Annotated in this window: 47 protein-coding genes, 3 tRNA genes and 1 other RNA gene (2 of these 51 cut by a window edge); 39 read left to right on the top strand and 12 right to left on the bottom strand. The window is 70.1% G+C overall.

Annotation, left to right across the window (positions count from 1 at the left end; genetic code table 11):
• Nucleotides 1-1,332, bottom strand: partial view of a DEAD/DEAH box helicase gene (locus K3888_RS10815; RefSeq protein ID WP_230930273.1) — the 5' portion only. It extends 255 nt beyond the left edge of the window; only the first 1,332 of its 1,587 coding nucleotides appear in the window; its start codon is at nt 1,330-1,332; the stop codon falls past the left edge of the window.
• Between the two features lie 287 nt (nt 1,333-1,619).
• Between K3888_RS10815 and K3888_RS10820 the strand changes: the two genes are divergently transcribed.
• A complete protein-coding gene (locus tag K3888_RS10820) occupies nt 1,620-1,847 on the top strand; it encodes a DUF3107 domain-containing protein (RefSeq protein ID WP_230930274.1) in 228 nt (75 codons plus the stop codon).
• Nucleotides 1,848-1,909: 62 nt separating this feature from the next.
• Here the strand turns inward: K3888_RS10820 and K3888_RS10825 are convergent, their stop codons facing one another.
• Complete coding sequence (locus K3888_RS10825; RefSeq protein ID WP_230930275.1) at nt 1,910-2,563, bottom strand: TetR/AcrR family transcriptional regulator; 654 nt, start codon at nt 2,561-2,563, stop codon at nt 1,910-1,912.
• Between the two features lie 149 nt (nt 2,564-2,712).
• On the opposite strand from K3888_RS10825, the gene K3888_RS10830 reads away from it, so the two are divergent.
• From K3888_RS10830 to nudC, 8 genes are all read left to right on the top strand, one after another.
• Nucleotides 2,713-3,732 carry a DUF3152 domain-containing protein gene (locus tag K3888_RS10830; protein ID WP_230930276.1) on the top strand — a complete coding sequence of 340 codons (1,020 nt, stop codon included), beginning with the start codon at nt 2,713-2,715 and terminating at the stop codon, nt 3,730-3,732.
• Between the two features lie 51 nt (nt 3,733-3,783).
• Nucleotides 3,784-5,019, top strand: coding sequence for a ThiF family adenylyltransferase (locus tag K3888_RS10835; RefSeq protein ID WP_230930277.1), 1,236 nt, complete (start codon nt 3,784-3,786; stop codon nt 5,017-5,019).
• Nucleotides 5,020-5,045: 26 nt separating this feature from the next.
• Complete coding sequence (locus tag K3888_RS10840; RefSeq protein ID WP_230930278.1) at nt 5,046-5,933, top strand: TIGR02569 family protein; 888 nt, start codon at nt 5,046-5,048, stop codon at nt 5,931-5,933.
• Nucleotides 5,934-5,974: 41 nt separating this feature from the next.
• Nucleotides 5,975-7,162: an MFS transporter gene (locus tag K3888_RS10845; RefSeq protein WP_230930279.1), complete on the top strand. Its 1,188-nt coding sequence runs from the start codon at nt 5,975-5,977 to the stop codon at nt 7,160-7,162.
• Nucleotides 7,163-7,261: 99 nt separating this feature from the next.
• Complete coding sequence (locus K3888_RS17870; protein WP_230930280.1) at nt 7,262-10,579, top strand: PD-(D/E)XK nuclease family protein; 3,318 nt, start codon at nt 7,262-7,264, stop codon at nt 10,577-10,579.
• Nucleotides 10,576-13,908, top strand: a complete 3,333-nt coding sequence (locus K3888_RS10855) for an ATP-dependent helicase (protein WP_230930281.1) — start codon at nt 10,576-10,578, stop codon at nt 13,906-13,908. The genes K3888_RS17870 and K3888_RS10855 overlap by 4 nt, the downstream gene beginning before the upstream one ends.
• A gap of 156 nt (nt 13,909-14,064) precedes the next feature.
• The gene (locus tag K3888_RS10860; protein ID WP_230930282.1) at nt 14,065-15,144 is read left to right on the top strand and encodes a potassium channel family protein; all 1,080 of its coding nucleotides are present in this window, start codon (nt 14,065-14,067) and stop codon (nt 15,142-15,144) included.
• A gap of 60 nt (nt 15,145-15,204) precedes the next feature.
• Nucleotides 15,205-16,131 carry an NAD(+) diphosphatase gene (nudC, locus tag K3888_RS10865; RefSeq protein WP_230930283.1) on the top strand — a complete coding sequence of 309 codons (927 nt, stop codon included), beginning with the start codon at nt 15,205-15,207 and terminating at the stop codon, nt 16,129-16,131.
• A gap of 11 nt (nt 16,132-16,142) precedes the next feature.
• On the opposite strand, the gene K3888_RS10870 is transcribed toward nudC, so the two are convergent.
• Entirely contained in the window at nt 16,143-16,421 is a 279-nt protein-coding gene (locus tag K3888_RS10870; RefSeq protein ID WP_230930284.1) for a mycoredoxin, read from the bottom strand.
• A gap of 95 nt (nt 16,422-16,516) precedes the next feature.
• Between K3888_RS10870 and K3888_RS10875 the strand changes: the two genes are divergently transcribed.
• Nucleotides 16,517-18,730: an ATP-dependent DNA helicase UvrD2 gene (locus tag K3888_RS10875; protein ID WP_230930364.1), complete on the top strand. Its 2,214-nt coding sequence runs from the start codon at nt 16,517-16,519 to the stop codon at nt 18,728-18,730.
• Nucleotides 18,731-18,779: 49 nt separating this feature from the next.
• Here the strand turns inward: K3888_RS10875 and K3888_RS10880 are convergent, their stop codons facing one another.
• Together K3888_RS10880 and K3888_RS10885 are read right to left on the bottom strand one after the other, a co-directional pair.
• Nucleotides 18,780-20,096 carry an ABC1 kinase family protein gene (locus tag K3888_RS10880; protein WP_230930285.1) on the bottom strand — a complete coding sequence of 439 codons (1,317 nt, stop codon included), beginning with the start codon at nt 20,094-20,096 and terminating at the stop codon, nt 18,780-18,782.
• 7 nt (nt 20,097-20,103) lie between these two features.
• Nucleotides 20,104-21,075 carry a hypothetical protein gene (locus K3888_RS10885; protein WP_230930286.1) on the bottom strand — a complete coding sequence of 324 codons (972 nt, stop codon included), beginning with the start codon at nt 21,073-21,075 and terminating at the stop codon, nt 20,104-20,106.
• A 123-nt stretch (nt 21,076-21,198) separates the two neighbouring features.
• On the opposite strand from K3888_RS10885, the gene K3888_RS10890 reads away from it, so the two are divergent.
• Nucleotides 21,199-21,834: a M48 metallopeptidase family protein gene (locus K3888_RS10890; protein ID WP_230930287.1), complete on the top strand. Its 636-nt coding sequence runs from the start codon at nt 21,199-21,201 to the stop codon at nt 21,832-21,834.
• A 109-nt stretch (nt 21,835-21,943) separates the two neighbouring features.
• Here K3888_RS10890 and K3888_RS10895 read toward each other — a convergent pair whose 3' ends face one another.
• The gene (locus K3888_RS10895) at nt 21,944-23,356 is read right to left on the bottom strand and encodes a zinc-dependent metalloprotease (protein WP_230930288.1); all 1,413 of its coding nucleotides are present in this window, start codon (nt 23,354-23,356) and stop codon (nt 21,944-21,946) included.
• A 79-nt stretch (nt 23,357-23,435) separates the two neighbouring features.
• Between K3888_RS10895 and K3888_RS10900 the strand changes: the two genes are divergently transcribed.
• The 8 genes from K3888_RS10900 (at nt 23,436) to K3888_RS10935 (ending at nt 33,275) form a co-directional block, all read left to right on the top strand.
• A complete protein-coding gene (locus tag K3888_RS10900; RefSeq protein WP_230930289.1) occupies nt 23,436-24,497 on the top strand; it encodes a YlbL family protein in 1,062 nt (353 codons plus the stop codon).
• A gap of 66 nt (nt 24,498-24,563) precedes the next feature.
• Nucleotides 24,564-27,647, top strand: coding sequence for a UPF0182 family protein (locus K3888_RS10905; protein ID WP_230930290.1), 3,084 nt, complete (start codon nt 24,564-24,566; stop codon nt 27,645-27,647).
• Between the two features lie 199 nt (nt 27,648-27,846).
• Nucleotides 27,847-27,923 (top strand) — tRNA-Met (locus K3888_RS10910).
• 301 nt (nt 27,924-28,224) lie between these two features.
• Nucleotides 28,225-28,301, top strand: a tRNA-Met gene (locus tag K3888_RS10915).
• A 223-nt stretch (nt 28,302-28,524) separates the two neighbouring features.
• Entirely contained in the window at nt 28,525-29,622 is a 1,098-nt protein-coding gene (locus tag K3888_RS10920) for an NAD(P)-dependent alcohol dehydrogenase (RefSeq protein WP_230930291.1), read from the top strand.
• A 151-nt stretch (nt 29,623-29,773) separates the two neighbouring features.
• A complete protein-coding gene (locus K3888_RS10925) occupies nt 29,774-31,246 on the top strand; it encodes an aldehyde dehydrogenase (protein WP_230930292.1) in 1,473 nt (490 codons plus the stop codon).
• A 12-nt stretch (nt 31,247-31,258) separates the two neighbouring features.
• Nucleotides 31,259-32,068 (top strand): enoyl-CoA hydratase-related protein, encoded by an 810-nt coding sequence (locus K3888_RS10930; protein WP_308281980.1) that lies wholly within the window; start codon nt 31,259-31,261, stop codon nt 32,066-32,068.
• A 46-nt stretch (nt 32,069-32,114) separates the two neighbouring features.
• On the top strand, nt 32,115-33,275 hold the full coding sequence (locus K3888_RS10935) for an FAD-dependent oxidoreductase (RefSeq protein WP_230930293.1): 1,161 nt from the start codon (nt 32,115-32,117) through the stop codon (nt 33,273-33,275).
• Nucleotides 33,276-33,370: 95 nt separating this feature from the next.
• Here the strand turns inward: K3888_RS10935 and K3888_RS10940 are convergent, their stop codons facing one another.
• Nucleotides 33,371-34,498 (bottom strand): acyl-CoA dehydrogenase family protein, encoded by a 1,128-nt coding sequence (locus tag K3888_RS10940; protein WP_230930294.1) that lies wholly within the window; start codon nt 34,496-34,498, stop codon nt 33,371-33,373.
• Nucleotides 34,499-34,674: 176 nt separating this feature from the next.
• Between K3888_RS10940 and K3888_RS10945 the strand changes: the two genes are divergently transcribed.
• Together K3888_RS10945 and K3888_RS10950 are read left to right on the top strand one after the other, a co-directional pair.
• Complete coding sequence (locus K3888_RS10945) at nt 34,675-35,289, top strand: TetR/AcrR family transcriptional regulator (RefSeq protein WP_230930295.1); 615 nt, start codon at nt 34,675-34,677, stop codon at nt 35,287-35,289.
• A gap of 132 nt (nt 35,290-35,421) precedes the next feature.
• Nucleotides 35,422-36,132, top strand: coding sequence for a chymotrypsin family serine protease (locus K3888_RS10950; RefSeq protein ID WP_230930296.1), 711 nt, complete (start codon nt 35,422-35,424; stop codon nt 36,130-36,132).
• Nucleotides 36,133-36,312: 180 nt separating this feature from the next.
• Here the strand turns inward: K3888_RS10950 and K3888_RS10955 are convergent, their stop codons facing one another.
• From K3888_RS10955 to K3888_RS10965, 3 genes are all read right to left on the bottom strand, one after another.
• On the bottom strand, nt 36,313-37,518 hold the full coding sequence (locus K3888_RS10955) for an acyl-CoA dehydrogenase family protein (RefSeq protein WP_230930297.1): 1,206 nt from the start codon (nt 37,516-37,518) through the stop codon (nt 36,313-36,315).
• Between the two features lie 49 nt (nt 37,519-37,567).
• Nucleotides 37,568-38,974, bottom strand: a complete 1,407-nt coding sequence (locus K3888_RS10960) for an acyl-CoA dehydrogenase family protein (protein ID WP_230930298.1) — start codon at nt 38,972-38,974, stop codon at nt 37,568-37,570.
• Nucleotides 38,975-39,091: 117 nt separating this feature from the next.
• On the bottom strand, nt 39,092-39,901 hold the full coding sequence (locus K3888_RS10965; RefSeq protein ID WP_230930299.1) for an inositol monophosphatase family protein: 810 nt from the start codon (nt 39,899-39,901) through the stop codon (nt 39,092-39,094).
• Between the two features lie 167 nt (nt 39,902-40,068).
• Here K3888_RS10965 and prfB point away from each other — a divergent pair, with 167 nt between their 5' ends.
• The 11 genes from prfB (at nt 40,069) to K3888_RS11020 (ending at nt 48,817) form a co-directional block, all read left to right on the top strand.
• Nucleotides 40,069-41,190, top strand: coding sequence for a peptide chain release factor 2 (gene prfB, locus K3888_RS10970; RefSeq protein WP_230930300.1), 1,122 nt, complete (start codon nt 40,069-40,071; stop codon nt 41,188-41,190).
• Nucleotides 41,187-42,083, top strand: a complete 897-nt coding sequence (locus K3888_RS10975; RefSeq protein ID WP_230930301.1) for a mechanosensitive ion channel family protein — start codon at nt 41,187-41,189, stop codon at nt 42,081-42,083. The genes prfB and K3888_RS10975 overlap by 4 nt, the downstream gene beginning before the upstream one ends.
• Nucleotides 42,083-42,685 carry a hypothetical protein gene (locus K3888_RS10980; protein ID WP_230930302.1) on the top strand — a complete coding sequence of 201 codons (603 nt, stop codon included), beginning with the start codon at nt 42,083-42,085 and terminating at the stop codon, nt 42,683-42,685. Before K3888_RS10975 ends, K3888_RS10980 begins: the two co-directional genes overlap by 1 nt.
• 203 nt (nt 42,686-42,888) lie before the next feature.
• On the top strand, nt 42,889-43,578 hold the full coding sequence (gene ftsE, locus K3888_RS10985; protein WP_230930303.1) for a cell division ATP-binding protein FtsE: 690 nt from the start codon (nt 42,889-42,891) through the stop codon (nt 43,576-43,578).
• Nucleotides 43,578-44,480 (top strand): permease-like cell division protein FtsX, encoded by a 903-nt coding sequence (gene ftsX, locus K3888_RS10990; RefSeq protein WP_230930304.1) that lies wholly within the window; start codon nt 43,578-43,580, stop codon nt 44,478-44,480. The genes ftsE and ftsX overlap by 1 nt, the downstream gene beginning before the upstream one ends.
• A 108-nt stretch (nt 44,481-44,588) precedes the next feature.
• A complete protein-coding gene (gene smpB, locus K3888_RS10995; protein WP_230930305.1) occupies nt 44,589-45,098 on the top strand; it encodes an SsrA-binding protein SmpB in 510 nt (169 codons plus the stop codon).
• Nucleotides 45,095-45,943 carry an EamA family transporter gene (locus K3888_RS11000; RefSeq protein WP_230930306.1) on the top strand — a complete coding sequence of 283 codons (849 nt, stop codon included), beginning with the start codon at nt 45,095-45,097 and terminating at the stop codon, nt 45,941-45,943. Before smpB ends, K3888_RS11000 begins: the two co-directional genes overlap by 4 nt.
• Before the next feature lie 122 nt (nt 45,944-46,065).
• Nucleotides 46,066-46,439: a transfer-messenger RNA gene (ssrA, locus tag K3888_RS11005) on the top strand.
• Between the two features lie 222 nt (nt 46,440-46,661).
• Nucleotides 46,662-47,399: a DsbA family protein gene (locus K3888_RS11010; protein WP_230930307.1), complete on the top strand. Its 738-nt coding sequence runs from the start codon at nt 46,662-46,664 to the stop codon at nt 47,397-47,399.
• Between the two features lie 148 nt (nt 47,400-47,547).
• Nucleotides 47,548-47,620, top strand: a tRNA-Ala gene (locus K3888_RS11015).
• Between the two features lie 99 nt (nt 47,621-47,719).
• Nucleotides 47,720-48,817 (top strand): serine hydrolase domain-containing protein, encoded by a 1,098-nt coding sequence (locus K3888_RS11020; protein ID WP_230930308.1) that lies wholly within the window; start codon nt 47,720-47,722, stop codon nt 48,815-48,817.
• A gap of 40 nt (nt 48,818-48,857) precedes the next feature.
• On the opposite strand, the gene nadE is transcribed toward K3888_RS11020, so the two are convergent.
• On the bottom strand, nt 48,858-49,727 hold the full coding sequence (nadE, locus tag K3888_RS11025; protein WP_230930309.1) for an NAD(+) synthase: 870 nt from the start codon (nt 49,725-49,727) through the stop codon (nt 48,858-48,860).
• A gap of 175 nt (nt 49,728-49,902) precedes the next feature.
• Between nadE and ykgO the strand changes: the two genes are divergently transcribed.
• The 6 genes from ykgO to K3888_RS11055 all read left to right on the top strand — a co-directional run bounded on the left by ykgO (nt 49,903) and on the right by K3888_RS11055 (nt 55,406).
• Nucleotides 49,903-50,025, top strand: a complete 123-nt coding sequence (gene ykgO / locus K3888_RS11030; protein WP_010541956.1) for a type B 50S ribosomal protein L36 — start codon at nt 49,903-49,905, stop codon at nt 50,023-50,025.
• 668 nt (nt 50,026-50,693) lie between these two features.
• The gene (locus tag K3888_RS11035) at nt 50,694-50,924 is read left to right on the top strand and encodes a redoxin NrdH (protein WP_230930366.1); all 231 of its coding nucleotides are present in this window, start codon (nt 50,694-50,696) and stop codon (nt 50,922-50,924) included.
• A gap of 50 nt (nt 50,925-50,974) precedes the next feature.
• Nucleotides 50,975-51,421: a class Ib ribonucleoside-diphosphate reductase assembly flavoprotein NrdI gene (nrdI, locus tag K3888_RS11040; RefSeq protein ID WP_230930310.1), complete on the top strand. Its 447-nt coding sequence runs from the start codon at nt 50,975-50,977 to the stop codon at nt 51,419-51,421.
• Nucleotides 51,418-53,568: a class 1b ribonucleoside-diphosphate reductase subunit alpha gene (gene nrdE, locus K3888_RS11045; RefSeq protein ID WP_230930311.1), complete on the top strand. Its 2,151-nt coding sequence runs from the start codon at nt 51,418-51,420 to the stop codon at nt 53,566-53,568. The genes nrdI and nrdE overlap by 4 nt, the downstream gene beginning before the upstream one ends.
• 55 nt (nt 53,569-53,623) lie before the next feature.
• The gene (nrdF, locus tag K3888_RS11050; protein ID WP_230930312.1) at nt 53,624-54,640 is read left to right on the top strand and encodes a class 1b ribonucleoside-diphosphate reductase subunit beta; all 1,017 of its coding nucleotides are present in this window, start codon (nt 53,624-53,626) and stop codon (nt 54,638-54,640) included.
• A gap of 229 nt (nt 54,641-54,869) precedes the next feature.
• Nucleotides 54,870-55,406 carry a hypothetical protein gene (locus tag K3888_RS11055; RefSeq protein ID WP_230930313.1) on the top strand — a complete coding sequence of 179 codons (537 nt, stop codon included), beginning with the start codon at nt 54,870-54,872 and terminating at the stop codon, nt 55,404-55,406.
• Nucleotides 55,407-55,426: 20 nt separating this feature from the next.
• On the opposite strand, the gene K3888_RS11060 is transcribed toward K3888_RS11055, so the two are convergent.
• Nucleotides 55,427-56,554 (bottom strand): TroA family protein, encoded by a 1,128-nt coding sequence (locus tag K3888_RS11060; RefSeq protein WP_230930314.1) that lies wholly within the window; start codon nt 56,552-56,554, stop codon nt 55,427-55,429.
• A 253-nt stretch (nt 56,555-56,807) separates the two neighbouring features.
• Between K3888_RS11060 and ctaD the strand changes: the two genes are divergently transcribed.
• Nucleotides 56,808-57,671, top strand: partial view of an aa3-type cytochrome oxidase subunit I gene (gene ctaD / locus K3888_RS11065; protein WP_230930315.1) — the 5' portion only. It continues 897 nt past the right edge of the window; 864 of the gene's 1,761 nt are visible here — the first part of the coding sequence; it begins with the start codon at nt 56,808-56,810; the stop codon falls past the right edge of the window.

Consider the following 57,671-nt stretch of genomic DNA (forward strand, 5'->3'; position numbering starts at 1 on the left):
CCCGGTGGTGCCACGCTGGCTCTGGTCGTCGCGGCGACGGCCGGAGCCGGTGCCCGTCGGGGCGCCGATGCGGCCACCCGCGCTCTCCGGGATGCCGAGGTCGGCGCGCAGGTGCGCCGAGGTGGAGTAGGTCTCGGCGGGCTCGCCGAAGTCCAGCCCGAGCGCCTTGTCGATCAGGCCCCAGCGGGGCAGGTCGTCCCAGTCGACGAGGGTGATCGCGACGCCCTTGCGGCCGGCGCGGCCGGTCCGGCCGATCCGGTGGACGTAGGTCTTCTCGTCCTCCGGGCACTGGTAGTTGATGACGTGCGTGACGTCGTCCACGTCGATGCCGCGGGCCGCGACGTCGGTGGCCACGAGCACGTCCACGTCACCGGAGCGGAACGCCTTGAGTGACTTCTCGCGGGCGCCCTGGCCGAGGTCGCCGTGGATGGCGCCGACCTTGAAACCGCGCTCCGCCAGATCGTCGGCGAGCTTCTGGGCGGTGCGCTTGGTGCGGCAGAAGATCATGGTGGCGCCGCGGCCGTCGGCCTGCAGGATGCGGGCCACCACCTCTGGCTTGTCCATCGAGTGGGCGCGGTACACGTGCTGCGTGGTGTTCTCGTGCGTGGCGCCCGAGTCCGCCGCCTCGGCCCGGATGTGCGTGGGCTTGGTGAGGAACGTGCGGGCCAGCGTGATGATCGGCCCCGGCATGGTGGCGGAGAACAGCATGGTCTGACGCTTCTCGGGCACCGAGCGCAGGATCTTCTCGATGTCCGGCAGGAAGCCGAGGTCGAGCATCTCGTCGGCCTCGTCGAGCACCAGGACCTCGACCTTGCCCAGGACGAGCTTGGACTGGTTGGCCAGGTCGAGCAGGCGGCCGGGGGTTCCCACCACCACGTCGACGCCCTTGTCCAGTGCCTCGATCTGCTGCTCGTACGGGGTGCCGCCGTAGATCGAGAGCACCTTGAGCGGGCGGGTGCCCGAGTCGGTCGGGGCGGTCAGGCCGGTGGCGGCGATCTTGAGGTCCTGCGTGACCTGGATGCACAGCTCGCGGGTGGGGACGATCACCAGCGCGCGGGGCGTCCCGTCGAGTGGACGGGTGGCCTCACCGGTGGAGATGCGGTGCAGGAGCGGGACGCCGAAGCCGTAGGTCTTGCCCATGCCGGTGCGGGCCTGACCGATGAGATCGGAGCCCCCGAGCGCCAGCGGGAGGGTGAGTTCCTGGATGGCGAAAGTGTGGGTGATCCCGCGCTCGCCGAGCGCGGTGACGATCTCCTCCCGGACGCCGAGCTCGGCGAAGCTGGGGGAGGAGTCGGTGGACGGGGCGTCGACGACGGCGGTCGTCGTGGCCATGCCGTCGACCTCGGTGGTGGTGACATCTGTGGTGGACAGGGCGGTGCCTTTCTCGTCTCGCGCGCTTGGAGTGAGTCGGGCCGAGCAGGTCGGCCTCGCGAGCGGGGCGCGCACATTTCCACGGGGATCAGGCGATCGCGGGCGACTGTAGGGCCCGGACCCGGGTGTGATCCACGTCCACACATCCTATCCCGTCCCGCCGCCGAACCCCGGGATCGGGCTAGCCTTGACCACGAGTATCACCGAGGACGGCGTGGCATGCGCCGACGATGAGAAGGGCAGGCACCGTGGAGGTCAAGATCGGCATCGCCGACAGTAATCGTGAGCTCGTGTTCAAGACCGGGATGACGCCCGAGGACGTGCATAGCCGCGTCGAGGCAGCCCTCACCGCCGAGGCCAAGGCCGTCCTCGAGCTCGAGGACGAGAAGGGGCGCCGCTACCTGGTGTCCACCGATCGCGTGGCGTACGTCGAGATCGGCGAGTCGGCCAGGCGTCCGGTGGGCTTCCTGTCCTGACGGGACGGGGAGCGTCGGCGTGAGCGACGCCGGTACCTCCGGTGTGTGGTTCGCCCGGGTCCTCAGGGGCCCGGGCGTTCGCCGTTCTGCCGCGGGATCTTGGACAACCCGCCCCAGCAGAGGGCGACGGTCATGGCCACCGCATCCGCGCGGGGAATGGGCCGCCCGGCGTCCAGCCAGTGCCCTGCGCTGACGCGGCTCGCGCCGACCAGTCCCACGGCCAGCAGCCGCGAGCGGTGCGCGTCGAGACCGGAGTCCCCCCGCACGAGGTCGTGGACGGCGTCGGTGCAGCCCTCGGTGGCCCGTTCCAGTTCCCGGCGCACGGTCTCGTCGCCCGGCTCGGAGGCGAACACGAGCCGGAATCCACGGGTGTCGGTGTCGGCATAGGCGAAGAACGTGTCGACCGCCGCCTCGACGCGGCGGCGGTTGTCGGAGGTCGAGTCGAGCGCCGCGCGGATCCTGGCGAGCAGCTGGTCGACGTGGTGTCGCAGGACCTCGAGATACAGGTCCCGTTTGGAGTCGAAGTGCTGGTAGAGGACCGGCTTGGAGACCCCGGCCAGGACCGCGATGTCGTCCATCCCGGCGGCGTGGAAACCCTGGTCCACGAACACCACGCCGGCGGTGTCGATGAGCTGGCGTCGGCGGGCGCTGCGGGGGAGCCGGGCCGCCCTGGCGCGCGCCGTTCCCGTGGGAAACGGTCCGTCCGGGCTGGTCATCTTGTGGCTCCTACTCCGCCCGGTCGGAAGTCGACAGGCGTCCGGGCCAGACGGACAATACCCGCATCGGCAGTGTGCCGGATGAGGCGGTCGTCGGACGTGTGGGATCGTGGAGGCCTTGAATCGAACGGGACGCGAGGGGTGAACGGATGAGCGACGGGCGTCGCCCGGGTACGGGCGAGGGGATCTCTGATCCCGGGGCGCGCGGAACCGACCGTGCGCCGTACTACCCGCCGCACGGCGAGCCGCTGCGTGCGCCCTGGGATCCGGAGGAGTCCACCCCGGGTCGCCGTCGTTCCGTCCCGGGCTCCCGGGACCACCTGCGCCGCCAGTCCGCGCTGGGGCGCTTCCTGTCCACCTGGGGCTGGCGCGCCTACGCGATCCCGGTCCTGGTGGTGCTCACCGCGCTCGTGATCGCCGATGCCGTGGTGTCCTCGCGCCCGTCGGACGACGGGACCCCGGCCGCGACCGAGGAGAGCACCGAGATCATCGGCGTGCCCCTGCCCGGCGAGATCCCGCCGAGCGGCGACCTGCCCGAGGGGGGCCCGTTCGTCGACGCCGGCACCGGCGGTTTCCGGATCTTGCCGGGCGGAACCGACGTGGTGGGGCGCCCCACCGCGGAGCTGTTCTCCTACTCGGTCGAGGTCGAGAACGGCATCGACACCGTGGAGTTCGGCGGCGACGACTCGGTGGCGCGGATGGTCGACGCCACCCTGGCCAACCCCAAGAGCTGGACGGCGGACGGGGCGGTGGCGTTCCAGCGGGTCTCGGACGCCGAGCCGTCGTTCCGGGTCACACTCGCCAGCCCCATGACGGTCCGCGAGAGCTGCGGGTACGACATCGAGCTCGAGTCCAGCTGCTACAACTCGACCACCGGTCGCGTGTACCTCAATCTCGCCCGCTGGGTGCGGGGCGCGCGCTCGTTCCAGGGCGACATCGGTTCGTACCGGCAGTATTTGGTCAACCACGAGGTCGGGCACGCGATCGGGTTCCCGGCGCACGAGCCGTGCCCGGCGGACGGCGTCCTGGCGCCGGTGATGATGCAGCAGACGTTCGGCGTGAACAACAGCGAGATCCACCGTCTGGACCCGGAGGGCGTGGTGCCGGACAACGACGACACCTGCCGCTACAACGCCTGGCCCTTCCCGGACGGTGTCCCGGCCGCGTGATGTCGATCATGGCAGGCTTCAGTACCGGACCGGACGAGCAGAGGTGGAGCGATGGACGCCGCAGGTGGGACCACGGGGGAAGCCGCCGAGCAGGGGCTGCCGCCGTTGGTGCGGCCGGTCGCCGAACTCAGCGCGGACGAGCGGGCGCTGTACTCGCGCCACCTGCTGTTGGGCGCGATCGGTGACGAGGGGCAGCGCCGCCTGCGCGGCGCCTCAGTGTTCGTGGTCGGTGCGGGCGGCCTGGGCGCGCCGGTGCTGTTGTACCTCGCCGCCGCGGGCGTCGGGAGGATCACGGTCGTCGACGACGACGAGGTCGATCTCGGCAACCTCCACCGGCAGGTGATCCACTCCGTGGCGGCCGTGGGCCAGCCCAAGGTCGAGTCGGCCCGGGAGCGGCTGGCCGGGCTGGCGCCCGGGGTCCGCGTCGACGCCCTGCACACCCGTCTCGACGCGTTGAACATCATGGCGCTGCTGGAGGGCCACCACCTGGTGGTGGACGGCAGCGACAACTTCGCGACCCGGTACCTCGTCTCGGATGCCTGCGAGGTCGCCGGTATCCCGTTGATCTGGGGGACCATCGATCGCTTCCGCGCGCAACTGGCGGTGTTCTGGTCGCGTCCGCCGGCGCCCGCCGAACCGGTGTCGCTGCGTGATCTCTACCCCTCGCCGCCGCCGCCCGGCTCGGTACCCAGTTGTGCGGAGGCCGGGGTCATCGGCGCGCTGCCCGGGACCGTGGGGTCGATGATGGCGATGGAGGCCGTCAAACTCATCACCGGCGCCGGTCGCCCGCTGCTGGGCCGCCTGGTGCTGCTGGACCTGCTCGAGGCGACCAACCGCACGGTGAAGATCCGACCGGATCCCTCGCGGGAGCCGGTGACCGAGCTGCCCGACGGCTCCGATGACGCCTCGTGTGAGGTGCGGTCGCCGGAGCTCGCCGAGGTCCCGACCGTGACGGCCGTCGACCTCGGGTCCGAGCTGGCCGGCCGACCCGGAGCGGTGGCCCCGGTCCTGGTCGACGTGCGGGGGGCCGGCGAACGCTCGATCGCGCGGATCGACCCCTCGGTGTGGGTGCCGCTCGACACGGTGGCCGAGGACGCGGCCGACCCGACCGGGCTGCTCGGCCGGGCCGCCGCGCAGGGACCGCTGGTCATCTACTGCAAGTCGGGGATGCGGTCCGCGCGCGCGGCGGCCACGCTGGCGGCCGCGGGGTTCGCGGGGGTCCGGTCCCTCGAGGGCGGTATCGACGCGTGGACGCGCGACGTCGACCCGTCCCTGCCCGGGTACTGACGGAGGAGGTGGGTACCGTGGTCGACGTGAACGACGAGAGCCTGCCCGCGCACGTACGGGCCGCATTCGGTGCGACGGACGGCAGCGCCGTCCCCGTCGTGGCCGGATCGGGGACCGGCTGGCTCGTCTCGGCGCCGGGCGGACCGGTGGTGTTGCGTCCGGTCGCGGACACCGCGCTGGCCAACTGGGCGGCCCGCATACGCGAGAACCTCGAGGTGACCGGCCTGCGCGTGGCCCTGCCGGTGCGCTCGACCGACGGGCGGCACGTCGTCAGCGGGTGGCGCGCGGACCGGGCGGTCTCCGGTCGTCCGGAGGCCCGGGCCGACGAGACCATCGCGTGGTCGGTCCGCATCAACGCCGCGCTGAGCGAGGTCGAACGCCCCAGGGTGGTGCGTCGTCCGTCGACCAGGCCGTGGGTCGAGACCGACCTGTTCGGTGTCGCCGAGGCCGCGGCGTGGGACGGCGACCCGGAGCGGGATCTCGCCCCCGGCATGGAGGACCGCGGCACACCGTTCGCCACTCATCGCGCCGCCGCCCTGCTCGGGGCCAAGGGGCTCATCCGGCACCGCCGACCCGTCGAGGTGGCCACCCCCGGGCTGGTGCACGGGGACCTCGCCCGCGGGCTGCTGTTCGACGCCTCCGCGGAGCCCGCACTGACCGACGTCGTGCCGTACGTCCGGCCCGCCTCGTGGTCCGCCGCGCTCGTCGCGGTGGACCACCTGTCTTGGGGGACCGTCGACTCCGGCGTCCTCCTGCGGTGGGGTCACCTCGAGGAGTGGCCGCAGATGGTGCTCCGGGCAGCGGTGTTCCGGCTGGCGGTGCACGCGCTGCACCCGGGCTCGCGACCGGCGGCCATGGACGGCCTGCAGGCGATGGCCCGTCAGGTCGGCGAGTTCGTCGGTGACGCCGCCTGATGCCGACTGGTCCGCGTCGAGCGAACAGTCGGTCCCGCGCGGTGGCCGTCCCTGTCGTGGCCCTCGTCGGGGTCGTCCTCGTCTCACTCAACCTCCGCACCGCCGTCACCTCCCTGAGCCCGCTTCTCGGGGTGATCGACGCCGAGATCGGTCTCGGCGCCGCCGGCATGGGCCTGCTCGGGATGATCCCCACCGCGATGTTCGCGGTCTGGGGCGTGCTCACCCCGGTGGCCCTGCGTCGCATGGGCCTCGAGGCCATGACCGTTCTCGCCATGGCCGCGGCCGCCATCGGCCAGCTGGTGCGTGCGGTCGCCCACGACCCCTGGGTGATGGGCGCGGGTTCGATCATCGCCCTGGCCGGCATGGGGATCGGCAACGTGGTGGCCCCGCCCCTGGTCAAGAAGTACTTCCCGCGGCACGTGGCCGCCGTGAGCATGGCCTACATCACCGGCCTGCAGCTCGGGACCGTCGTGCCCGCACTCGTGGCGGTGCCGGTGGAGGAGGCCGCCGGCTGGCGGGTCTCGATCGGGTGGTGGGCGGTCCTCGCCGTCGTCGCCGCGATCCCCTGGATGATCGAGATCCTGCGGCCCGGAACGCCCACCGGCGGCCCTACGGCGTCCGCCGCCGGCCCCACCGGGCAGCCGCAGCGGATCCGTCCGTGGCGCTCGCCGGTCGGCGTGGCCCTGGCTCTGTTCTTCGGCACCAACTCGTTGAGCACGTACGCGTTCTTCACCTGGCTTCCCGCGGTGGCCGAATCCATCGGGATGTCGCGTGCCGAGGGGGGTCTCGCGCTGGCCGTGTACTCGGCCATCGGCCTCATAGCCGCGTTGGTCGTGCCCTGGGTGGCGGGTCGCTTCGAGGATCCGTACGCCGTCGTCGTCGTCTCCGTCGTGGCCTACCTGGCCGGCTTCGCAGGCCTGCTCTGGGCGCCCGGCGTCGCGCCGTGGCTGTGGATCTGCCTGCTCGGCGTGGGCCCCAGCACCTTCCCGCTGTGCCTGACACTCATCAACCTGCGCACCCGTACCCAGGCCGGCTCGGCGGCGCTGTCCGGCTTCTCCCAGGGCGTCGGCTACACCGCCGCGTGCCTGGGCCCGATCGTGTTCGGGATGTTGCTCGACGGCCCCGGCCTCGCCGCGGGACTCGGATTCCTCACGGCCGTGCTGGCCGTCATGACCGTGGTCGCGCGCACCGCCTGCCGCCCGGTCATGCTCGAGGACACGCTGCGCTGACCCGCCGTCGTGCGCGGCGGGGCCGGGACCGCGGCGCAGACGTCGGGGGTTACGGATGCGGGGCGGGGGGATGTCGTAGGCGTGTGGTCTCATCGAGCCGTGACAGAGACCGCCTCCACCGCCACTGACGCGACCACTGCTTCTGACGCGCCCGGCGCCCCCGACCGGTCGAGCCGTGCCGTGGGCGGAGCGCGCTCGTGGCCAGCGGAGGTGGCGGAGCTCGTCGGTCGTGACTGGTCGGTTCCGCAGCGGAGGCAGGAGCGGTGGGTCGTGCGCGGCGGGCCGGGGAGCGGCAAGACCTCGCTGATCGTCGACATGCTGCGTGAGGCGGTCCTCGCGGGCGTGGGGCTGGACGGCGTGCTCGTCCTCGCCGGTTCCGCGCGCGCGGCGTCCGACCTGCTCGAGGAGACCACCCGCGGGCTGCCGCCGGGGCTCGTCGTGGGCACGGACACCCCGGTTCGGACGGTGCACTCGCTCGCCCACGCGGTCGTGCGCCTGGCCGCGGCGCGGGTGGACGCCCCGCCGCCGCGGCTGCGCACGGGCGCGGAGCACGACGCTGTGATCCGCGAGACCCTGCTCGGGGAGCTGGCGGACGGTGCGCCGCACTGGCCCGAACAGATCCGTCCGGCACTGTCCACGGTAGGGTTCGCGCGCGAGCTCCGCGACCTGCTGCTGCGTTCGCTGGAGCGGGGGATCGGGCCGCGTGAACTGGCACGGTTGGGCAGGAGCGCGGGCCGGCCCACATGGGTCGCCGCGGCCGGGTTCTTCCGTCGGCACGAGGAGCAGATGGCGCTGCGCTCCGGCGTGCGCGGGGGCGAGTCCGACGTGCCCGAGGCGCTCAACGCCGCCGAACTGGTGGGTGCCGCGCTGGACGCCCTGACCGCGGACCCGGACCTGCGTGATCTGTTCCGTTCCCGCCGCCTCGTGGCGGTTGATGACGCGCATCACCTCGATCCGCTGGCCGCCGAGTTCGTGGCGACCATCGGCGGTGGGGCGGACGTGCTGGTGGTGGCCGAGGACGGGGACCAGTCGGTCTTCCGCTTCCGCGGCGCGGACGGCGGCCTGGCCCGGGCCGTGATCGACCAGGGCGGCCACGCGGTCGATCTCGCCGTGGGGCATCGGATGCAGCCCGAGGTGGCCGCGGTCGCCGCGCGGGTCGCCTCCCGGCTCCCGGGCTCGGCCCGGCACCGGCCGCGGGAGCACGGGGTCGGGCCGGGCAGAGCCGTCGGTTCGTCGGGAGCGCCCGGGCGGGGCGGGGCCGTGCAGGTCGCGGTCGCGGGGTCCGCGGCGGCGGAGGCCGCGCTGGTCGCGGACTTCCTGCGCCGTCGGCACGTCCTGGACGGGGTGGACTACTCGGAGATGGCGGTCGTGACCCGCTCCCTGCCGCGGGTCGCCGATGCACTGCTCGCCGCACTGGACGCCGCCGGGGTGCCGGTCGTGGACGCGGGGGCCGAGCTCCCGCCCGCGCACGACCCGGTGGTCGCGGCACTGCTGCTGCTCCTGCGCTCGGTCGCGGAGGGGGACGAGTTCACCGACGAGGACCGGATCCTCACCCTGCTCGCGGGACCGATCGGCCGGGCGGACGCCGTGGCGATGCGGCGCCTGCGGCGCGGGATCCGTCGTTCGGGCATCGGTGGGGCGGAGCCGAGCGCCACGACGCTGCGGCGGCTGGTTCTCGCGGACGGGGACGAGACACCCCCGGGACTGACCGTGGTGGAACTCGCGCCCATCACGCGGATCCGGTACGCACGCGCCGCGGTGGCCGAGCGGCTCCGCGCGGGCGGAAGCGCGGAGGAGGTGCTCTGGGAGGCCTGGTCGTCGGCACGTCTGGAACGCCGACTCGTCCGCCAGGCTCTCGCCGCCGACGCGTGGTCCCGGTCCGCGGACCGCTCGCTCGACGCGGTCGTGTCGCTGTTCGATCACGCAGCGGACTTCGTCGATCGGGTGCCCGGCGGTTCCGTCCCGCTCTTCTGCGACATCGTCTCGGGCGCCGATCTGCCCGCTCCCCGCCGCGCCGACACCCGGGGCCGGGCCGGTGCGGTCAGCATCCTGTCGGCCCACGCCGCCGTCGGCAGGCAGTGGCGGTCGGTCGCGGTGTGCGGCGTCCAGGACGGGGTGTGGCCCGCCCCCCGCCGTCGCTCCGGCCTGCTCGGGGTCGACGAACTGGTGGACCTCACCGAGCTCGCGGGCGACGGGCCCCTGCCCTCGGAGGCCGAGCGTGCGGTGTCCTCCTCGGCCGCGAGGTCGGCCGAGGAACGCCGGCTGTTCTACGTGGCGTGCTCGCGCGCCCGCGACCACCTCCTGGTGACCGCCGTGGAATCTCCGGACGAGGGGGACGTGGCGCCGTCCCGGTTCGTCGACGAGATCGCCGACCTGGCCACCGCGGGGCACCCGTCCGGCCAGCTCGGGCCGCTGCCGGGTCCCGCCCGGCACGCGCCGACGGTGTTCACCCTCCCGCACCTGGTGGTCGACCTCAGGGCGGCCTTGCTCGACCCGGCCACCGATCCCGCCGACGCCACGCATGCCGCGGGACTGCTCGCGGGCCTGCGGGATGCGGGGGTGGCCGAGGCAGACCCGGGGGCCTGGTTCGGCGCCGCCGAGTCCTCCACCAGCACCCCGGCGTTCCCGGCCGCCGAGGGTGAGTCCCTCGCGGTGCTCTCCCCCTCAGGTTTCGGGACGCTCGAGGAGTGCCCGTTGCGCTGGTTCCTGCAGAAGATCAAGGGCGACTCCACCGACTCGGGCTCCGCGGCGGCGCTCGTGCGCGGCTCCGCCGTCCACGCCCTCACCCAGGCCGTCGAGGGCGGGGTCCCCGAGGACGCCATCCGTGCGGTGGTGCGGCGGCGGGCGGAGGCACTCACGCTCGCACGCGGCTGGTTCGCGGAACGCGGAGCCGAGGAGATGGCCGAGATGGCCGAGACGTTCCGCCGCTGGCGTGGCGCCACCCGCGGCGAGTACACGACCGCCGGGGTGGAGGAGCCGTTCCAGTTCGACGTTCCCGGTGATGTCCGGGTCCGTGGACGGATCGACAGACTCGAGGCAACCGAGGCGGGACAGGTCGTCCCGGTCGACATCAAGACCGGCCGAAGCGCTGTCACCAAGGCCGAGGCGGCAGCCCATCCGCAGTTGGCGCTCTACCAACTCGCCGTCGCGCGCGGCGCGGTCGCCTCCGCCGGCGATCGCGAACCGGGCGGGGGCCTCCTGCTGTACCTCGCCGGGCGTGAGGGCAAGCTGCCCACCGACCGGGTCCAGGACCCGCTGGGCCCCGAGTCCGCCGCCGCCCTGGACGAGCGGGTCGTCGAAGCCGGACGCTCCACTGTCGGGCCGGAGTACACCGCCCGGGTCGGCTCATGGTGTGACCACTGCGACGTGAGATCGAGCTGCCCGGCGCAGCCAGAGGGAGAGCAGGTCACCGGATGAGCGCCCGCATCAGCCCCGCCGCGATCGCCGACGCCCTCGGCATCCACCGGCCGACGCCGGAACAGGCCGAGGTGATCGCCGGCCCCTCCGAGCCCACGCTGGTACTCGCGGGTGCAGGAGCCGGCAAGACCGAGACCATGGCCGCCCGGGTGGTGTGGCTCGTGGCCAACGGTTACGCCCGACCCGGGGAGATCCTGGGCCTGACCTTCACCCGTAAGGCGGCCCAACAGTTGTCGAGGCGGATTCGTCGACGCCTCGAGGCGCTCGCGAGGAGCCAGCTGTGCACGGGTCCCGGAGCGGATCCGGCGATCGCCGAGGCCATCCGTACCGAGGACCCGCAGATCTCGACCTATCACGCCTTCGCCGGGACCCTCCTCGGTTCCTACGGACTGCTGGTGCCGGTCGAGCCGGACTCCCGGCTGCTCACCCCGACGGCCGCGTTCCAGCTGGCCCATGACGTGGTCTCGCGGTGGGAGAGCCCGCTGACCACCGGCTCCGGCTCGGCGAAGATCACCCGTGATGTGCTCGCCCTCGCGGGCCAATTGTCCGACCACCTGGTGACGACCGACGATCTGCGCGCCCACCCGGACCTTGTCACGACGCTCATCGCCACGCTCCCGCCCGGGCCGCGGCAGAAGGACACCCCGACGGCCTGGCTGAGTGGCTGCGCCGACGTGCAGGGCCACCGCGACGAGCTCGCCGACCTCGTGGATGCCGTCGCGGCGCGCATGCGCTCGGAGTCGGCGTTGGACCACGCCTCACAGATGGCGCTGGCCGCCACCGTCGCGCGGGACCATCCGGAGGTGGGCCTCGCCGAGCGGCGGGCGTTCCGGGTCGTGCTGCTGGACGAGTACCAGGACACCGGGCACTCCCAGAGGGTCCTGCTGTCCTCGCTGTTCGGGGAGGGGGCGGATCCGGTGCCGGCGGTGACGGCCGTCGGCGACCCCATGCAGTCCATCTACGGATGGCGGGGGGCATCGGCCTCCAATCTCGACAGGTTCCGCGAGGATTTCCCCCTGCCCGACGGCAGCGGGTCGCACCTGCGGGAGCTGACCACCTCGTGGCGGAACCCGCCCGAGGTCCTCGAGTTGGCGAACCGGATCACCGAACCGCTACGCGGACGCCCCGGCTCGATCCGCGTGCCGGAGCTCAGGGCCAGGCCGGGCGCCGAGCCGGCCGACCTGCTGGTGGCGGTACACGACACCGTCGACGACGAACGGGCGTGGCTCGCCGACCAGATCGCGGCGCGCTACCGGGCCGCGATCGACGCCGGGCGGGTGCCCACCGCGGCTGTACTGGTGCGGCGCAACGGCGACTCGGCCGCGATCGCCGACGCCCTCGAGGCACGCGGCATCCCCGCCGAGGTGGTGGGCGTCGGCGGGCTGCTCGACATCCCCGAGGTCGCGGACGTGGTGGCACTTCTCACCGTGGTCGCGCGGCCCGGAGCCGGGGCCGCGCTGCTGCGACTGCTCAGCGGATCCAGGTTCGCCCTCGGCGCCACCGACCTCGCGGCCCTCGCGCGCCGCGCCGCGCTTCTGTCCCTGCGTCGTTCCGTGCCCGCGACAGGTGTCGTGACGGACCTGCGCGCGCTCGAGGAGATCCTCGACGACATCGCGCGCGGCGAGGAGATCGACACCGCCGGATTGGCCGATGCCCTGGCAGACCCGGGCCCGGAGAAGGACTACAGCGCTGCGGGCGCCGCCCGCATCGACGAACTCGCCGGGATCGTCTCCGCGCTCCGCTCGCGCGCGTCCGCACCACCGGCCCGACTCGCCGCCGCAGCCGAGAAGGCCCTCGGTCTCGACGCCGAGGTGCGGTTGCGTCAGCGGACGGGTGGAGGCGACGCCAGAGAACAGCTCGACCAGCTGCAGGAGATCGCGGCCGGATTCCGGCCCGAGAGCGGGACAGGCCTCGACGCGTTCCTCGCGTACCTCGATCTCGCCCGCAGTGTCGACGGAGGGCTCGCCCGCGGCGAGGTCGTGGCGGCTCCCGGACGCGCTCAGATCCTCACCGTCCACTCGGCCAAGGGGCTCGAGTGGGAGATCGTCGGGGTGCCCCACCTGTCCACCGGGATCTTCCCCTCCGGCCAGGCGCCCGAGACGTCGCTCCGGACCGCGACGCAGCTTCCCGAACAGCTTCGCGGGGACCGGGAATCGGAGGAGAACCCGGGCGGGGTCCCCGTGCCACGACTTGACGACGTCACCGACCGCAAGCTCTTGGAGACCGCGCTGGGCGGCCACATCGACCGCGTCAGACGGCGTTCGCTCGATGAGGACCGGCGGCTGTACTACGTGGCGGTCACCCGGGCCGAGCAGACGCTCCTGCTGTCCGGGTCGCACTGGGTCGGCGCAGCAGCCGCGCCCCGCGGGCCGTCGGAGTTCCTCGACGAGGCTCTGGAGGCGTGCCGCGGTGACCGGCCGGTGGGCGTGATCGACCACGTCGTCGTCGCCCCCAGCCCCACCAACCCCGCCACCTCGCGGAGGATCGAGGCGACCTGGCCTCGTGAGGTGGCTCCGAACCTCCTGGCCACGGCCCGGGCCGTCGACGCCGCGGCTCCGGTGGACCCCGAATCGCAGGACCCACCCGATGCCGGGCCGGCGCGGCGCTGGCACCTCGAGGCCGCGCCGCTATTGGCCGACGCCCGGCGCACCGCCGAACTGCGCGACCAGGTGATCCTGCCCCGGCGCCTCACCGCAGGGGAGGTCGTCGCCATGGCGGCGAACCCCGAGGCGTTCGCCGACCGCCTGCGCCGGCCCGTGCCGTTCCGCCCCGATCGCTTCGCGCGCCGGGGGACCCGATTCCACGCCTGGCTCGAGCACCGGTTCGGCGCCACCCATCTGCTCGACATCGACGACCTGCCCGGGGCGGGCGACCAGGGGGCCGACGACGGGCTGTCCGAGGCGGACTTCACCGCACTCCAGGAGGCTTTCGAGAGATCACGATGGGCCCGGAAGACACCGCACGCGGTGGAGGTGCCGTTCGAGGTCGGTCTCGGTGAACACCTGCTGCGGGGTCGGATGGACGCGGTGTTCGCCGACGGCGACGGGTGGGTCGTCGTGGACTGGAAGACCGGGCGGGTCCCCGCTGAGGCCGACATGCCCGCCATCGCCCTGCAGCTGGCGGTCTATCGGTTCGCGTGGGCGCAGATCCTCTCCGGGAGGCAGGGGCGTGAGGTGCCTCTGGAGAAAGTGCGCGCCGCGTTCCACTATGTGCGGCCGGGCCGGACCATCGAGCCCGCCGACCTGCCGGGCGCCGACGAACTCCTGCGGTTGCTGTCCGACGGGCCGCGCCGCGCGTCCGGGGGCGGGGCAGCGATAGGGCAGGGGTAGCGATAGGGCGGGGGCCGGCTCTCCGGAGGTCTACGTGCGGTGCCTCTCCGCGACGGGGCCGACCCGGTTGTTGTCCGGGGGGCGAGCCATAGGAAACGATTGTCCGTCTAGAGTGAGGCGTCTCGGAAAGAGACCGTCGCGGAAACGGAGTAGCCGATGGTGAGGAAGCGCGTGCTCGCGTCCCGGTTCCGTGACAGTGACCCGATCGACGAGAGCCCGGACCACATCCTCGTCGGCGTGGTGAGCATCCCGGAGAACGCCGAGAGTCCGTGGCGGCTCATCGGCAAGCGGATCCTCATCGCCGTTCTCGCACTGCTGTTGGCGGCCGTGGTCGTCTACCTCGATCGTGACGGGTACGACGGCGGCGGGGGAGCCGACGGCCACCTCACGGTCATCGACTCGATTTATTACGCGACGGTCTCCCTGTCCACCACCGGCTACGGTGACATCACCCCGGTCACCCAGCAGGCGCGGCTCATCAACACGGTGATCATCACCCCGCTGCGCCTGGTCTTCCTCATCCTGCTCGTCGGTACGACACTGTCCGTGCTCACCGAACAGTCCCGACAGGCATTCAAGATCCAGCGCTGGAGGAGTCTCGTGCGCAATCACACCGTCGTCGTCGGCTACGGCACCAAGGGCCGGTCGTCGGTTGCAGCCATGCTCGCCGATGAGATCTCGCCGGAGGACATCGTCGTCGTCGACACCGACCCCCAGGCGCTCAAGGCCGCGGCCGCCCGCGGGCTCGTCACCGTCCAGGGCTCGGCGACCCGGTCGGACATCCTCAAACTCGCGGGTGTCAGCCGCGCGGCGGCCGTCGTGGTGGCCACCAACACGGACGACACCGCGGTGCTGGTCACCCTCACCGCCCGCGAGCTCGCACCGAACGCCAAGATCGTCGCGACAGTCCGCGAATCCGACAACAAGCACCTGCTCAAACAGTCCGGCGCGGACTCCGTGGTGGTCTCCGCCGAGACCGCCGGACGACTCCTGGGCCTGGCCACCATCACCCCGACCGTCGTGGGGATGATGGAGGACCTGCTGACCCCCGACGAGGGCTTCTCCATCGCAGAACGCCGCGTCGAGGAGGCGGAGATCGGCGGCTCACCGCGACATCTGGCCGAGCTCGTCCTGGGGGTCGTGCGCAAGGGGCAGCTCATCAAGGTCAACGAGCCCGAGGCCGACGCGCTGGAGTCCGGGGACAGGCTGCTCTACATCCGGATGGTCTCCGGCTGACACCGGTCGCGGACTAGGCTCGTCGCAGCCCCCTCGACCCGTGATAAGGACTCATCTGCGATGCCACTGGACTTCATGCTCGACTCCGACCCGGTGCTGTCCGTGGCCGCTCCCGAACGGGCCGCGAACCTCCGACAGAACGCCGAAGCGCTGGCCGGAGGCTGGGTTGACGCGCGGGTGATGCGCATCGACCAGCGCAACCGGTTCGCGGTCGAACCCGCCGGAGACGGCCGGCAACGCATCCTGTTCGAACCGGCGATGCTGTTCGCCGAGACGCTTCCCGACGACGCGGTCTTCCTCGGCTCCACCGATGAGGGACGCCACATCTGGGCGGTCAGCGCCGAGGACCTGCCCGACGACCCGGCGGTGACGAACCTCCGTCGATGCGGAGCCGACCTGATCGAGGGGCACGGATCGCTGGCCTCGCAGGCCGTCGCGGTCCTCGGCTGGCACCGCGACAACGTCCGCGGGCGCGAACCTCAGCACCATCCGAAGCGGGTCGACGCGGGGTGGGCGATCGAAGACGCCTTCCACGGCGGCCCCGAGTACCCGAGGACCGACCCGGCCGTGATCTGTCTCGTCCACGACGGGGGCCGGCAGGTTCTGCTCGCGCGGCAACCGATCTGGCCGGCCGGGATGTACTCGCACGTCGCCGGGTTCGTCGAGGCGGGCGAGTCACTCGAGGGCTGCGTGCGCCGCGAGGTCGCCGAAGAGGTGGGCGTGGCGGTGGACAGGGCCCGCTACCTAGGCAGCCAGCCGTGGCCGTTCCCGCGCTCGCTCATGGTGGGCTTCCAGGCCCTGGCGGACCCGGCTGCGCCGATCGCCCTCGAGGACGAGGAGATCAGCGAGGCCAGGTGGTTCGACGTGGACGAGGTGCGCGCGGCGCTGGACGGCCACGGGCAGTTGATGGTGGCGCCGCCGGTCTCCATCGCGCACGTGATGCTGCGCTCCTGGGTCGCGGCGGTCGATCGCGACGGCGGCGCCTGACCGCTCCTCGATCAGGCTCCGGCGAGCTCGGCGAGCTTGGCCCGCACCTGCGAGGCCGGGGGGTTGGTGGCGGTGGTGCCGTCCGAGTACAGGGCGGTCGGCACGACCCGGTTTCCGTCGTTGACGCTCTCGACGAACGCGGCGGCCTCGGCGTCGGACTCCACGTCGATCTCCGCGTAGCCGATCTCCTTCTCGTCCAGCAGCTTCTTCAACCTCGTGCAGAAGGGGCACCACGTGGTGGTGAACAGGGTCAACGGTCCGGTGGTCTCGGGTGTCGTCACTTCACTCATGTCCGGATCCAACGCCCGCGCCCCGGCGAATCATCCCCGGGGGAGGCCGGGGGCATGATGTCGGACGGGGATGCCACGATGGGGGCGTGAGTGACATGCAGCGGGCAGGTGGGGGAGGCAGGGCCGACTGTGAGCAGGCCGGGGAGCGGGTAGGACAGCAGTCCGGCCCGCACCGCGATGTCGGGCGGGCCGGGTCACGTCCGGGCGGTGCCGGATCCGTGCTCGAGGGCCTCGATCCCCAGCAGCGTCACGCCGTGCTCGCGCCGCGCGGACCGGTCTGCATCCTCGCCGGCGCCGGCACGGGTAAGACCCGGACCATCACCCGGCGTATCGCGCACCTGGTCAACACGGGTCACGTGCGGGGCGACCAGGTCCTGGCCGTGACGTTCACGGCTCGCGCGGCCGGAGAGCTCCGGATGAGGCTTGCCGGGCTCGGCATCGCGGACGCGGGAACCGGGCCCGTCCAGGCGCGGACCTTCCACTCGGCGGCATTGCGGAACCTGTCGTACTTCTGGCCCCGGGTGTACGGGGAGGAGCCGTGGCAGCTGCTGGACGGGCAGTTCCGGGCCGTGGCCCAGGCGGTGCGCAGGGTGGGCCTGGATCCGAGCACCGAGACCATCCGAGACGTGCTCACGGAGATCGGCTGGGCCAAGTCGAGCCTGCTCACCCCGGACACTTACGCCGAGCAGGCGCTCGCGCTGGGGCGTGATCTGCCGGTCCCCGCTCCCGAGGTCGCGCGCGCGTTCCGGGCGTACGAGGATCTCAAGGTCTCGGGCCCGGTGCGGATGCTGGACTTCGACGATCTCCTCGGGCACATGGCGGATCTGGTGGAGGACGTCCCGGCGATCGCGGAGGAGTTCCGCGATCGCTACCGTTGCTTCGTCGTGGACGAGTTCCAGGACGTCACCCCTGCCCAGCAGCGCCTGCTGAGCGCATGGCTCGGCAGACGTGACGATCTCACAGTGGTGGGGGACGTCAACCAGACCATCTACTCGTTCGCCGGGGCCGAGCCGGACTTCCTGCTGGGCTTCGCCGACCGGTACCCGGGTGCCACTGTGGTCCGGCTGGAGTCGGACTACCGGTCGACTCCGCAGGTCGTGGACCTGGCGAACGACGTGATCGGCGCCGGTGCCGGTCGCTTCCGTAGTGCCGGGCTGACGCTGACGGGTATGCGGCCGCCGGGCCCCGAACCGCAGCTGAACGAGTACGCCGACGAGGATTCGGAGGCAGAGGCCGTGGCTGGCGCGGTCGCAGACCTCGTCCACGGCGGCCTGGACCCGTCAGAGATCGCAGTGTTGTACCGGGTCAATGCCCAGTCCGAACGGATCGAGGCCGCGCTCGAGCAGGCCGGGATCGGCTACCGGCTCAAGGGCGGGGAGGGCTTCTTCGAGCGGCCCGTGATCCGACGGGCCATGTCGACGATCGACCGGATGGTCGACGGTTCCGACGAGGCGACCGTGCAGGCGGGCGCCCGGCTCACCGACCCCACCGAGGTGGTGGCGGCCATCAGGCGGGTGCTGGAACCCATCGGGTTGACCGCCGCCGAGCCGTCCGGTGCCCAGGCCCGCGAGACCTGGAACGCCCTGACCGCACTGGTCGGGCTGGCCGAGGAGATCGCCACCGCCGAGTCCCGGCCCGGCGTGCTGCCGGTGGTCGCCGGGCTCCGCGAGCGGGCCGCCGCACGTCACGCCCCCGACGAGCGAGGGGTCACGCTGGCATCGTTCCACGCGGCCAAGGGCCTGGAGTGGGACGCGGTGTTCCTCATCGGGGTCCACGAGGGCAGTCTGCCCATCAGCCACGCGATCAACGCCGGGCCGGATGCCATCGAGGAGGAACGCCGGCTCCTGTACGTGGGCATCACCCGGGCCCGGGAGCACCTGTCGCTGTCGTGGAGCCGTAGCCGACGCGCGGGAGGCAGGGCGACCCGGCGACCGAGTCGCTTCCTCGATCCGGTTCGCCCGGCAGGGGCCCCGGCGGCGCCCAGGCGCAGCTCGGACTCCTCGGACAAGGGCCGGTGCCGGAGCTGCGGGGAGAAGCTCACCGGGCCCATGCATCGGGCGCTGGGTCTGTGCCCGGACTGCGCCGTCGAGGTGGACACCGGCTTGTTCGAGCGGTTGCGGGACTGGCGTAAGGACACCGCGGAGCGGATCGGCAAGCCCGCCTACACGGTCTTCACCAATGGCACCCTGGCGCAGATCGCGCGCGACAGGCCGGCCGACACCCGGGCCCTCGGCCGGATCGGCGGGATCGGGGCCCACAAGTTGGGCGAGTACGGCGACGATGTGCTGAGACTAATCCGCGAGGGCTGACGCGGGGGCGAGCGTTGCCACCACGGCGAGCGCTGGTCTGAGACCCGCCTCACTCCTCCTCGGCGAAGATCTCCGGCATCCAGCGCCGCACGATCTGCTGGTACGGGGCGGTCGCCTGCAGCTGGCACAGCATGCCCACGGATGCCGACAGGACCCGGTGGATCAGCACATACTCGCGCGGCAGGGTGAATGAGCGCGACGTGCGGAACTCCCGTCCCGAGACGTCGCCGTACACCGCGAGGATGCCCTGCATCCAGGCGCGATCGAAGTGGAACGTCGGCTCGCGCATCGGCTCGATGAACGGGCCGAGGAACGCCATCGCGTCCTCCGGCTCGAGCCCCCCGCGGCCCACGTAGCCGGCCCGGGTCATCAACGCGACCAGGTCGTCGCTCCGGTTCTGGAGAGCGAGCCGCATCATCGAGGTCAGCGCCGGAGGGAACCCCTCGGGCAGCGGGATGGACGCGCCGAAGTCCAGTACGACCATCCGGCCGTCGTCGTCGAGCACGAAGTTCCCGGGGTGTGGGTCGCCGTGCATCAATCCGACCCGGGCCGGGGAGCTGAACTGGAACTCCGCGAGCAGTGCCGCGGCCCGGTCGCGCTGCTCCTGCGAACCCGCCACGGAGATTTTGCTCAGCGCACGGCCGTCAGCCCATTCGGTCACCAGCACCTTGGGGGAGGACGCCAGCACCGAGGGGACGCGGATCTGCGGGTCGTCGGCGAACACGGTGGCGAAGACGCGTTGCGTGTCGGCCTCGTGGCGGTAGTCGAGTTCGGAGACCGCGCTGTCGTACAGCTCGTCGATCACGCCCTTGACGTCGGTGCCGGGATTGAGCGGCCGGAGCAGTGGGGCGAGGCGGCGCAGCTGCCGCAGGTCGGATCGCAGTGCCTCGTCGGCGCCCGGGTACTGGACCTTGACGGCCACCTCGCGGCCGTCGGACCAGACGGCGCGGTGCACCTGACCGATCGACGCGGCAGCCGCGGCCTCGCCGTCGAACTCCGTGAAGCGGTCGCGCCACTTCAGGCCCAGCTGGGCGTCCAGGACCTTTTCGACCTCGTCCGCGGGAAGCGGCGGTGCCTCGGCCTGAAGTTTGGTGAGCGCCTCCCGGAACGGCTCGGCGTACCTGTCGGGCATGCCGGCCTCGAAGACGCTCAGTGCCTGCCCCACCTTCATGGCGCCGCCCTTGAGCTCGCCCAGGACCGCGAAGACCTGCTCGGCGGCCTGATCGGCGAGTTCCTCGGTCAGGTCGCCCTCGCCGCGGCCCAGAGCGCGGCGGCCCAGGGAGCTTGCGGCGCGGCCGGCGATGCCCAGCGGCAGCCCCGCGAGTCTAGCTGCACGTCGGGATGAGGTGCGGGGGAGTTCTGACACGACACAATCATGACAGAGGACGCGCCTGCGTCGTGGCCCCACAGTCGCAGCCCCGGTCAACCGGCCATTCCCGACGTTTCCACAGACCTTCCGCGGGATTGATCTCGACGGTGGCGCCGACCGTCTGGAGCGGCGCGTCGGGCTGGCGGGTCGCCGACACCTCGGCCAGCACCAGTGCGGCGGCCGCGGTGAGCGCCGGGACCCCGGCCTCGGAGGCGTGGTCGACGAGCTGGGCGGCGACGAACGGCCACCGCGGGTCCTGCCGCGCCCGGAACAGGTCGGTGCATCGCAGGCAGGGGCTGGCCCCGGGCACGACCGTCGGGCCCACCACGACCCGTCCGTCGCGGCAGTACGCGTGCAGGTGCGTCTGCCCGGATCGGTTGAGCACAGCGGTCACAACAGGGTCCACAGCGACGGTGTCGGTGAGGATCACCAGGTCGGGGGCGGGGCCGCGGCGAAGCCACGGTGGCCGCTCGGCGTCGAGGGTCAGGCCCGGGCTGGCGCCGGTGGTGACCCGGCAGCCGTTCACCGACAGCGGCCCGCGGAGGATCTCAGAGATCTGACCCGCCCCCTGGATATGCACTCGCCGTACCGGTGCGGGTCTGGGCCCCTCGCCGGACGGGAGCGGGCCGTCTGGCGCCGCGGGGTTGTCGCGCGAGGCCCGCCGGCCGGTGCGGTGGAGCCGAACGTGGCCGAGGTCCGCCAGACGTAGAAGAATCCGGGCGACCTCGGCCGTCTCGTCGTCGTCGACCCCGACGCGGGCGGCCGCCGACTCGATGGTGCCGCCACCCTTCAACCCGGTGAGCACCGCGGCCAACCCGCGCGCCCCCAGGCGGGCGGGCGCGCGCACGACCACCGCGCGGTCGGGCGCCAGGCCGACCTGCACCGACCCGGGGTCGCGGACCACCACGACGGTCCCGGGCCGCAGGCGAGCCCGGACGGGGGTTGCCACTGTCGAGGGCGCAGGCGGGGAGCTCATGCGGCCATCGTGGCACGAGGTCGCCCGCGGAACACCTCGGAGAGACCAGGTTATCCACAGGGGCGCGGTCCCGATCCGGCCTGTGGATTCGTGCTGTCGGCGAGGTCGTCTACGGTGGTCGCCGTGCCGCCCACGACCGCTGACCACACCGGACTGCCCACGAGCCCTGACGATCCGCGGATCGACGTGCGTCGGTCGAAGCGCCGCAAGCGCACGGTGTCGGCGCGGGTCGAGGGAGAGACGGTCGTGGTGCTCATGCCCGCAGGTCTGCCCCGGTCGGAGGAGCATCGTCTCATCGCGCAGATGCTGGCCAAGCTGGCCCGGTCGGGTCGCCGACGTAGGACGCGGTCCTCGGACGCCGAGCTGATGGAGCGTGCGGGGGAGCTGTCGGAAAAATGGCTGGGCGGCCGGGTGGTGCCGGCGTCGGTGCGGTGGGTGCCGGCCATGAGCACGCGCTGGGCGTCGTGCTCACCGGGCTCTCGGGAGATCCGGATCAGTGAGTCGCTGCGGGACGTGCCGCCGTATGTCCTGGACTACGTGGTGGTTCACGAGCTGGCGCACCTGGTGGTTCCGGGCGGGCATCCGCCGGAGTTCTGGCAGCTGGTGCGACGTTTTCCCCGGACAGAGCGGGCGATGGGTTACCTCGAGGCGTACTCGCGGGCGCTGCGGTCCGGCGCAACCAGCGAAGGATCGGCTGGCGAGGGGGACGAGGAGCCGGGCGAGGGCATGGGAGATCTCATCGACGACAGCGCGGGGTAGGCGCCGATGCCCGGCGCCGACGCCCGCGGGAAGTAGAGGAGAACCACGACGACGAGACGACGACGGGCCGGCCGCCGCCGGCAGCCGGCCCGTCCCGGGGCGTCACCTCTCAGGCCGTGTCCTGCGGCCCTTCGGAGTCGGAGGCGTCGTCACCGGCGCCACCGCCGGATTCGCGCAGGAACCGCTCGATCTCGTCGACGCCGCTCGAATCGCCGGTGGACTCGTCGAGCAGCCGGTCGATCACGGCTGCCGGGTTCTCGAGGTCCTCGCCGACGGGCAGAAGATCGGGATGATGCCACAGGGCGTCACGACGCTCGGTGCCGACGGCCTCGCCGACACGACGCCACAGCTCAGAGGCCTCGCGGGCCTTCCGCGGCCGCAGCTCGAGCCCGACGAGGGTGGAGAAGGCCTGCTCGGCGGCACCGCCGGTGGCGCGGCGGCGCAGCCACATCTCGCGCAGCTTGTCGGCGCTGGGCAGCCGGTCGCCCACCGCGGCGGTCACTACCGCGTCGACCCAGCCCTCGACGAGCGCCAGCAGCGTCTCGAGCCGGCCGAGCGCCGCCTCGTTGACGTTGGTCACCTTGGGACCGATCGCGCCCTCACCGCCGGAGAACAGCTCCTGCAGCTTGGCGGGGTCCTGGAGGATCGACGGGTCGAGACCGGAGGCCAGATCGTCGAGCCCGGAGGTGTCCACGCGGATCCCGCGGGCGTACTCCTCGACGGTGGCCAGGAACCGGGCGCGTAGCCACGGGGCGCCGGCGAACAGTCGCAGGTGCGCGGCCTCACGGGCGGCGAGGAACACCACGACCTCTTGGCGGGGTAACTCGAGCTCGTCGGCGAACGCGTCGATCGCGGTGGGGCAGAGCGCGGCGACTCCGTCGTCACCGAACGGCAGGCCCACCTCGGAGGAGAACAGTACGGCGGGTGCGAGCTTGCCGAGCCCCTGCCCGAGTTGCATGCCGAAGCCCATGCCGCCCATCTGGTCGAGCATCCCCAGCAGCGGACCGGCGATCTGCCGCGCCTCCTCGGGCATGGCGCCCTTGGTGGCGGAGTTCATCTGCTCGGCCACGGGGGTGCAGATCTTCTCCCAGGTGGGCAGCGACTGCTCGACCCACTGCTGCGGAGTCCACGCCTCGGTGCGGTGGACACCGGTGGGGAACACGGTCGTGTCGTCCAGCCACAACTCGGCGAGCCGGACCGATTCCTCGGCCGCGGTGCGCGAGTCGTCCGTGACCACGGGCGTGCGGCCGAGCGCCTGCAGGGCGACGGTGCGGGCCAGCTGGTAATTGACCGGGCCGGAGCTGCCGGGGCCGGACATCGCCGAGCCCATGGAGCCGAGCATCTGTCCGAACTGGGAGATCATCTTGCCGAGGTCGCCGAACTGCGAGGGGTCGAAGCCGCCGGGGCCACCGAAGCCGAAGCCACCGGGCCCACCCGGGCCGTCGGAGCCGCCCGGGCTCTTGTCCCGGTCGTCGCCTCGCCCGTCGTCGTCGGAGGCAGAGAAACCGAAGGGCTGGTTCATGCCACAACGGTACAGCGTGCAGGGGCGCGGGGTCCGGCCGCGACGCCACCGGTCGGGGGAGCGGACTACCCTGTGCTGGGTGAGTCGCCGCTTGTTCACCCTGTTCGCCGCGTTGGTCCCGGCGGTGCTGTTGCTCGTCCTCGCGACGTCGGCGACGGTGCCCCTCGTCTCGATGGGACCCGGCCCGACGTACGACACACTCGGCCGGGCGCAGGTGGAGACGGAGGGCGGCGGCGTCGAGGAGGTACCGGTCATCGAGGTGACCGGGCGTGAGACGGATGAGACCACCGGGTCGCTGCGGATGACCACGGTCGCGGTGCGGGACCGCCTGACCCTGATGGACGCGATGCGCTTCTGGCTGGATCCGGCGCAGGTCGTGGTCCCGCGGGATCAGGTGTTCCCGCCGGACCGCTCGCGCGACGAGGTACGGGAGTCCAACGTGGCGGAGATGGTGGGGTCGGAGAACAGCGCGGAGGCCGCGGCCTACCGGTACCTGGGGATCCCCATGCAGCCGCGGGTCGAGGGAGTGGACCCGGACGGTCCGGCGGGGGGCCGCCTTGAGCCGGGCGACATCCTCACCTCGGTCGACGGCGCGCGGGTGTCCGATGCCGCCGAGGTGGTGGAGGAGGTGTCCGCGCACCGCCCGGGTGACGAGGTGGGTATCGGCTTCCTCCGTGCCGACGAGGAGATGACGACGACGACGACACTGGCCCCGGCCGGTCCGGATGGTGATCCCGAGCAGGGCCGTCTGGGCATCCTCGTCGGGGACACCCCTGCCGACGGCACGGATGTGCAGATCTCGGTGGCCCCGGACGTCGGCGGGCCTTCCGCCGGGCTGATCCTGGCGATCGCGATCGTCGACCGGCTCTCGCCCGGCGAGGCGACCGGGGGTGCGGACGTCGCCGGTTCCGGCACGATCCGACCCGACGGCACCGTCGGCTCGATCGGCGGGATCCGCCACAAGATCCGGGCCGCCAGCGAGGAAGGGGCCACGGAGTTCCTGGTTCCGGCGGCCAACTGTGGGGAGGCTGTGCAGAGTCCCCCGGAGGGCATAAGGCTCATCGAGGTCTCCACGCTCTCCGGCGCGCTGGAGGCGCTGGAGACCGCGGCTTCCGGGGGCGAGCCACCGACCTGCGGCTGAGGCGTGGCATTTCCGTAAGGTGGGACCAACGAGCATGTCCGCCCCAGCAGTCCAGGAGCAACACCTGTGTCCGTCCGCCCACCCGGCAATTCGCCCGGCCGGCCTCTCGCGATCTCGCGTCGCGGCCGTGCCGTCGCCATCGCAGTCGTCGTCCTCATCGTCCTCATCCAGGTCCTACCCAGGCTCAACTCCACCTACACGGACTGGCTGTGGTTCGGAAGCGTCGACGCCACCAGCGTGTTCCGTACCGAACTGCTCACGCGGCTCGGTCTCTTCGTGGTGGTGGGCCTGTTCATCGGTGTCGCGGTGGCGACCGGCATCGTGCTGGCCTTCCGCTTCCGGCCGGTGTTCCTCGCGCAGGCGGGCCTCCCGGACCCGCTGACCCGCTACCGGGCCGCGATGGGCGGTTCGCCGGCCAAGACCGTGGTCTGGATCCCGATCGTGCTCGGTGTCCTGGCCGGTGCGGTCGCGCAGACCGGTTGGCAGACCGTCTTGGCGTTCTTCAACTCCACCCCGTTCGGTCAGACGGACCCGCAGTTCGGGCTCGACATCTCCTTCTACGCGTTCCAGTTGCCGATGTGGCGCTCGATCGTCACCTGGGTGATGGTCGCGGTGGTGCTGGCATTTCTGGCCAACCTGCTCACGCACTACATCGTCGGCGGGCTGCGGCCCGGCGCGCGTGAGGGTGCGCTGACGCGCGCGGCCCGGATCCAGCTGGTGACGCTGGCCGGCATCTTCGTCCTGGCCAAGGCGGCGGCGTACTGGCTCGACCGGTACGAGCTTCTGTTCCGCGAGAACGCCACCTTCACCGGCGCCGGTTACACCGACGTCAATGCCGTCATGCCGGCCAAGATCTTCATGTTCGCCGTGGCGCTGGTCTGTGCGGTGGCGTTCTTCTCGGCGATTGTCATCAAGGATCTGCGGATCCCGGCACTGGCGACGGTGCTGCTGCTGTTCTCCGCGCTCGTGGTCGGCTCCGCGTGGCCGCTGGCGGTCGAGCAGTTCTCGGTCAAGCCCAACCGTGCCGAGAAGGAGCGCGAGTACATCGCCCGGAACATCGAGGCCACCAGGGCGGCGTATGACATCGGCGACGACCGGGTCACCTACATCGAGAACTGGGGCGCGGCCAACCCCAATCCGCGCGAGGCGGCCTCGGACATCACCACGCTGTCGAACGTGCGCGTGCTCGATCCGAACGTGCTGTCCCCGACGTTCACCCAGCAGCAGCAGCTACGCAACTTCTACGGTTTTCCCGAGACCCTGAGCATCGACCGGTACACGATTGACGGCGAGATGCAGGACTTCCTCGTGGCGGCCCGTGAGCTCAACCCGTCCTCGCTGCAGGCCAACCAGCGGGACTGGATCAACCGGCACACCGTCTACACCCACGGCAACGGCTTCGTGGCGGCGCCGGCCAACCGGGTCAACGAGATCGCGGACGACGCGGGCTCGGACCGGGGTGGTCTGCCCAACTACCAGGTCTCGGACCTCGACGCGATCAACAACGACCAGGAGATGATGATCCCGGTCACGCAGCCCCGCATCTACTTCGGCGAGCTCATCGCCCAGTCGGATCCGGACTACGCGATAGTGGGTAACAACGGCGACGGCCCGCGCGAGTACGACACGGATACCGAGCAGTACACCTACACCGGTGAGGGCGGCGTCCCGCTGGGTGGTTGGATCAACCGCACGGCCTATGCGCTCAAGTTCGCCGAGCGCAACATCCTGCTGTCCGGTCTGATCGGCGCCGACTCGAAGATCATCTACGACCGCGATCCGCGGGACCGCGTGCAGAAGGTGGCCCCGTGGCTCACCACGGACACCAACACCTACCCGGCCGTGATCGACGGACGCATCAAGTGGATCGTCGACGGTTTCACCACCCTCAAGACCTACCCGTACGCGGAGCTGAGCTCGCTCGAGGCCATGACCTCGGATTCGCTCAGCGACGGCGGTGGCCGGGCGTTGCCGGACGAAAAGGTCTCGTACATCCGCAACTCGGTCAAGGCGACGGTCGACGCCTATGACGGCACGGTGGATCTGTACGCGTTCGACGAGTCCGACCCGGTGCTGCAGACATGGATGAAGGCCCTGCCCGGCATCGTCCAGCCCGAGTCCGAGATCTCCGAGGAACTGCGAGAGCATTTCCGGTACCCGGAGGATCTGTTCAAGGTGCAGCGTGAACTGCTGGCCAAGTACCAGGTCGACGACCCGGGCCAGTTCTTCACCAACGACGCGTTCTGGTCGGTGCCGTCCGATCCCACGGTCACCTCGTCGATCCAGAACCCGCAGACCCCGCCCGCGAGCGGTCCCATCGGCGGGCCCGCCGGCGGCAACACCGGTGGTGCGGGAGGCGGCACGCAGACCGCCGAGCGCGAGGGACCGAGCCAGCCGCCGTATTACGTCGTGGCGTCGGACCCGTCCGACCCGGACTCGGACACGCCCTCATTCCAGCTCATCTCCGCATTCCGCGGGTACGAGCGCGAGTTCCTGGCCGCGCACATGTCGGCCAGTTCGGACCCGGAGACGTACGGCGACATCACGGTCCGTGTGCAGCGGCCCACCGAGCCGCTCGCCCAGGGCCCCAACCAGGCGCAGGACATCATGATCGCCTCGCCGGCCATCGCCCAGGATCGGCGTCTGTGGGGCGAGACCGCGGAGATCACCGAGGGCAACCTCCTGGCACTGCCGCTGGCCGGGGACTCGGTCCTGTACGTGGAGCCGATCTACACGCAGCGTAAGGACCAGGACTCGGCGTTCCCGCGTCTGCTGCGCGTGATGGTCACCTATGACCGTGCGGTCGGCTACGCGCCCACCCTGTACGAGGCACTCCAGCAGGTGGGGATCGAGACCGACCCGGACGCCGTCCGCATCGATGAGAGCGGCGCGGCCGAGGCGGAGGCGGAGGAGAACACGTCCCGTCCCGGTGGCAGCAATGAGGGCTCGGCGCCCCGTCCGTCCACCCCGCCGGCGACCGGCGGGGGCGAGGGTGAGGGCGCTGACCGCGCCGCCGCGGTGCGCGAGCTCAACTCCGCGTTGGCGGCTGTCCGGTCGGCGCAGAGCAGTGGCGACCTCGGCGATCTGGGTCAGGCGCTCGATGACCTGCAGGCCGCGGTCGACGCCTACCAGGCACTCGGCAACGGGTAGCTGACGCGGCATTCGGGCCCGCCCGGGTCGGTCCACCTCACGGAGACCGACCCGGGCGTCGTCGTTGGCGGGCCCGACCCCAGCGCGTTCACCTGCGGCGATTCAGGTTCCTGTGTGCGTTCGGTCACGTTCTCGTCGATTCGCGTTCACCGATTTGCTTTGTTCGCCAAGTGGCACGTAGTGTCATACACGCAATCGACGCGGGGTGGAGCAGCTCGGTAGCTCGCTGGGCTCATAACCCAGAGGTCGCAGGTTCAAATCCTGTCCCCGCTACCACTGAACGAAGCCGGTGCGAGAATTCCTCGCACCGGCTTCGTCGTCGTTGGCCCTTGAGTTGCCATTCCTTTCGGTAGGCGGTGCTGGTCAACTGCCGCCGCCTGTGAGCCGCGGTCCAACAGGTGGGGCGATAGGGATACGCGGGCGGTCGGCGAGCATTGCAACTACTGAGGCTCCAGGCGATTAGTGATGCGTCGACGGCTTTGGTAGCCTCAGAACTCCAACAGCAACCGGGAAAGCGGCTGATAGTCACCAGGTCGGAAGCTGTTGGAATGTCTGCCAGGTGATGGCGGACAGGCGACGCGGGGTGGAGCAGCTCGGTAGCTCGCTGGGCTCATAACCCAGAGGTCGCAGGTTCAAATCCTGTCCCCGCTACCACTCACTCAGGTCCGGTTCCCGACAGGGAGCCGGGCCTGAGGTCATTTGTGCCCCGCGTGCTTCGGCCACCATGCCGCCGGGCCTCCCAGGCCTCCCCGTCTGCACGGTGTGCTGCCCCTCGCGAGGGAGAGTCTTGTGGCCGCGTGGAGTGCCCCATAACGTGGACAGACGTCTAGGCAGGAGTCCGTCGACACTGTCGCGTCCATACTCGGAGGCCCCGTTCATGAAGACCCGTGCAGCAGTTGTCGAAGGTCCGGGGCAGCCCTTCCGGCTGTCCGAACTCCAGATCGACGAGCCCCGCTCCGACGAGATCCTGGTTCGCGTCAAGGCCGTGGGTCTGTGCCACACCGATATCACGATGACGATGATGCTTCCCGAGGAGATGTTCCCCCGGGTCTTCGGCCATGAGGGCGCCGGAGTCGTCGAGGCCGTCGGCGCGGATGTCCAGGGCGTGAAGGTGGGCGATCACGTGGTGATGAGCTTCCGCTCGTGCCGTGAGTGCGATCGCTGTCAGGCCGGGGCGGTCGGCTACTGCAGGCAGGCCATGGCGCTGAACTACCTGGGTTACCGGTCGGACGGGTCGACCACCTTCCACCGCGACGGGGCGGCAGTGGCCGGTTCGTTCTTTGGTCAGTCCAGCTTCTCCGAGCTGGCGATCGCCTCCCCGGACAACGTCGTTGTGGTCGACCCCGACGTGGACCTGTCGACAGCCGCCCCGTTCGGCTGTGGTTTCCAGACGGGCGCCGGCGCGGTGCTCAACACCATCGACCCCGACCCGGCCTCGAGTCTCGTGGTCTACGGCGCCGGCGCGGTCGGGCTGTCGGCGGTCGCCGCGGCGCGAGCCCGGCGAGTGCAGACGATCATCGCCGTGGACACCAAGGATTCCCGGCTGGAGGCCGCCGCTGGCCTCGGTGCTGTCGGCGTCAATCCGTCCGAGTTGCCCGACGGGTCGTTTGTCGAGCGTATCCGCGAGCTCACCGGTGGCGGGGCGGCCGCGGGTGTCGACACCACCGCGGTGCCGCAGGTCATCAAGCAGGCCGTCCGGGCGCTCGCACCGCGCGGGACCCTCGTCGTGGTGGGATTGGGGGCGCCGGAAATCGAACTCGACGCCGTGGACCTCATGCAGAACGGCAAGATCGTGCGGGGTTGTATCGAGGGCGACTCGGATCCCAAGACCATGATCCCGGAGCTGCTGGGGATGTACCGTGCCGGCGACCTCCCGCTGGGCTCGCTCGTCACCACCTATCGCTTCGACCAGATCAACGAGGCGGTCGAGGATGTCGAGGCGGGCAAAGTCGTCAAGCCCGTACTCGTCTTCTGACCCGCACACTCGCTGCGCTGCTCGGTGCGGCACCGCTCGGTGCGGCCGTCGGAAACCGCGCCGCGCACGGCGGCCACCTCCTATGGTGGACAGGTGTCTGTCCGCATGTCTGACGCGATGGACGAACGCCCGGTGACGGCAGGAGAAGCCCATGACCACTTCACTCGACCGCGACGCCCTGCTGATCGGCACGCAGTGGCGACGGCCGGAGACCGACGCGATGATCGAGGTGATCAGCCCGCATTCGGAGGACGTGGTCGCCCGGGTGCCCGAGGGCTCTGTCGCGGACATCGATTCCGCGGTGATCGCCGCCCGCGAGGCCTTCGATCGCGGGCCGTGGCCGCGGATGGCCCCGGACGAGCGGATCGAGGTGGTGGCGCGACTGTCCGCGTTGTACGCCGCGCGGCTCGAGGAGATGGCGACCGTGATCTCCACGGAGATGGGCTCACCGATCTCCTTCAGCAACCTCGCCCAGGCGCCGGCCCCCTGGATGATGATCGAGGCGTTCACGAAGATCGCGCGCGAGTTCCCCTGGGAAGAGACCCGCGCCGGGGCACTCGGCGGCGAGGTGATGGTGCGCCGTGAGGCGGTCGGCGTGGTCGCGGCGATCCCACCGTGGAACGTCCCCCAGTTCACGGTGCTGTCCAAGGTCATCCCGGCATTGCTCGCCGGCTGCACGATCGTGGTCAAGCCCGCACCCGAGACACCGCTCGACAGCTATCTACTCGCCGGCCTGCTCATCGAGGCCGGCGTGCCCGAGGGGGTGGTGAGCATCGTCGCCGGTGGCCGCGAGGTGGGCGAGCACCTGGTGCGGCACCCCGGGGTCGACAAGGTCGCGTTCACCGGCTCGACCGAGGCGGGCCGGAAGATCGGCGCGATCTGCGGCGAGCAGCTCAAGAGGTGCTCACTCGAGTTGGGCGGCAAGTCCGCGGCGATCGTTCTCGACGACGCCGACCTGACGACCGTCGTCGAGGGTATGAAGTTCCTGGGCGTGATGAACTCCGGCCAGGCGTGCGTGGCCCAGACCAGGGTGCTGGTCAGCCGGGAGCGCCATGACGAGGTCGCCGAGGCATTGGCAGAGGGCATCGGCTCGATGGTCGTGGGCGACCCGCTGGACCCGGCCACCGAGATCGGCCCGATGGTCGCCCGACGGCAGCAGGAGCGGGTCAACTCCTACATCGAGATCGGCCGGCAGGAGGGGGCGCGGCTGCTCACCGGCGGAACCGGGCGGCCGGACGGATTGGAGAGCGGCTGGTACGTGCGGCCCACAGTGTTCGCGGGTGTCGACAACTCCATGCGTATCGCGCAGGAGGAGATCTTCGGTCCGGTCCTGTCGGTGATCGCCTACGACGACGTTGACGACGCCGTGCGCATCGCCAACGACTCCGACTACGGCCTCGCGGGCACGGTGTGGACCGGTGACCGCGACGCCGGTCTGGGCGTGGCCCGCCGCGTGCGGACAGGCACCTACGGCGTCAACACATACACGATGGATTTCGCCGCCCCGTTCGGCGGATTCAAGGCCTCAGGCGTGGGCCGTGAGTTCGGCCCGGAGGGGCTCGCGCAGTACACCGAACTCAAGTCCGTCTACCTCGGAGAGCCCGTCCCGGGCGCCGGCAGCTGAGGAGCTCCCCACGTGACCACGCACGCCGACATTCTCGAGGTGCACGACGCGGACCGTGTCCGCACGCTCACAATGAACCGTCCCGACGCGCTGAACGCCTTCAACGGCGCCCTTTATACGGAGCTGGCGCGTGCCCTCCACGCGGCTGACGAGGATCCGGACGTCGCCGTTGTCCTGCTGACCGGCCGCGGACGGGCGTTCAGCGCGGGCACCGACCTCGTCGAGATGGCCGAACTGGTCGCGGACGGCGGTGACAACCGGGCGAGCACCGAGGAGCACGGCTTCAATCTGTTGGTCGACGCGCTCATCGCGTTCGGCAAGCCCCTCGTCGCGGCGGTCAACGGGCTCGGCCTCGGCATCGGGGTGACGCTGCTCGGGTACGTCGACCTGGCGTTCGCGGCCGAGGGCGCCCGGTTCAAGTGCCCGTTCACCAGCCTCGGCGTGGCTCCCGAGGCCGCTTCGAGCTACCTGATCCCGCGGCTCGTCGGTCACCAGAACGCCGCCTGGGTGCTTTTGTCCTCGGAGTGGATCTCGGCCGAGGAGGCGCACGAGATGGGTCTGGTCTGGCGGCTGTGCGCACCGGAGGAGTTGATGGCCGAGGCCACCGCGCACGCCACCCGCCTGGCCGCGCTGCCGGTCTCGAGCCTGCGCGCGGTCAAGAAGGCGATGACCGAGCCGATCGCCCGTCAGGTCACCGAGGCGCGGCAGCGGGAGAACCGGTTGTTCGCGGAGTTGCTCGGTGGGCCCGCGAACTCGGAGGCGCTGGCGGCATTCGCCGAGGGGCGAAAGCCCGACTTCACCTCGCTGCCGGACGGCGCCTGACCCGCCGGCGCGTCCCCGTGTGGCCCGGGTGGGCCAGGATGGCGGGGTGACCACCTCGCACCCGCCCGCGCCCCGCCCGGTCGACGTGGTGGTGATCGGCGCTGGGCAGGCCGGGCTCTCGGCCGCCTACCACCTGAAGCGGCGGGACTTCGTATCGGTGGGCCGGGCGAGGTCGGGGGATCGTACCTTCGTGGTGTTGGACGCCGAGGACGGTCCCGGCGGCGCCTGGCGGCACCGGTGGGAATCACTCACCATGGCCACAGTCAACGGAATCTTCGAACTGCCCGGGATGGCCGTCCCGGGCGTCGACCGCACCGCCCCGAGCCGCCGGGCACTGCCCGTCTACTTCGCCGACTACGAGAAGCACTTCGACCTGGATGTACGGCGGCCGGTCCGGGTCAGATCGGTACGGCGGGGCGGTGACGGGCCCGATGACGGGGCGGGGGAGCACCTCGTCGTCGTCGCGGAACACGGCTCGGACACCCACGCCGGCGCGGACCCGTCCCGCGGCTCCGGCGCCGAGCGTTGGGCGGCGGGGTACGTCATCAACGCCACCGGCACCTGGTCCCGGCCGTTCTGGCCCCGTTACCCGGGCCAGGAGACGTTCCGCGGTCGCCAACTCCACGTCCACGACTACGTCGCCGCCGAGGAGTTCGCCGGGCAGCGGGTGGTGATCGTCGGCGCCGGCATCTCGGCCACGCAGCTGCTCGAGGAGATCTCGCTGGTCGCCGACACGTTCTGGGTGACCCGCCGCCCCATCGAGTGGGAGACCGGACCCGCGCCCGCGAATTTCTCGGCCGCGATCGACCGTGTCGCCGACCGGACCCGCCGGGGGCTGCCGCCGGAGAGCGTGATCAGCGTGACCGGCCAGTTCCGCGGCCCCTGGATCGAACGGGCCGAGGCGCGCGGCGTCCTGGTGCGTCACCCCATGTTCACCCGCATCGAGCCCGACGGCGTCCGGATGCCCGACGGGCGGCTCGAGGAGGCGGGCGTCATCCTCTGGGCGACCGGGTTCCGGCCGGCGGTGGCGCACCTCGCGCCCCTCGGCCTGCGGACCACCGAGGGCGGGATCCGCGTGGACTCCGGGCGGGCGCTCGACGAGCCCAGGCTCTTCCTGATCGGCTACGGCCCGTCCCAGTCGACCGTGGGCGCCAACCGGGCGGGCCGTGACGCCGTACGCGCGATCGTCGCCGACACCCGCCCCTGACGCAGCAGATCCGCTACCCGGCTGGGCGATGCGCTCCCCGATGGCGGGTAGCGGACCGTGCAGCCGGGCACCGGATCTGGCGGGCGAGGACGGGATCAGAGAGTGCGCGAGATCAGTTCCTTCATGATCTCGTTCGTGCCGCCGTAGATCTTCTGCACGCGCGCCGAGGCGTACATGCGGGCGATCGGGTACTCGGTCATGAAGCCGTAGCCGCCGAAGACCTGCAGGCTGCGGTCGATGATCTCGCACTGCTTGTCGGTGCAGTAGTACTTGGCCATGGAGGCGGTGGCCGGGTCCAGCTCGCCCCGCAGGTGCAGGCCGATGCAGTGGTCGAGCAGCGTGCGGGCGGCCAGGGCCTCGGTCTTGCACTCGGCCAGCTCGAAGCGCAGGTTCTGGAACTTGAGGATCGGCTTGCCGAACGCCTCGCGTTCCTTGGCGTACTCGGTGGCCAGGCGGACCGCGGTCTCGGCGGCGGCCACGGCGGTCACGGCGATGATGAGGCGTTCCTGGCCCAGTTGCTGCATGAGCTGGATGAAGCCCTGGCTCTCGCCGGCCTCGCCGCCGAGGATGTCGCCGGCGGGCACGCGCATGTCGTTGAAGAACAGCTCCATCGTGTCCTGGTACTTCAGGCCGATCTTGTCGAGCTTGCGGCCGCGATCGAAGCCGGGCAGGTCGGCGGTCTCGGCGACCAGCAGTGACAGCCCCTGGGCGCCCTCGCCGCCGGTGCGGGCCACGATGATGACCAGGTCGGCGTGCATGCCGTTGGAGATGAAGGTCTTGGAACCGTTGACCACGAAGCTGTCACCGTCGCGGGTGGCGGTGGTTCGCAGCGCCTGCAGATCGGATCCGGCGCCCGGCTCGGTCATGGCGATCGCGCCGACCATCTCGCCGGTGGCGAGCTTGGGCAGCCAGCGCTGCTTCTGCTCCTCCGTGCCGTACTGGAGGATGTAGTGCGCCACGATCGTCGAGTGGACCGAGTTTCCCCAGCCGTCGTCCAGTGCGCGGGTCTGCTCCTCGGCGATGACGGCCTCGTGGGCGAAGGTGCCGCCGCCCCCGCCGTACTCCTCGGGGATCGAGATGCACAGCAGGCCCGCGTCGCCGGCCTTGTTCCAGAACTCGCGGTCCACGGCGCCCTGCTCAGCCCAGCGCTCGAGGTTGGGGACGGTCTCCTTCTCGAGGAATGCCCGGGTGTGGGCGCGCAGAGCGTCCAGGTCCTCGGTCATCCAGGGGGAGCGGAAGGGGGCGGGCTCGAACACGGGGCGACTCCAGAGTGGTGCGTATCGGGGCCGTTGCGGCCTTGACTTCCGCCACTATACAACTGCATGGCATGCAAGTGTATGGTCGGTCTTCGAGTGGCGCCGTCGGCGCCGGGGCACACAGGGGAGACGAGGTGGGGACAGTGGCCGGGGACGGAACCGAGCAGGCGGCTTCCTGGACGAGCGCCGCCGCCGGCGATGCCACTGCGCGGTCGCGGATCCGCCGGGCCGCCCTGGAGCTGTACGCGGAGTACGGCGAGGACCGCGTCTCCATGCGTAGGGTCGCCGCGGAGGTCGGGGTGACGATCGGCCTCATCCAGCACCACTTCGGGACCAAGGACGGGCTACGACGGGCCGTGGACGAGGTGGTGGTGGAGAGCGTGGTCCAGACACTGGCGACCGTCGACCACTCGGGGCCGGCCGCGGAGGTCGTGGCGGCCCGCGACGCGGCGGTCCGGGAGATGCTCGAGCGGAACCCCGTGATCGTGCAGTACCTCAACCGGGCGCTCCTCGAACCGGGCGGACGCGGCGGACCGCTGCTCGAGGCGATCGTGGACCTCACCACCCGCGTGGTGGAGGGACTGCGCACCGAGGGCCTGGCGTCCACGCGCAGTTCGGACAAGGTGCAGGTCGTACGAACCCTCATGGGTCAGGTCGGGGAGTTGTTCCTCGAGCCGGTGGTCTCGGCCATCTGGGCGCATATCGACGGCGAACCGGCACTGCGGCCGACGATCCGGATCACCGTCGAGGGTGCGTGACACCAGCAGCGGTTGTCAGACGGAGGTAGCGGAACGGAGTGACGATGTGCGCTGTGCATACCGGCCGACCTGCCGCTACGCTGTCGGGAGCGTAGACCCCGCCATTTCGGCCGGGGTGGGAAGGACACGCTCATGAGGTTCACCCGTCTGGCGCGGTTCGCCGCGGCGACCATGATGGCCGGCGCCACCGCCCTGGTCGCTCCTGCCGCGGCACAGGCTGCGGTCCCGGTTGGAGGCGGCACGCCCGTCCTCGTCGGCGGAACGGCGGGCTGCACGATCACCGCCGCGGGGTTCGATTCCACCGGCGCGCCGGTCGCGTTCACCGCTGCCCACTGCAGTGACCGTATCGATTCCCCGGTCATCCTCAAGGACAACGAGGGTGCCGGCGTGATCGGCACCATCGCCACCCGCAACGAGATCCTCGACTACTCGGTGATCCGCCTGAACCCGGGCACCGCCTTCCCGGTGCGACAGCAGGGCGTCACGGGCCGCGGGCCGGCGCCGCAGTTCGGCGACATCGTCTGCAAGGACGGTCTGTCGACCGGGCACACCTGCGGCATCACGTGGCAGCGCGAGGGCGTTCGGTTCTGGAGCCAGGCGTGCGCCGGTTACGGCGATTCCGGCGGTCCCATCACCCGTGACGGCCGTCTGGTGGGCCTGGTCTCCGGTGGCCACATGCCCCCGGCCGCCGGTGCGGTCGGAAGCGTCGGCCCGATCCTGCCGTCGTGCGTCCACCCCGCCCAGTCGCCGTTCTTCCTGCCTGCCCTCGGCTACTCGTTCGACGCGATCGTCGACGATGCCACGGCACGCGGCTGGCCCGGCCAGGGCTTCCAGATGGCCTGACACGCCCGCGGATCCGCCAGGACCCGGCACCGGACTCACGGTGCCGGGTCTTCGCATGTGAGGCGCCTGCAGCGAGAGCCTTCACGTCGAACGCCGAACGCCGAACGGGGAACGCCCCCACGGACTCGGGGTCCGTGGGGGCGTTCGGCGATCTGGATGCGGGCGGGCGCCCGCATCAACTCACTTGAGCTCGGCGCTCGACAGGTCCAGGATGCGGCGCGCGATAACCAGCTGCTGGATCTGCTGCGTGCCCTCGAAGATGTCGAGGATCTTGGAGTCGCGCGACCACTTCTCCAGGAAGCTACGCTCGGAGTAGCCGTACGTGCCGGCCAACTCGACCGCGCCGAGGGTGACGGCGGAGCCGGTACGCCCGGCCTTGGCCTTACACATCGATGCCTCCTTGGTGTTGGGCATCTTGTTGTCCGCCATCCAGGCCGCGCGCAGCGTGAGGAGGTAGGACGCCTCCCAATCGGCCTCGAGCTCGAGGTACTTGGCCACGGCGGCGGGCTGGCTGGTCGCGGGACGGTCGTAGTCGATCTCCAGCCCGGCCTCCTCGAGGAGCGTGCGGATCTCCTCGAGCGCGGCACGCGCCACGCCCACGGCCATCCCGGCAACGAGCGGACGGGTGTTGTCGAAGGTCTGCATGGCGCCGGCGAAGCCCTTGTCCACGCGGATCTCCGGATCGCCCAGGAGGTTCTCCTTGGGGACCCGGCAGTCGGTGAATGAGATCTGCGCGGTGTCGGAGGCGCGGATGCCGAGCTTGTGCTCGAGCCGGTCGACCGAGACGCCGGGGTGGTCCCGCGGCACGACGAACGACTTGATCGCGGCGCGGCCCTTGCTCTTGTCGAGGGTGGCCCACACGACGATGTGGTCGGCGCGTTCACCGGAGGTGACGAAGATCTTGGTGCCGTTGATGACGTACTCGTCGCCGTCGAGTCGGGCGGTGGCCGACACCGCGGCCGAGTCGGAGCCGAAGTCGGGCTCGGTGATGGCCATGGAGGCCCACACGCGGCCGAACTTCTCCATCTGCTCGTCATCGGCCACCGCGGCGATGGCCGAGTTGCCGAGCCCCTGGCGGGGGATCGACAGGGTCAGGCCCACGTCCCCCCAGCAGGTCTCGATGATGTTGAGCAGCGACTTCATATTGCCGCCGTTGGCCACACCCTCCCGCTTGGGGGCGCCGCCGGATCCCATGGTGGCGCCGGAGGCGGCCTGGCCGGCGTCCTCCATGGCCTCCATCATGGCCTTGAGGGTGTCCAGCTCGACGGGGTACTCGTGCTCGGCGAGGTCGTACTTGCGGGAGACGGGGCGGAAGATCTGTGTGGCCACCTGGCGGGCCTGGTTCGCGCCCGCCTGGAGCTTCTTGGGCAGTTCGAGGTTGATCATCGCGTGGAGTCCTTGGTCCGGGTCGGGTGGGTGGCGGGGCGATGGGTGGTCACAGGACCACCACGCCCTCGGCCACTCCGACGGCGCGCAGGTCGCGGTACCAGCGCTCGACGGGGTGTTCCTTGGTGAAGCCGTGGCCGCCGAGGAGCTGGACGCCGTCGAGGCCGATCTTCATGCCCTTGTCGGCCGCGATCTTGCGGGCCAGCGCGGCCTCGCGTGCGAAGGACAGGCCCTGCTCGGCGCGGGAGGCGCCGCGCCAGGTGACCAGCCGCATTCCGTCGAGCTCGGTGGCCATGTCGGCCACCGCGAACGCGACAGCCTGACGGTGCGCGATGGGCTCGCCGAACGCCTGTCGCTCCTTGACGTACGGGGTGACGTAGTCGAGCACCGCGTGGGAGGTGCCCACGGCGAGGGACGCCCAGCCCAGACGCGACAGCCGGATGACGTCGGCGTAGGCGCTGGCGCGATCCTCGGCGGACACCTCGGGGCCGCCCAGAACGGCGTCGGCGGGCACCGAGACGTCGGTGAGGACGATCCGGCCGAGGCCGCCGGCGCGCAGACCCATCGACGGATCGGCCTCGATGACCAGGCCGTCCGTGTCGGACTCGACGACGAAGAACGTCGGCGCGCCGTCCAGGGTCGCGGCGATGATGAAGAGCTCGGCGCTACCGGCGGTGGGCACCATCGACTTCACGCCGCTGAGGGTGAAGCCGCCGGCGACGCGTGTGGCGGTGGTGGCGAGTGCGAACGGGTCGAACAGCGGACGCGGCTCGGTCACCACGACGGCGGCGGCCGGGACCTTCTCGGAGGCGAACGCCGGCAGGTAGGACTTCTGCTGCGCGTCGGAGCCGAACTGGGTCAGGGTGGTGGCGACGCCGGACGGGGCGAGGATCGGCAGTGCGAGTCCCATGTCTCCGTAGGCGAGTGCCTCGGCGACCAGCGAGTTGGTCACCACGCCGCGCTCGGAGGCGATGCCGTCGAACTCCTCGGGCACGTTCAGCATCGTGGCGCCGATCTCGGCCGAGCGCTCCAGCAGCGAGGCGGGGGCCTCGGCGGCGGCATCGGCGTCGTGGGCGGCCGGCCGGAGGACCTCGGCGGCGAAGTCGCGCACGGTGTCGGCGATCATCTGCTGCTCGTCCTCGAGCGTCAGGTCGAACAGGTCGGTGCGCGCGCCGGTGTCGGCGTCGGGCAGGCGCTTGGGGGCGCCGCCGCCGGCGACCTTCTTGAACGACTTGGTCGCGGCGCCGAGGGTCTTGAAGCCGGTCCTTGTGGCCTCGTAGGTGACCCGGTCGACCTTCTGTCGAAGACCGAAGCGCTCGGCGAACTCGGACCCGGTGATGGTCGTGAGTGCGCGCATGGCGGCACCGATCGCGTCGATCCTGGTCGGGTTCAGGCCCGGTGTGGAGTTCTCACCGCGCCCGGTCGCGGACGGGGTCGTGGAGTTCTTGCTCATCATCACCAGCTGTTCTCGTGACGGAGTGGACGGTGTGGTCGAAGGAGACCTTACTCCGGAGTAAGTTACGAGCGCCAGACCTTCCCCCAAACCCGCTGCCGGGACGAGAAGAAGGCGAGGTCAGCCGCGTAGGAGTGACACGGCCTGTTCGACCGCGCCGGGGCGTCCGGCGACAAACCAGTCGTACCCGTTGACCTCGACGGTCGTGCAGCTGCCGCCGGCGCCCTCGACGAGGGCGCGGCCGGGCAGCCAGTCCCATTCCGGGCAGGAGTGCTGGGCCCACACCGTGTGGACGCCGCAGGCGACCGAGGCGAGATCGACCGAGCCGGAGCCGAGCATCCGGATGGTCGCCGCGCCCCGGCTGACGCGGTGGAAGGGGTCGGCCAGGTCGGGGTCGTCGAAGAACGGCGGGTGCAGGTAGGTGGCGAGGCTACCCGTGGCGAGATCGCCGGGGGCCAGGCGGGCGACGGGCACGCCGTTGCGGCGCGTGGGGATGTCGGAGCCACCGACGAACGTGTCGCCGGTGACGGGGCGGTGGACGGCTCCGAGCAGGTAGTCGTCGGGGCCGGTCAGGGCCACGGCCGAGCACCAGTAGTCCGAGCCGTTGACGAAGTTGTAGGTGCCGTCGACGGGATCGACGGCCCAGCGCCGGTCGTGGCTTCCGGGGACGAGGGTGCCCTCCTCGCCGAGGACACCGTCGTCGGGGCGGTGTCGCGCGAGCAGGTCGGTGATGTGGCGCTCGGCGGCGTTGTCCGCCTGGGTGACCACGTCGGAGACGGAGGTCTTGTGGTGGACGTCGAGGCCGTCCTCGCGCAGGCGTCGGGCCAGCGTGCCGGCGTCGACGACGAGGCGGGCCGCCAGGTCCGCGTCGGTCATCTCCGCGGTCGACGTGTCGGGCGTATATCGGGGTGTGCGGGTGTCGATTGCCATGAGCTACCTCTGCTGGGGGCCGTGTCGGCCCGCTGACCTCGGGCGGTAGCGGGCGTCAGGGCCCGACGCTACCCCCGCCGGGCGACGATCGGACGTGGGGCGGGTCACGGGTGGGAGACGGGTGTGCGAACGCGAGAAGACGTCCGGGCCGCGTAGAGTTGGATACCGTGCATCCTGACGTCTCCGCTGATATCGCCGCCCTCGACGCCACCATGACCACGGTCGAGAAGGTCCTCGACATCGAGGAGCTCGCCCGACGGGTCGATGAGCTCGAGCAGATGGCCGCCGACCCCGACCTGTGGAACGACCAGGACCGGGCGCAGAAGGTGACCAGCGAGTTGTCCTATGTGCAGGCCGACCTCCGCCGGTGCCGCGATCTGCGACAGCGGATCGAGGACCTGCCGCTCATGTACGAGCTCGCGGACGAGGCTCAGGCGGAGGGGGATTCCTCGGCCGTCGAGGAGGCGGATTCCGAGCGTGCCGCCCTGCGAGAGGACGTCGAGGCCATGGAGGTCAAGACGATGCTCAGCGGCGAGTACGACCAGCGTGAGGCCGTGGTCAACATCCGCGCCGGCGCCGGCGGCATCGACGCCGCGGACTTCGCCGAGATGCTGATGCGTATGTACATCCGCTGGGCCGAGAAGGCCGGGCACAAGGTCGAGGTGTACGACACCTCGTACGCGGAGGAGGCCGGCATCAAGTCGGCCACCTTCGTCGTGCGGGACCCCTACATGTACGGCACGCTGTCGGTCGAGCAGGGCACGCACCGCCTCGTGCGGATCTCCCCGTTCGACAACCAGGGCCGCCGCCAGACCTCGTTCGCCGAGGTCGAGGTGCTGCCGGTGGTGGAGACGGTGGACTCGATCGAGGTCCCGGAGAACGACGTCCGGGTTGACGTCTACCGGTCCTCGGGCCCGGGTGGTCAGTCGGTCAACACCACCGACTCGGCGGTCCGCCTCACCCACGTCCCCACGGGGATCGTGGTGACCTGTCAGAACGAGAAGTCGCAGCTGCAGAACAAGGTGGCGGCGATGAAGGTGCTGCAGGCCAAGCTGCTCGAGCGCAAGCGCCAGGAGGAGCGCGCCGCGATGGACGCCCTCGGTGCCGGGGGCAACGCGTCCTGGGGTAATCAGATGCGCTCGTACGTGCTGCACCCGTACCAGATGGTCAAGGACCTGCGGACCGAGTACGAGGTCAACAACCCGTCCTCGGTGCTCGACGGGGAGATCGGAGGCTTCATCGAGGCCGGTATCCGTTGGCGGATGCGGGAGGGGGCAGGCGCCGAGTGAGGCTACGCACCGACTTCAGTGGGATTCTGGGCTGGCTCAGTAACCAGGGACTCGAGGTCGTCCTCCTCGTCCTGGGTGCGGCCCTGCTCACGAGGGCCATCGGCAAGGCCGGCCGGATGTGGCTGGCCCGGATCGATGCGGAGAACGCCGACAAGGAACTGTGGTCGGAGCGTTCGAAGCATCTCCACTCGGTGGTCCAGGTGGTCTCCTACGTCGCGATCGGTGTGCTCTACGTCGTCTTCGGGATCCAGATCCTGCTGAGGTTCGGTGTCAACCTCGTCACGCTGGTCGCGCCGGCCACCGTGCTGGGTGCGGCGCTGGGCTTCGGCGCCCAGCGGGTGGTCCAGGACTTCCTCGCCGGTTTCTTCGCGCTCGCCGAACGTCAGTACGGTTACGGCGACATCGTGGAGCTCACCACCTCGACCGGTGTCGCGGCGGGCACCGTCGAGGACGTCACGTTGCGCGTGACCCGCCTGCGAACGTTGGACGGCGAGGCGGTCATCGTGCCGAACGGGCAGATCGTCACCGCCGTCAACCAGTCCCAGGACTGGGCGCGCGCGATCGTCGACGTGCCGGTTCCCAACAGCGCTGACATGGACGAAGCGCACGACATCCTCTCCCAGGTCTGTCGCGACATCGTGCACGACGACGAGGTGGGTGTCTACATCCTCGACGAACCGAGCGTCATGGGCGTCCAGTCCATCAAGCTCGAGCAGACCGTGCTCCGCCTCCTCGCCCGCACCAAGCCCGGGATGCAGTGGGAGGTGGGGCGCCGCATGCGCGCGGTGATCCTGCGCCGGTTCCGCCAGGAGGGCATCGTGCTGGAACCGGAGGCGATGGCCGCGATCCGCGCCGGAATGGTGCGACCCGACGACGGGGAGGGGGTGAGCTGATGTCCGAGAAGCCGAGTGACGTCCCTGACGGACCCGAGACGGCCGATCACACGTCCGTCAGCTATTCCTCCGTCGACGATGCCGAGCAGTCGGCTCCCGGCCAGCACGCCCCGTCGCACGCGGCCCGGCACCGGACCCGCCCCGAATGGCTGTCCGTGGTGATCGAGTTCTTCACGATGTCGCGTTCCACCCTGGTCCTGCTCGTCGCGTTCGTCCTCATAGCAGCGCTGTACAGCTTCGTGCGTCAGGACCCGGTCGTCGCGATCAACTCGCCGCCTCGGCCGGCCCCCACCCAGTCGGAGACCACACAGTCCGAGACCACGCGGACGGACGCCACCGAGACAACCGATCCGTCACCCACCGACCAGTCGACCGAGCCCACAGCCACGACCGACGCCGCGGAGACATCCGCTACCGGCACTCCGCAGACGTCCGTGCCGAGGGATTCGCGTCTGTTCGAGCCGGGGCAGGGAACGGGCGCTCAGGGCACCGATGGGCAGCAGCCCCAGCAGTCGGCACCGGGGGGTACACAGGCACCGCAGGGGCAGCAACCCCAGCAGTCCCAGCCGCCGCAACCGCAGACGCAGGTCCCGGCGCAGTAGCGGCTGTCCGAGGAGCTGCCCGCGTCTTGTGATGGCTGCCCGTGCGGTGGCGTCGTCGTCGTCACATGGCCAGCGGCGCGGCGGTGACAGCTCGCCGACGTCCCTCGCGCGGCGGGGCTCGTCGTCCCGACGTCACCGGTACCGGAGACGAGTTTCTCCCGCCGGGGGGTGGCGTGTGGCGGATGTGGCGCTAGGCTACGCGTGTGATCAGTGTTTCTCATGTGACCAAGTCGTACGCGTCATCGACGCGCCCGGCTCTGTCTGACGTGAGCGTGGAGATCGACAAGGGCGAGTTCGCGTTCCTCATCGGCGCGTCCGGCTCCGGCAAGTCCACGTTCCTGCGGCTGCTGTTGCGGGAGGACACGCCGGACACCGGCTCACTCGCCGTCGCCGGCCACGATCTCGTTCGGATGAAGCCGTCGAACGTTCCGCTGCTGCGGCGCTCTCTCGGCGTCGTGTTCCAGGACTTCCGGTTGCTGCCGGGCAAGACCGTCGCCGAGAACGTGGCGTTCGCCCTGCAGGTGATCGGCAAGTCCCGCCAGGCCATCGACAAGGTGGTGCCCGAGACCCTCGACATGGTGGGGCTCGGCAACAAGGCCAACCGGCGGCCGCACGAGTTGTCCGGAGGCGAGCAGCAGCGCGTCGCGATCGCGCGCGCGTTCGTCAACCGGCCGCTGCTGCTGCTGGCGGACGAACCGACCGGGAACCTCGACCCGGAGACCAGCGAGGACATCATGCTCCTGCTCGACAGGATCAACAGGATGGGGACCACGGTGTTGATGGCCACCCACGACCGACACATCGTGGACCGGTCGCGGCGGCGGGTCGTGGAACTCGTCGACGGTGAGGTCGTGCGCGACGACGCCCGCGGGACCTACGGGGTTGATCGATGATGGCCGCGAAGTTCATCGCCTCCGAGGTCGCCCAGGGGCTGCGGCGGAACCTGTCCATGACGCTGGCCATGATCATCACCACCGCGGTGGCGCTGGGGATGCTGGGCGCCGGCGTGCTCGTCGTGATGACCGCGTCGGCGAGCCAGGCCAAGTACGACTACCTCAACGAGTTCCGCGTCTACGTGGACCGGTCGATCTCCGCAGAGGACCCGGGCTGCGAAGCGGAGTGCGCCACCATCCGGGAGGAGCTCGAGGCGACCGACGGTGTCGCGTCCGTGGAATACAAGAACCCCGACGAGACCTACTCGGAGTTCGTAGAGTTGTTCGCCTCCACCGACCCGGTGCTGGTCGAGTCGACCTCGCCGGACGCACTCGGCTCGCGATTCACCCTCACGCTGGCCGATCCGACGCGAGCGGAGTCCGTGGCCGCGAGCCTGGCAGAGGTGGAGGGCATCGAGGTCGTGCAGGGGCAGGGCGAACTGGTCGGGCGGGTCTTCTCGATCCTCGACGGGATCCGCAACGCGGCGTTCACCATCGCCGTGGTCCAGTTGCTGGCCACCGTGCTGCTCATCGCCAACATGACGCAGATCGCCGCGTTCACCCGCCGCACAGCGGTGGGGATCATGCGACTGGTCGGCGCGAGTCGTCTGTACACCGATCTGCCGTTCGTCCTCGAGGCCGTGGTGGCCTCGTTGATCGGGTCGGTGCTGGCCGTGGGCGGCCTGCTCGGGGCGAAGAGCGTCTTCCTTGACCGGGTGCTCGCGGAGGCGTACCGCGCCAACCTGATCGAACGCATCACCACCTCGGACATCCTGTTGCTCGCCCCGGTTCTGGTGGTGGCCGGTGCCGTGGTGTCGGCGGTGACCGCCATGGTGACGCTGCGGCTGTCCGTCCGGCACTGACCCGTGCCGGCGAGGCAGGTCCTGTCTCGGGGCAGCTACTGCCCCGGGAGCCTGCTCATCTACACTGTGGGGTCTGCCCGACCGCGGAAAACCAGGAGGTGAGCCGGCGTGGCCAAGAAGAACAAGAAGAAGGGTGCGTCGTCCCTCGGTACCGACGGCAGCATCGTCGCCAGCAATCGCAAGGCCAGGCACGAGTACCAGATCCTCGACACCTACGAGGCCGGCATCGCGCTCGTGGGTACCGAGATCAAGAGCATGCGCGAGGGTAAAGCCTCGCTCGTCGACGCCTTCGCCACCGTGGACGACGGCGAGGTGTGGCTGCGCGGATTGCACATCCCCGAGTACTCGCACGGCAGCTGGACCAATCACGCGCCCAAGCGGGCCCGCAAGCTGTTGCTCCACCGCCGCGAGATCGACTCCCTGATCGGTAAGGTCCGCGACGGCAACGCGACCCTCGTCCCGCTGTCACTGTACTTCGTCGGTGGCCGGGTGAAGGTCGAACTGGCCGTCGCGCGCGGTAAGCAGGCGCACGACAAGCGGCAGGATCTCGCCCGTCGCACCGCGGAACGCGAGGCGGTCCGCGAGCTGGGCAGGAAGATCAAGGGCATGCGGGGATGATGCCGGTCGCGCTGGCGTCGACGTCAGCGGTGGCGTACGGCATCAGCGACTATCTCGGCGGCGTGGCCTCCCGGCGGGCGCGTGCGCTCCGGGTCGTCAGCATCTCCTACCCGGTATCGATCGCCCTGGTTGCGGTCGCCGCCATCGTCGCCGGCGGTTCCCCCAGCCTCGTCGGCCTTGCCTGGGGCCTGGCGTCCGGGGTGGCCTCGGGGGTCGCGGTATGGACGTTCTATGTGGCGCTCTCGCGGGGGCCGATGAGCGTGATCTCGCCGATCACCGCGATCCTCGCCGCGGCCGGGCCACTGGCGTTCGGCCTGGCCGCGGGGGAGCAGCCGGGCTCGGTCGCGATGGCCGGTATGGCGATCGCGCTCGTCGCCACCGTGCTGGCCTCGATGGAGGGGGAGCACGGATCGTCTGTGCAGCACGGTCGGCTGACCCGGCACCTGCTGGTGCTGTCCGTGGTCTCGGGTCTGGCGTTCGCCGCCTTCTTCGTCCTGCTGGCCCAGGTGCCGGCCGGTCAGGGGCTGTGGCCGGTGGCGGCGTCGCGGGTCGGGGCGACGGTCATCCTCCTCGCCGCCGCCGTCGCGGCCGGGGAGTCCTTCCGTTTCTCACGACGCCTCATCGCGATCGGCGTGGTGATCGCGGTCTTCGACGCGGTGGCCAACGGCGCCTTCTACTTCGCGGCGCAATCCGGGATGCTCGCGCTCGTCAGCGTGATCGCCGCGCTGTATCCGGCGTTCACGGTCGCCCTTGCGGTCACCCACGGCGGCGAGAGACTGCGGTTGGTCCAGATGGTCGGGCTCGCCTTGGCCGCCGTGGCGATCGTCCTGCTCGCGTTGGCGTGAGTAGCGATTCGGCGGAATCGTGCCCGCCCGGAGGATAGTGGGGGAGATACGAATCACCCTGGCGTAGCCCGGGGCGTGGATGTATGGTTGGGAGTCCGCCGGTGAGAATCGGTGGACCCTGAGGGGCTGATGTGGTTTCGACTACGTGAGTTGACGCAGGGGAAGCGTGCCGGTGCAGGCCAGAGACCACCGTGAGCGTCGTGGCAACCAATTACGCGCCGATACCAATCAGCGCGACTACGCCCTCGCTGCCTGATAGCGAGCCCGTAGTCTGTCGGCCCGGGGTAGCCCTCGCCCCGGTCCCCGGCATCATCTAGAGGGATCACCGGCTCACCCGGTCACGGGGTGAGTCGGGACATCACACAGTGACTGGGATCGTCATCACCAACACGTCCGCATGAGGGTGAGATCCGAGTAGAGGCCAAGGCGGACTGCGCACGGAGAAGCCCTGCCGAAGCTGCGGAGGACCCGGGTTCAATTCCCGGCAGCTCCACAATTCGGGCCCGCGTCCCCGGTCGATCATCGACCGGGGACGCGGTTCATTTCGGGGAACCCGCTCGGCGGCGACCGCGGAAGCACCGCCCACGGCGCGGCCCGCGGAATCCAGGGGAGTCACCACCTGCAAAGAGGGTGTGGGCCCGGGTTTCGGTACCCTCTCGATAGTGTCGGCCGCCGCGAGTGGCCGCGGATCTCCCAGCAGAGAAAGGCCCACGCACACGTGAACGCCAAGCCCCACAAGAGCGCCAAGGTGCTCCAGACGAAAAAGAACAACGGGATGCTCATCACCGTCGTCGCGCTCATCGCGGTGGCCGTGGTGGTGCTGGGTGGTGTCGTCTGGATGGCACAGCGGGGGTCGGAAGCCAACCCCATCACCTTCGGTGAGACCCAGGACGAGCTCATCGAGATCACCGACGCGGGTGTGATCGCCGTCGGCGAGGCGGGCGCGCCGACCATCCAGGTGTGGGAGGACTACATGTGCCCCGCCTGCGGCAGCTTCGAGGCGCAGTACGGCGCATCGATCGCCGAGGCGGTCCAGAACGGCGACCTGCGGGCCGAGTTCCACACGCTGAACTTCCTCAACGGCCAGTCCGGCTCCGGCGAGTACTCCACCCGCGCACTGGCCGCGACCCAGTGCGTGGCGGCGAAGGACACGCTGCCGGTGTTCTTCGAAGTCAAGGCGTCGTTCTTCGCCAACCAGCCGGGCGAGGGCGGCGGCGACCTCAGCGCGCGCGAACTCGCCTCCCTCGCCGAGGACGCCGGCGCCAACGGCGATGCCGTCGAGTGCATCAGCAACGTCGAGACCAATGGCGGGATGGACAAGGCCGCCGACAGCGCGGACAACGCCCAGCAGAGCATCCGCGACATCACCAGTCAGGTGTCGACCCCGACCGTCGCGCACAACGGCGAGGTCGTGGAGATCAGCAACGCCAGCTGGCTCGTCGACATCATCGGCTAGGCCTCCGCGCGGGTACTGACCTGCGCATATCGGGATGCCGGTCCCGCCCGCACGGGTGGGGCCGGCACCGATTTGGAACCTGTGCGGGTGGTCGTGTAACTTAAATCGGGCCGGTGACCGAGAGGGAAACGGCAAAGAAATCGAATACGGGGCTATGGCGCAGCTGGTAGCGCACCACACTGGCAGTGTGGGGGTCAGGGGTTCGAGTCCCCTTAGCTCCACCGGAACCGGATCCCGGGTCGTCATCATGACGGCCCGGGGTTCGTCGTTTCGCAGGCATACCGCTGGTCCGTGACGCGACCAACTCGTAGGGTCGGGGCGTGGACGTATTTGCCGCCGCCAGCAGCGCTCTCGATCAGGCCGTCGACGACGACCGGTTGATCGGCTACGTGTGCGGGGTCCGGGAGGCGGGGCGGTCCCGGATCGCCGCTGGTGGATCGCGAGCGATCGGCGGTGCGGAGATGGGCTCGGAGATCCTCTTCCCGCTCTCCTCCAACACCAAGCCGCTGGGCGGCGCGCTCGCGATGGCGCTCGTGGAGCAGGGCGTCGTCGGCCTCGATGAGCCAGTCGACCGGTATCTGCCCGAGTTGCGTGAGCTCCGTGTCCTGGCCCGCCCGGACGGGCCACTGGATCAGACGGTCCCGATGGACCGGCCCATCACACTGCGTCACCTGCTCACCATGACCGCCGGTTTCGGTTGGGTGGACGAGAATCCCGCGCTGGCCGAGGCGATGTCCGCGCGGGACGTCGGACCGGGGCCGTACGCCCCGCCCCTCGAGCCGAGAACCTACCTCGGCCGCCTGGCCGAGCTTCCGCTCGCGGGGCAGCCGGGTGAGGGCTGGTGGTATCACACGAGTAGCGACGTCCTCGGGGTGCTGCTCGCCCGCGCCTCGGGCCGGGCGGTGGCCGACCTGATGGCCGAGCACATCACCGGGCCGCTGGGGCTGGCAGATACGGGCTTCACCGCCGATCCGAGTCGCCTGCCCACCTCGTACGGCGCGGGGGAGGGCGGCCGTCCCGCGCCTCTGGACACCGCGAGCAGGTTCGTCGGGCCGCCCGCGTTCGAGTCACTCGCCTGCGGCCTCGTCTCCACCGTCGGCGACTACCTCACGTTCCTCGAAGCGCTCGTCGACGGCGGCCGGGTGCTCGGCCGGGACAGCGTCGGGCTCCTGGCGACCGACCACCTCACCGAGCCTCAACGTCGGGTGGCGAAGGGGATCATCGAGCCGGGGTGCGGTTACGGCTTCCAGGTGGAGGTCCGCCCAGGCGGGGTCGTGGGTTGGGCCGGAGGTCTGGGCACGATCGGTTACGTCGACCGGCGCACGGGGCGGTCTGCGGCGGTGTTCACCCCGCAGTCCTTCGACATGCCGGGAACTGCCGAGGCGTTGGATCAGGTGTGGCGACTGCTCGGTGGCTAGCTTTTCCGCCCACGCACGTCGTATGTAGACAGGCGGCAGGTCAGCGCCACCATGTGTCGAGCGGGGACGCCGGGACGTTCCGCTTGTGGCGCGAGTTGAGGAAGAGCTGTTCGATCCGCTCCGCGGCCGCGCCGGGGACGCCGTCGAGACCCTCGAGGTAGTCGTCGATCTGTTCGTACGTCACGCCCAGCGCCACCTCGTCGGGCAGGCCGGGGCGGTCGTCCTCGAGGTCCGCGGTGGGGGCCTTGCGCCAGGTCGAGTCGGGGGCGCCGAGGTGACGCAGCAGCGCTGCGCCCTGGCGCTTGGACAAACCGGTCAGGGGGGTGAGGTCGACGCCGCCGTCGCCGTACTTGGTGAAGAAGCCCGTCACCGCTTCCGCGGCGTGATCTGTGCCGACGACGACGAGGTTCAGCTGCCCGGCGACCGCATACTGGGAGATCATCCGTTCGCGGGCCTTGACGTTTCCGCGGACGAAGTCGCGGAGCGGGCCCGCCTGCTCCGGCAGCTCGGAGAGGGCTGCCGCGGCGGCCGCGGAGGACGCATCGGTGGCGGCCTTGACATCGACCGTGACGCAACCGTCGGGCCGGATGAACGCCAGGGCGGTCTGCGCGTCGTCCTCGTCGGCCTGGGTCCCGTACGGCAGACGCATGGCGACGAAGCGGGCATCCGGCATGCCATCGGCGCGGAGGCGCTCGACGGCGAGCTGGCACAACCGGCCGGCGAGGGTCGAGTCCTGGCCTCCGCTGATCCCCAGGACGAAGCCCGTGGCGGGGGTCGAGCGCAGGTAGTCCACGAGGAACGAGACCCGGTCCTCGACCTCACGGGCCGGGTCGATCCCGGGGCGGACCCCGAGCTGGGCGATGATCTCTGCACGGAGGCCGGCAGGGGTTCCGGTGGGGGAGGAGTCCATGGGGCCAGCATATGCGGCGGCCTCGTTCACGCCATTTGGAGTTCTGCTGGGCCCGTCCGTTACTATGGACCAGTTGTGTGTCGTGCATCCGCCCCTCGGGACGGACGTGTCGCACAGTGAATCCCAGTCGTGTCGGTGGCCATCGCGGCCGCCCCGAGAGCCTAAGGAGCGCCAGATGAAGGTCCGTAAGTCCCTTCGGTCGCTGAAGAACAAGCCGGGCGCCCAGGTTGTCCGCCGTCGCGGCAAGGTCTACGTGATCAACCGCAAGGACCCCCGGTTCAAGGCCCGCCAGGGCTGATCAGCGTCGCGTGAATTCTCACGCACCCCTCAAGGGCCCGTTACCGGTTCGCCGGTGGCGGGCCCTTGTCGTCGTCTCCCTGGGCAGTGGGTTCCACGTCCGATGGGACCCCTCCCGGCCGCCCCTCCTTGTTCGTTTCCGGCCCCCGGAGCCGGCTCTCGGAAGGGCGCGAGACCGTCCACCGACGCGTCGGGTGGGGGTGGTCGCGTGGGGTCCCGGATCGGCGGAGAAGTGGTCAACCTGTGGATGAAATGGGGACGGGTTGTGAGGGCTTTGTGGGGGCGTTGGGAGCTTGTTGTGGGTTGCCCGAACGGTGTTTCGCAATGCTCTTCGGGGTGCAACGATGGTGTGGTGCACCCGCCGGGAGGACCCCGGCGCGGTCGGTTCCAGATGGGGGCCGACAGCGTCCCACAAGGCGGGATCACGACCTGGGAATTCCAGCTATGTAAGACCAAAATGTTGTGGTCGGTTGACCTTCCAGGCACTAGGGGTAGTGTCTAGAGGCGTTGCGGCACCGAAGAATGCCAACCATGTGATTCGGGGCCATGACCACCAGCAGACATTACGGTGACCCGCCGTCCGCGCCAGAAGCGTCGGACCGGATCACCACCACGAGAAGAGCCCCTCGCGCCGCCGCGGCGCCTGTGCCGAAAGAGGTCCCCACACTCATGGTCACCGTCTACACCAAGCCCGCCTGCGTCCAGTGCAACGCCACCTACAAGGCGCTCGACAAGCACGGCATCGAGTACCAGCTCATCGACATCTCGGTCGACGACGAGGCACGCGAGTACGTCATGGCGCTGGGCTACCTCCAGGCGCCGGTCGTGGTGTCCGGTTCCGACCACTGGTCCGGCTTCCGCCCGGACCGCATCAAGGCCCTCGCCTCGGTCGCGGCCTAGCTTTCCGACAAGACCAGCAACACCAGAGTTCATGTGACTAGGGGGCAGCCATGGCGGCTCCGGATCCGGCCGATACGCCGGTGAGGATCGTCTACTTCTCCAACGTGTCCGAGTACACGAAGAAATTCGTCGATCGGCTCGGTCTTCCCGCGGTGCGCATACCGGTGCGGAGGACCGAGCCGATGCCGGCCGTGTCGGACCCGTATGTTCTTATCGTCCCGACCTACGGGGGAAGCCTCGAGATCACCGGGAAGAACGGGGCTGCGGTCCCGCGTCAGGTGGTCGCGTTCCTCAACGACGCGCACAACAGAAGTCTCTGCCGAGGCGTGATCGCCGGCGGCAACACCAACTTCGGATCCGACTTCGGTCGCTCCGGCGACGTGATCGCGAACAAGCTGGAGATCCCGTATCTCTACCGGTTCGAGTTGATGGGCACACAGGAGGACGTCATCCGCGTCCGAGAAGGATTGGAAGAGTTTTGGCAGCACCAACAATGACCTCCGAGAGCAGCGGCACCATGGCGACCGAGGGGCAGCGTCTGGACTACCACGCGCTCAACGCCATGCTCAACCTGTATGACGCGGACGGGAACATCCAGTTCGAGAAGGATCATCAGGCGGCACGCGAGTACTTCCTCCAGCACGTCAACCAGAACACCGTCTTCTTCCACAACCTGGACGAGAAGCTGGACTACCTGGTGGAGAAGGACTACTACGAGCGCGAGGTGCTCGACCAGTACACGCGTAATTTCGTGCGCGAGCTGTTCGACTACGCCTACGCCAAGAAGTTCCGCTTCCAGACCTTCCTCGGCGCGTTCAAGTACTACACCTCGTACACGCTCAAGACGTTCGACGGTAAGCGTTACCTCGAGCGCTACGAGGACCGCGTCTGCATGGTCGCCCTCACGCTCGCCGCCGGCGACGAGGTGCTGGCCCGGCAGCTCGTCGACGAGGTCATCGACGGCCGTTTCCAGCCGGCGACGCCCACGTTCCTCAATTCGGGCAAGAAGCAGCGCGGCGAGCCCGTGTCCTGCTTCCTGCTGCGTATCGAGGACAACATGGAGTCCATCGGTCGCGGAATCAATTCGGCCCTGCAGCTGTCCAAGCGCGGCGGCGGTGTGGCTCTGCTGCTGTCGAACCTGCGAGAGCACGGCGCGCCCATCAAGCACATCGAGAACCAGTCCTCGGGCGTCATCCCCGTGATGAAGCTCCTGGAGGACTCCTTCTCCTACGCCAACCAGCTCGGTGCGCGTCAGGGCGCCGGTGCGGTGTACCTGCACGCCCACCACCCGGACATCTACAAGTTCCTCGACACCAAGCGTGAGAACGCGGACGAGAAGATCCGCATCAAGACCCTCTCGCTGGGCGTCGTGATCCCGGACATCACGTTCGAACTCGCCAAGCGCAACGACGACATGTACCTGTTCTCGCCGTACGACGTCGAGCGCATCTACGGCAAGCCGTTCGCTGACGTCAACATCTCGGAGCATTACCACGAGATGGTCGAGGACAGCCGCATCAAGAAGACCAAGATCAACGCGCGGCAGTTCTTCCAGACCGTCGCGGAACTGCAGTTCGAGTCCGGCTACCCGTACATCATGTACGAGGACACGGTGAACCGCGCCAACCCGATCGCCGGCCGGATCACGCACTCCAACCTGTGCTCCGAGATCCTCCAGGTCTCCACGCCGTCGACGTACAACGATGACCTGACCTACTCCCACGTGGGCAAGGACATCTCCTGCAACCTCGGCTCGCTGAACATCGCCAAGGCCATGGACTCGCCCGACTTCGGGCGGACCATCGAGACCGCGATCCGCGGCCTCACCGCGGTGTCCGACCAGACCTCGATCGACTCGGTCCCCTCGATCGAGCGCGGCAACTCGGAGTCCCACGCCATCGGCCTGGGTCAGATGAACCTCCACGGTTACCTGGCCCGCGAGCGGATCTACTACGGATCCGAGGAGGGCATCGACTTCACGAACATCTACTTCTACACCGTGCTGTACCACGCGCTGCGGGCGTCGAACGCCATCGCGCGTGAGCGGGGCAGCTGGTTCGCCGGCTTCCCGGATTCGAAGTACGCCTCCGGCGAGTTCTTCGACAAGTACACCGACCAGGTGTGGGAGCCGGCCACCGACAGAGTGCGTCAGCTGTTCGCCGAGTCCGAGGTCACCATCCCCACCAGGGACGACTGGCACGCGCTCAAGGCGGACGTGCAGAAGTACGGCATCTACAACCAGAACCTGCAGGCCGTGCCGCCCACCGGGTCGATCAGCTACATCAACAACTCGACCTCGTCGATCCACCCCGTGGCCTCGAAGATCGAGATCCGCAAGGAGGGCAAGATCGGGCGCGTCTACTACCCGGCGCCCTACCTGACCAACGACAACCTGGACTACTACCAGGACGCGTACGAGATCGGCTACGAGAAGATCATCGACACGTACGCCGCCGCCACGCAGCATGTCGACCAGGGGCTCTCGCTGACCCTGTTCTTCAAGGACACCGCGGACACCCGCGAGGTCAACCGGGCGCAGATCTACGCATGGCGCAAGGGCATCAAGACCCTGTACTACATCCGGGTGCGCCAGCTCGCGCTGGAAGGCACCGAGGTCGAGGGCTGCGTCTCGTGCATGCTCTGATCCAGCGGCCGCAGGCCACCGCCCCTGCCCCCATCCGTCACCAGGAGGAGATCCGATGACCGCCGAGCTGCACGCTCCGGGTTCCCACAGCCCCGCCGCGGGCATCCAGCCCAAGCTCGTCGACCGGGTGTCGGCGATCAACTGGAACCGCATCCCCGATGAGGTCGACGACCAGGTGTGGGGTCGCCTGACGACCAACTTCTGGTTGCCGGAGAAGGTGCCCGTCTCCAACGACATCCCGTCGTGGCAGACGCTGACCGAGTACGAGCAGACGCTCACCGCACGCGTCTTCACCGGCCTGACCCTGCTGGACACCCTCCAGGGCACGGTCGGAGCGGTCAGCATGATCCCCGACGCCTCGACCCCCCACGAGGAGGCGGTGCTCACCAACATCGCGTTCATGGAGTCGGTGCACGCCAAGAGTTACTCGACCATCTTCTCCACGCTCTGCTCGACCCCGCAGGTCGACGACGCCTTCCGCTGGGCCGAGGAGAACCCGTACCTGCAGCGCAAGGCCAAGATCGTGCTCGGCTACTACGCCGGAGACGATCCGCTCAAGCGCAAGATCGCCTCGGTGATGCTCGAGTCGTTCATGTTCTACTCGGGTTTCTACCTGCCCATGCGGTGGTCGTCGCGCGCCAAGCTCACCAACACCGCCGACGTCATCCGGCTGATCATCCGCGACGAGGCGGTGCACGGCTACTACATCGGCTACAAGTACCAGCGCGCACTCGAGCAGGTCGATCAGAAGACCCGTGACGAGCTCAAGGACTACACCTTCGAGCTGTTGTTCGAGCTGTACGACAACGAGGCCGACTACACCGAGGACCTCTACGATCCGGTGGGCTGGACCGAGGACGTCAAGAAGTTCCTCCGGTACAACGCCAACAAAGCCCTGATGAACATGGGTTACGAGGGCATGTTCCCCAAGGACGAGACCGACGTCGACCCGGCCATCCTCGCGGCGCTGAGCCCCAACGCCGACGAGAACCACGACTTCTTCTCAGGCTCCGGGAGTTCGTACGTGATGGGCAAGGCCGTCGCCACCGAGGACGAGGACTGGGACTTCTGACCTCTCTTCGCGCGCGGTCAGGCACCTGACACCAGCCGGGCCCTGAGAACCTGTGACACCACAGGCTCAGGGCCCGGTGGCGTTCCTGCACCCAGGATATCGGCGTGCAGGGCGAAACCGCGTGCGGAGGTGGACGTCCGCTTATCATCGAAGCGATCCCGACGGCGTCCACGCCTCCTACGGCCGAGCGCGCATCCAGGGTGATATCCCCGCGTGAAAGGGAAATGCCATGTCGTCGCATGCGGGAGGCGCCGAGGCCGAGGTCTCGGTCCGGCGAGAGCGTGACCTCCTGGCCGAGGTGCATCTGTCCACCGAGGAGGGGATCTACGGCCTGATCCTCGTGGCGGGGCTCGTCGCGGTCGCCGGCAACACCGGTCTGTCCTCCGTTCGGGCGCTGGCGTTCGTCCTCGTCACCGTCGGCGTGTTCTGGGTCGCGCACGTGTACTCGGGGACCGTGGCCGCGCACAGCAGTCACGCGGGACTGTCCCTGAGGGCGTCGCTCCGGATGGCACGTAAGCGTTCCAGGGGACTGCTCGCGGCCGTCGTCCCGCCCGCCATCCCGCTGGTTCTGGGCGCGGTGGGACTGATCGATGATCTCGTCGCCGACTGGATAGCGATGTGGACGATCGTCGCCGTCCTCGCCCTGCTCGGCTACCTCACCTATCGACGTCGCGACGCGCCGCTGCGCATGTGTCTTCTCGCCGCGGTGTCCACGGCGGCGCTCGGGTTCGTCATCATCGTGGCCAAAGCGCTGCTGCACCACTGAGCCCGCCGACGCGGTGGCGACTATCCGTCGGGAGCGATCCCGTTGATCGACGTGCGGATGTCCTCCAGCACCGCGCGTGCCGCGACCGGTCCGGAGCCCTCCCACACGGCCCGATCCATCACGAAGATCCTGTTGGCGCCCACCGCATCCAGGTCGGCCCAGCGGTCGGAGGCGAAAACCTCGCGCGCCGCGTCCGCCTCCGAAGGGCCTCCGCCGACGATCGCGAAGATCACGTCGCCGTCCAGTTCGTCGCCGAGCGCGGGTGACTCGGGCAGGGGAGGGACCTGCTCGCCGTCTCGCGTGCGCTGGGCCGGAGGCCGGCCGGCTTCCACCGACTCGAGCAGCAACGAACCGAGCGTGGCCGGGTCCTGGACCTCCGCCCCGCCCGTGTCGGACACCGAGACCAGCGAGACCCGCGAGTCGGACGGGGTCGCCGCGCCGATCGTCATCCGCGTCCTCTCGATCACGTCCAGCAGTACATCGCCGCCCGCACGGGGCCTGCCGTAGGCGTCGGAGATCAGCTCGGTCGCGCCCGTCCAGGACGGGGGGTCGGCGTCATAGACGACCGTGGGGGCGACGGCGTCCAGGGCCTCCACGACCGCGTCATCGAGTCCGTCCGTGCCCGCCAGCACGATCAGGTCCGGATCGAGGTTCCGCGCGGTCGAAGCGGCCTCCGACGGGCTCGGTACCGACAGATCGACCTTGGGGAGGTCGGTCAGAGACGTGGGGAGGTAGACGTCCGCGTCCCAGGGCAGCCCGGAGGTGCCGACGACGAGCTGCTGCAGCCCGAGGGCACAGGCGACGTCGACGGCGCCCACACCGAGCGCGAGGATTCGTTCGGGGGACCGCGGCACCTCGACGGAGTCGCCGCCCGGCCCCTCGGACGGCACATCACGATCGCCCCCGCCCGGGAACTCGGCGGGCGCGGGCTGCTCGGCGCAGGACTCCTCCGGCTCGGCGGAGCGCTGGAGCTCCTCGCCGGCCATGCGCGAGGGCGTCGTCGTCACCGGGTGCTCGACCATGTCGACAGGGGAGGGGCCACACGCGGAGAGCGTCAGTCCGATCGCCAGCGGGGCCGCGAGGCCGGCGGTCAGTCGCCCGTACCCCCGCCCGGGGTGGCGGCGGAGTGATGGCGCGGAGTCGGTCATGGGAACACAGCCTAGGAGATCGCCCGACGGCCGTCGTCTCCGTGGAGGTCGGGGACGTCTCGGACGCCGGGCGTGAGTGCGGTGTGGATCACCGTCGATGTGCCGGATGACCACCGGAGACGAGTTCGGCGGGGTGGGTGGTTCTGGTTCTCAGGCGGGGGTTAGGATTGCGGTCACGCACTATTCCTATGCGTTCGACGTAGGGTCGGTGGTTCGACCCGCGACGTCGGGTGAGGCGTTCAGGAGGACCCTTATGACCGCAGTGGCCCCCAAGCCGGTCCACGATCTCGACCATCCACCGGGTGAACCCACGGGCGACGCCCGGCCGGGTTCGTTCGTGTGGAAGATGATGACGACGACCGATCACAAGCTGCTCGGTATGATGTACATCACCCTGTGTTTCGTCTTCTTCTTCATCGGTGGGCTCATGGCCCTGCTGATCCGTGCCGAGCTGTTCTTCCCGGGCATGCAGTTCCTGTCGAACGAGCAGTTCAACCAGATGTTCACGATGCACGGCACGATCATGCTGCTGTTCTTCGGCACACCGATCGTCGTGGGTTTCGCGAACTACATCATGCCGCTGCAGATCGGCGCCCCCGACGTCGCGTTCCCCCGCCTCAACGCGTTCGGTTTCTGGCTGTTTGCGGCTGGTGGCGTCATCGTCCTCACCGGATTCCTCACCCCTGGCGGTGCGGCGTCCTTCGGCTGGACCATGTACATGCCGCTGGCGGACAAGATCCACTCTCCGAATGTCGGCGCAGACCTGTGGATCCTCGGTGTAGCCATCGCCGGCATCGGCACCATCCTCGGTGGCGTCAACTTCGTCACGACCATCGTCTGTCTGCGTGCGCCGGGTATGACGATGTTCCGGATGCCGATCTTCACGTGGAACGTCCTGGTCACCTCGATCCTGATCCTGCTGATCTTCCCGCTGCTCACCGCCGCGGCGATGGGCGTGTTCTACGACCGCACCTTCGGTGGCCGTATCTACGACCCGGGCAACGGTGGCGCCATCCTGTGGCAGCACCTGTTCTGGTTCTTCGGTCACCCCGAGGTGTACGTCCTCGCGCTGCCGTTCTTCGGCATCGTCTCCGAGGTCTTCCCGGTCTTCTCGCGT

It is taken from the genome of Dietzia aurantiaca (genome assembly GCF_021033825.1).
In the GTDB taxonomy this organism is placed as follows: domain Bacteria; phylum Actinomycetota; class Actinomycetes; order Mycobacteriales; family Mycobacteriaceae; genus Dietzia; species Dietzia aurantiaca.

Bases quoted from the DNA above. Each gene is read 5' to 3' on its own strand.
- K3888_RS10825 (WP_230930275.1), bottom strand. From the start codon at position 2,563: ATGACCAGCCCGGACGGACCGTTTCCCACGGGAACGGCGCGCGCCAGG.
- K3888_RS10830 (WP_230930276.1), top strand. From the start codon at position 2,713: ATGAGCGACGGGCGTCGCCCGGGTACGGGCGAGGGGATCTCTGATCCC.
- K3888_RS10835 (WP_230930277.1), top strand. From the start codon at position 3,784: ATGGACGCCGCAGGTGGGACCACGGGGGAAGCCGCCGAGCAGGGGCTG.
- K3888_RS10855 (WP_230930281.1), top strand. From the start codon at position 10,576: ATGAGCGCCCGCATCAGCCCCGCCGCGATCGCCGACGCCCTCGGCATC.
- K3888_RS10860 (WP_230930282.1), top strand. From the start codon at position 14,065: ATGGTGAGGAAGCGCGTGCTCGCGTCCCGGTTCCGTGACAGTGACCCG.
- nudC (WP_230930283.1), top strand. From the start codon at position 15,205: ATGCCACTGGACTTCATGCTCGACTCCGACCCGGTGCTGTCCGTGGCC.
- K3888_RS10870 (WP_230930284.1), bottom strand. From the start codon at position 16,421: ATGAGTGAAGTGACGACACCCGAGACCACCGGACCGTTGACCCTGTTC.
- K3888_RS10875 (WP_230930364.1), top strand. From the start codon at position 16,517: ATGCAGCGGGCAGGTGGGGGAGGCAGGGCCGACTGTGAGCAGGCCGGG.
- K3888_RS10885 (WP_230930286.1), bottom strand. From the start codon at position 21,075: ATGAGCTCCCCGCCTGCGCCCTCGACAGTGGCAACCCCCGTCCGGGCT.
- K3888_RS10895 (WP_230930288.1), bottom strand. From the start codon at position 23,356: ATGAACCAGCCCTTCGGTTTCTCTGCCTCCGACGACGACGGGCGAGGC.
- K3888_RS10920 (WP_230930291.1), top strand. From the start codon at position 28,525: ATGAAGACCCGTGCAGCAGTTGTCGAAGGTCCGGGGCAGCCCTTCCGG.
- K3888_RS10925 (WP_230930292.1), top strand. From the start codon at position 29,774: ATGACCACTTCACTCGACCGCGACGCCCTGCTGATCGGCACGCAGTGG.
- K3888_RS10940 (WP_230930294.1), bottom strand. From the start codon at position 34,498: ATGACCGAGGACCTGGACGCTCTGCGCGCCCACACCCGGGCATTCCTC.
- K3888_RS10950 (WP_230930296.1), top strand. From the start codon at position 35,422: ATGAGGTTCACCCGTCTGGCGCGGTTCGCCGCGGCGACCATGATGGCC.
- K3888_RS10955 (WP_230930297.1), bottom strand. From the start codon at position 37,518: ATGATCAACCTCGAACTGCCCAAGAAGCTCCAGGCGGGCGCGAACCAG.
- K3888_RS10960 (WP_230930298.1), bottom strand. From the start codon at position 38,974: ATGATGAGCAAGAACTCCACGACCCCGTCCGCGACCGGGCGCGGTGAG.
- K3888_RS10965 (WP_230930299.1), bottom strand. From the start codon at position 39,901: ATGGCAATCGACACCCGCACACCCCGATATACGCCCGACACGTCGACC.
- K3888_RS10980 (WP_230930302.1), top strand. From the start codon at position 42,083: ATGTCCGAGAAGCCGAGTGACGTCCCTGACGGACCCGAGACGGCCGAT.
- ftsX (WP_230930304.1), top strand. From the start codon at position 43,578: ATGGCCGCGAAGTTCATCGCCTCCGAGGTCGCCCAGGGGCTGCGGCGG.
- K3888_RS11000 (WP_230930306.1), top strand. From the start codon at position 45,095: ATGATGCCGGTCGCGCTGGCGTCGACGTCAGCGGTGGCGTACGGCATC.
- nadE (WP_230930309.1), bottom strand. From the start codon at position 49,727: ATGGACTCCTCCCCCACCGGAACCCCTGCCGGCCTCCGTGCAGAGATC.
- ykgO (WP_010541956.1), top strand. From the start codon at position 49,903: ATGAAGGTCCGTAAGTCCCTTCGGTCGCTGAAGAACAAGCCGGGCGCC.
- K3888_RS11035 (WP_230930366.1), top strand. From the start codon at position 50,694: ATGGTCACCGTCTACACCAAGCCCGCCTGCGTCCAGTGCAACGCCACC.
- nrdI (WP_230930310.1), top strand. From the start codon at position 50,975: ATGGCGGCTCCGGATCCGGCCGATACGCCGGTGAGGATCGTCTACTTC.
- nrdE (WP_230930311.1), top strand. From the start codon at position 51,418: ATGACCTCCGAGAGCAGCGGCACCATGGCGACCGAGGGGCAGCGTCTG.
- nrdF (WP_230930312.1), top strand. From the start codon at position 53,624: ATGACCGCCGAGCTGCACGCTCCGGGTTCCCACAGCCCCGCCGCGGGC.
- K3888_RS11055 (WP_230930313.1), top strand. From the start codon at position 54,870: ATGTCGTCGCATGCGGGAGGCGCCGAGGCCGAGGTCTCGGTCCGGCGA.
- K3888_RS11060 (WP_230930314.1), bottom strand. From the start codon at position 56,554: ATGACCGACTCCGCGCCATCACTCCGCCGCCACCCCGGGCGGGGGTAC.